Annotated in this window: 56 protein-coding genes (2 of these 56 cut by a window edge); 27 read left to right on the forward strand and 29 right to left on the reverse strand. The window is 64.5% G+C overall.

The genetic code is table 11. The annotated features are described in order from the left end of the window. From B9Z03_RS25180 to B9Z03_RS25210, 7 genes are all read left to right on the forward strand, one after another. On the forward strand, positions 1-1,122 hold the 3' portion of the coding sequence (locus B9Z03_RS25180; RefSeq protein ID WP_085466747.1) for an acyl-CoA dehydrogenase family protein. It extends 24 nt beyond the left edge of the window; only the last 1,122 of its 1,146 coding nucleotides appear in the window; its start codon lies off the left edge, out of view; it ends in the stop codon at positions 1,120-1,122. A 188-nt stretch (positions 1,123-1,310) separates the two neighbouring features. After that, on the forward strand, positions 1,311-2,501 hold the full coding sequence (locus B9Z03_RS25185; RefSeq protein ID WP_085466748.1) for an ABC transporter substrate-binding protein: 1,191 nt from the start codon (positions 1,311-1,313) through the stop codon (positions 2,499-2,501). Positions 2,502-2,573: 72 nt separating this feature from the next. After that, the gene (locus B9Z03_RS25190; RefSeq protein WP_085466749.1) at positions 2,574-3,764 is read left to right on the forward strand and encodes an ABC transporter substrate-binding protein; all 1,191 of its coding nucleotides are present in this window, start codon (positions 2,574-2,576) and stop codon (positions 3,762-3,764) included. A gap of 95 nt (positions 3,765-3,859) precedes the next feature. After that, the gene (locus tag B9Z03_RS25195) at positions 3,860-4,612 is read left to right on the forward strand and encodes an ABC transporter ATP-binding protein (protein ID WP_085466750.1); all 753 of its coding nucleotides are present in this window, start codon (positions 3,860-3,862) and stop codon (positions 4,610-4,612) included. Further along, on the forward strand, positions 4,605-5,297 hold the full coding sequence (locus B9Z03_RS25200; RefSeq protein ID WP_085466751.1) for an ABC transporter ATP-binding protein: 693 nt from the start codon (positions 4,605-4,607) through the stop codon (positions 5,295-5,297). The genes B9Z03_RS25195 and B9Z03_RS25200 overlap by 8 nt, the downstream gene beginning before the upstream one ends. 16 nt (positions 5,298-5,313) lie before the next feature. Next, the gene (locus B9Z03_RS25205) at positions 5,314-6,183 is read left to right on the forward strand and encodes a branched-chain amino acid ABC transporter permease (protein ID WP_085466752.1); all 870 of its coding nucleotides are present in this window, start codon (positions 5,314-5,316) and stop codon (positions 6,181-6,183) included. Beyond that, a complete protein-coding gene (locus B9Z03_RS25210) occupies positions 6,180-7,178 on the forward strand; it encodes a branched-chain amino acid ABC transporter permease (RefSeq protein ID WP_085466753.1) in 999 nt (332 codons plus the stop codon). The genes B9Z03_RS25205 and B9Z03_RS25210 overlap by 4 nt, the downstream gene beginning before the upstream one ends. A 19-nt stretch (positions 7,179-7,197) precedes the next feature. On the opposite strand, the gene B9Z03_RS25215 is transcribed toward B9Z03_RS25210, so the two are convergent. After that, positions 7,198-7,713, reverse strand: a complete 516-nt coding sequence (locus B9Z03_RS25215) for a MarR family winged helix-turn-helix transcriptional regulator (RefSeq protein WP_085466754.1) — start codon at positions 7,711-7,713, stop codon at positions 7,198-7,200. After that, on the reverse strand, positions 7,710-8,507 hold the full coding sequence (locus B9Z03_RS25220) for an enoyl-CoA hydratase/isomerase family protein (RefSeq protein ID WP_139832390.1): 798 nt from the start codon (positions 8,505-8,507) through the stop codon (positions 7,710-7,712). Before B9Z03_RS25220 ends, B9Z03_RS25215 begins: the two co-directional genes overlap by 4 nt. Before the next feature lie 101 nt (positions 8,508-8,608). Between B9Z03_RS25220 and B9Z03_RS25225 the strand changes: the two genes are divergently transcribed. Further along, entirely contained in the window at positions 8,609-9,049 is a 441-nt protein-coding gene (locus B9Z03_RS25225; protein WP_085466756.1) for a PaaI family thioesterase, read from the forward strand. A gap of 9 nt (positions 9,050-9,058) precedes the next feature. Here B9Z03_RS25225 and B9Z03_RS25230 read toward each other — a convergent pair whose 3' ends face one another. Further along, positions 9,059-9,835, reverse strand: coding sequence for an enoyl-CoA hydratase/isomerase family protein (locus B9Z03_RS25230; RefSeq protein ID WP_085466757.1), 777 nt, complete (start codon positions 9,833-9,835; stop codon positions 9,059-9,061). Continuing rightward, positions 9,832-10,713 (reverse strand): SDR family oxidoreductase, encoded by an 882-nt coding sequence (locus tag B9Z03_RS25235; protein ID WP_085466758.1) that lies wholly within the window; start codon positions 10,711-10,713, stop codon positions 9,832-9,834. The genes B9Z03_RS25230 and B9Z03_RS25235 overlap by 4 nt, the downstream gene beginning before the upstream one ends. A 111-nt stretch (positions 10,714-10,824) precedes the next feature. Between B9Z03_RS25235 and B9Z03_RS25240 the strand changes: the two genes are divergently transcribed. Further along, positions 10,825-12,141: an enoyl-CoA hydratase-related protein gene (locus B9Z03_RS25240; RefSeq protein WP_085466759.1), complete on the forward strand. Its 1,317-nt coding sequence runs from the start codon at positions 10,825-10,827 to the stop codon at positions 12,139-12,141. Here B9Z03_RS25240 and B9Z03_RS25245 read toward each other — a convergent pair. From B9Z03_RS25245 to B9Z03_RS25260, 4 genes are all read right to left on the reverse strand, one after another. Further along, positions 12,126-13,661 carry an AMP-binding protein gene (locus B9Z03_RS25245; RefSeq protein ID WP_085466760.1) on the reverse strand — a complete coding sequence of 512 codons (1,536 nt, stop codon included), beginning with the start codon at positions 13,659-13,661 and terminating at the stop codon, positions 12,126-12,128. The two genes, B9Z03_RS25240 and B9Z03_RS25245, sit on opposite strands and share 16 nt — an antisense overlap. Continuing rightward, a complete protein-coding gene (locus tag B9Z03_RS25250; RefSeq protein ID WP_085466761.1) occupies positions 13,661-14,164 on the reverse strand; it encodes a PaaI family thioesterase in 504 nt (167 codons plus the stop codon). The genes B9Z03_RS25245 and B9Z03_RS25250 overlap by 1 nt, the downstream gene beginning before the upstream one ends. Position 14,165: 1 nt before the next feature. Continuing rightward, positions 14,166-15,311: an acyl-CoA dehydrogenase family protein gene (locus B9Z03_RS25255; protein ID WP_085466762.1), complete on the reverse strand. Its 1,146-nt coding sequence runs from the start codon at positions 15,309-15,311 to the stop codon at positions 14,166-14,168. A gap of 74 nt (positions 15,312-15,385) precedes the next feature. Then, the gene (locus tag B9Z03_RS25260) at positions 15,386-15,913 is read right to left on the reverse strand and encodes a MarR family winged helix-turn-helix transcriptional regulator (protein ID WP_085466763.1); all 528 of its coding nucleotides are present in this window, start codon (positions 15,911-15,913) and stop codon (positions 15,386-15,388) included. A gap of 208 nt (positions 15,914-16,121) precedes the next feature. Between B9Z03_RS25260 and B9Z03_RS25265 the strand changes: the two genes are divergently transcribed. Beyond that, positions 16,122-17,054 (forward strand): 3,5-dioxohexanoate:acetyl-CoA acetone transferase, encoded by a 933-nt coding sequence (locus B9Z03_RS25265; RefSeq protein ID WP_085466764.1) that lies wholly within the window; start codon positions 16,122-16,124, stop codon positions 17,052-17,054. A gap of 28 nt (positions 17,055-17,082) precedes the next feature. Here the strand turns inward: B9Z03_RS25265 and B9Z03_RS25270 are convergent, their stop codons facing one another. The 5 genes from B9Z03_RS25270 to B9Z03_RS25290 form a co-directional block, all read right to left on the reverse strand. Then, positions 17,083-17,916: a DMT family transporter gene (locus B9Z03_RS25270; RefSeq protein ID WP_085466765.1), complete on the reverse strand. Its 834-nt coding sequence runs from the start codon at positions 17,914-17,916 to the stop codon at positions 17,083-17,085. Between the two features lie 137 nt (positions 17,917-18,053). After that, positions 18,054-19,214 (reverse strand): acyl-CoA dehydrogenase family protein, encoded by a 1,161-nt coding sequence (locus B9Z03_RS25275; protein ID WP_085466766.1) that lies wholly within the window; start codon positions 19,212-19,214, stop codon positions 18,054-18,056. An 86-nt stretch (positions 19,215-19,300) separates the two neighbouring features. Next, positions 19,301-20,506 carry an acetyl-CoA hydrolase/transferase C-terminal domain-containing protein gene (locus tag B9Z03_RS25280; protein WP_085466767.1) on the reverse strand — a complete coding sequence of 402 codons (1,206 nt, stop codon included), beginning with the start codon at positions 20,504-20,506 and terminating at the stop codon, positions 19,301-19,303. Next, positions 20,506-21,294 (reverse strand): enoyl-CoA hydratase-related protein, encoded by a 789-nt coding sequence (locus tag B9Z03_RS25285; protein WP_085466768.1) that lies wholly within the window; start codon positions 21,292-21,294, stop codon positions 20,506-20,508. The genes B9Z03_RS25280 and B9Z03_RS25285 overlap by 1 nt, the downstream gene beginning before the upstream one ends. Before the next feature lie 101 nt (positions 21,295-21,395). Further along, positions 21,396-22,160 (reverse strand): glucose 1-dehydrogenase, encoded by a 765-nt coding sequence (locus B9Z03_RS25290; protein WP_176247637.1) that lies wholly within the window; start codon positions 22,158-22,160, stop codon positions 21,396-21,398. A 127-nt stretch (positions 22,161-22,287) separates the two neighbouring features. On the opposite strand from B9Z03_RS25290, the gene B9Z03_RS25295 reads away from it, so the two are divergent. Genes B9Z03_RS25295 through B9Z03_RS25330 form a run of 8 tightly spaced genes read left to right on the forward strand, consistent with a single transcriptional unit; the run spans position 22,288 to position 30,126 of the window. Further along, the gene (locus B9Z03_RS25295; RefSeq protein WP_085466770.1) at positions 22,288-23,718 is read left to right on the forward strand and encodes a hydroxymethylglutaryl-CoA synthase family protein; all 1,431 of its coding nucleotides are present in this window, start codon (positions 22,288-22,290) and stop codon (positions 23,716-23,718) included. 3 nt (positions 23,719-23,721) lie between these two features. Further along, positions 23,722-24,924: an acetyl-CoA acetyltransferase gene (locus tag B9Z03_RS25300; RefSeq protein WP_085466771.1), complete on the forward strand. Its 1,203-nt coding sequence runs from the start codon at positions 23,722-23,724 to the stop codon at positions 24,922-24,924. Between the two features lie 12 nt (positions 24,925-24,936). After that, positions 24,937-25,389, forward strand: coding sequence for a MaoC family dehydratase (locus tag B9Z03_RS25305; RefSeq protein ID WP_085466772.1), 453 nt, complete (start codon positions 24,937-24,939; stop codon positions 25,387-25,389). Beyond that, positions 25,386-26,255, forward strand: a complete 870-nt coding sequence (locus tag B9Z03_RS25310; RefSeq protein WP_085466773.1) for an HpcH/HpaI aldolase/citrate lyase family protein — start codon at positions 25,386-25,388, stop codon at positions 26,253-26,255. The genes B9Z03_RS25305 and B9Z03_RS25310 overlap by 4 nt, the downstream gene beginning before the upstream one ends. Positions 26,256-26,269: 14 nt before the next feature. Further along, positions 26,270-27,445 carry an acyl-CoA dehydrogenase family protein gene (locus B9Z03_RS25315; RefSeq protein WP_244561842.1) on the forward strand — a complete coding sequence of 392 codons (1,176 nt, stop codon included), beginning with the start codon at positions 26,270-26,272 and terminating at the stop codon, positions 27,443-27,445. A gap of 44 nt (positions 27,446-27,489) precedes the next feature. After that, positions 27,490-28,404: an SDR family NAD(P)-dependent oxidoreductase gene (locus B9Z03_RS25320; protein WP_085466775.1), complete on the forward strand. Its 915-nt coding sequence runs from the start codon at positions 27,490-27,492 to the stop codon at positions 28,402-28,404. Beyond that, on the forward strand, positions 28,404-29,255 hold the full coding sequence (locus B9Z03_RS25325; protein WP_085466776.1) for a MaoC/PaaZ C-terminal domain-containing protein: 852 nt from the start codon (positions 28,404-28,406) through the stop codon (positions 29,253-29,255). Before B9Z03_RS25320 ends, B9Z03_RS25325 begins: the two co-directional genes overlap by 1 nt. Positions 29,256-29,286: 31 nt before the next feature. Further along, entirely contained in the window at positions 29,287-30,126 is an 840-nt protein-coding gene (locus B9Z03_RS25330; protein ID WP_085466777.1) for an oxidoreductase, read from the forward strand. Between the two features lie 11 nt (positions 30,127-30,137). Here B9Z03_RS25330 and B9Z03_RS25335 read toward each other — a convergent pair whose 3' ends face one another. Genes B9Z03_RS25335 through B9Z03_RS25345 form a run of 3 tightly spaced genes read right to left on the reverse strand, consistent with a single transcriptional unit; the run spans position 30,138 to position 32,876 of the window. Beyond that, positions 30,138-30,893: a tyrosine-protein phosphatase gene (locus B9Z03_RS25335; RefSeq protein ID WP_085466778.1), complete on the reverse strand. Its 756-nt coding sequence runs from the start codon at positions 30,891-30,893 to the stop codon at positions 30,138-30,140. Between the two features lie 43 nt (positions 30,894-30,936). Continuing rightward, entirely contained in the window at positions 30,937-31,698 is a 762-nt protein-coding gene (locus B9Z03_RS25340) for an SDR family NAD(P)-dependent oxidoreductase (protein WP_085466779.1), read from the reverse strand. 32 nt (positions 31,699-31,730) lie between these two features. Beyond that, positions 31,731-32,876, reverse strand: a complete 1,146-nt coding sequence (locus B9Z03_RS25345) for an acyl-CoA dehydrogenase family protein (protein WP_085466780.1) — start codon at positions 32,874-32,876, stop codon at positions 31,731-31,733. 144 nt (positions 32,877-33,020) lie between these two features. On the opposite strand from B9Z03_RS25345, the gene B9Z03_RS25350 reads away from it, so the two are divergent. The 7 genes from B9Z03_RS25350 to B9Z03_RS25380 all read left to right on the forward strand — a co-directional run bounded on the left by B9Z03_RS25350 (position 33,021) and on the right by B9Z03_RS25380 (position 41,591). After that, complete coding sequence (locus B9Z03_RS25350; protein ID WP_176247638.1) at positions 33,021-34,664, forward strand: class I adenylate-forming enzyme family protein; 1,644 nt, start codon at positions 33,021-33,023, stop codon at positions 34,662-34,664. A gap of 145 nt (positions 34,665-34,809) precedes the next feature. After that, positions 34,810-35,964: a 2-hydroxyacyl-CoA dehydratase subunit D gene (locus B9Z03_RS25355; RefSeq protein ID WP_085466782.1), complete on the forward strand. Its 1,155-nt coding sequence runs from the start codon at positions 34,810-34,812 to the stop codon at positions 35,962-35,964. A 13-nt stretch (positions 35,965-35,977) separates the two neighbouring features. Beyond that, entirely contained in the window at positions 35,978-37,336 is a 1,359-nt protein-coding gene (locus B9Z03_RS25360; RefSeq protein ID WP_085466783.1) for a 2-hydroxyacyl-CoA dehydratase subunit D, read from the forward strand. A gap of 82 nt (positions 37,337-37,418) precedes the next feature. Continuing rightward, positions 37,419-38,219 (forward strand): SDR family NAD(P)-dependent oxidoreductase, encoded by an 801-nt coding sequence (locus B9Z03_RS25365; protein ID WP_085466784.1) that lies wholly within the window; start codon positions 37,419-37,421, stop codon positions 38,217-38,219. Positions 38,220-38,229: 10 nt separating this feature from the next. Beyond that, positions 38,230-39,099, forward strand: coding sequence for an SDR family oxidoreductase (locus B9Z03_RS25370; protein ID WP_085466785.1), 870 nt, complete (start codon positions 38,230-38,232; stop codon positions 39,097-39,099). A 63-nt stretch (positions 39,100-39,162) separates the two neighbouring features. Then, positions 39,163-40,818, forward strand: coding sequence for a class I adenylate-forming enzyme family protein (locus B9Z03_RS25375; protein WP_085466786.1), 1,656 nt, complete (start codon positions 39,163-39,165; stop codon positions 40,816-40,818). Beyond that, positions 40,815-41,591, forward strand: coding sequence for a 3-ketoacyl-ACP reductase (locus B9Z03_RS25380; protein WP_244561843.1), 777 nt, complete (start codon positions 40,815-40,817; stop codon positions 41,589-41,591). Before B9Z03_RS25375 ends, B9Z03_RS25380 begins: the two co-directional genes overlap by 4 nt. A gap of 33 nt (positions 41,592-41,624) precedes the next feature. Here the strand turns inward: B9Z03_RS25380 and B9Z03_RS25385 are convergent, their stop codons facing one another. The 11 genes from B9Z03_RS25385 to B9Z03_RS25435 all read right to left on the reverse strand — a co-directional run bounded on the left by B9Z03_RS25385 (position 41,625) and on the right by B9Z03_RS25435 (position 51,890). Beyond that, positions 41,625-42,104: a MaoC family dehydratase gene (locus B9Z03_RS25385; protein WP_085466787.1), complete on the reverse strand. Its 480-nt coding sequence runs from the start codon at positions 42,102-42,104 to the stop codon at positions 41,625-41,627. Next, complete coding sequence (locus B9Z03_RS25390) at positions 42,101-42,823, reverse strand: ABC transporter ATP-binding protein (RefSeq protein ID WP_085466788.1); 723 nt, start codon at positions 42,821-42,823, stop codon at positions 42,101-42,103. The genes B9Z03_RS25385 and B9Z03_RS25390 overlap by 4 nt, the downstream gene beginning before the upstream one ends. Beyond that, a complete protein-coding gene (locus B9Z03_RS25395; protein ID WP_085466789.1) occupies positions 42,810-43,604 on the reverse strand; it encodes an ABC transporter ATP-binding protein in 795 nt (264 codons plus the stop codon). The genes B9Z03_RS25390 and B9Z03_RS25395 overlap by 14 nt, the downstream gene beginning before the upstream one ends. Further along, positions 43,601-44,614: a branched-chain amino acid ABC transporter permease gene (locus B9Z03_RS25400; RefSeq protein WP_085466790.1), complete on the reverse strand. Its 1,014-nt coding sequence runs from the start codon at positions 44,612-44,614 to the stop codon at positions 43,601-43,603. The genes B9Z03_RS25395 and B9Z03_RS25400 overlap by 4 nt, the downstream gene beginning before the upstream one ends. Before the next feature lie 2 nt (positions 44,615-44,616). Then, positions 44,617-45,495 (reverse strand): branched-chain amino acid ABC transporter permease, encoded by an 879-nt coding sequence (locus B9Z03_RS25405; RefSeq protein WP_176247639.1) that lies wholly within the window; start codon positions 45,493-45,495, stop codon positions 44,617-44,619. A 76-nt stretch (positions 45,496-45,571) separates the two neighbouring features. Continuing rightward, positions 45,572-46,774, reverse strand: a complete 1,203-nt coding sequence (locus tag B9Z03_RS25410) for an ABC transporter substrate-binding protein (protein WP_085466792.1) — start codon at positions 46,772-46,774, stop codon at positions 45,572-45,574. 274 nt (positions 46,775-47,048) lie between these two features. Further along, complete coding sequence (locus tag B9Z03_RS25415; protein WP_085466793.1) at positions 47,049-48,152, reverse strand: alcohol dehydrogenase catalytic domain-containing protein; 1,104 nt, start codon at positions 48,150-48,152, stop codon at positions 47,049-47,051. Positions 48,153-48,160: 8 nt separating this feature from the next. Beyond that, complete coding sequence (locus B9Z03_RS25420; RefSeq protein ID WP_085466794.1) at positions 48,161-48,376, reverse strand: hypothetical protein; 216 nt, start codon at positions 48,374-48,376, stop codon at positions 48,161-48,163. Positions 48,377-48,384: 8 nt separating this feature from the next. Next, positions 48,385-49,350, reverse strand: a complete 966-nt coding sequence (locus B9Z03_RS25425) for an acyl-CoA dehydratase activase (RefSeq protein WP_085466795.1) — start codon at positions 49,348-49,350, stop codon at positions 48,385-48,387. A gap of 31 nt (positions 49,351-49,381) precedes the next feature. Then, on the reverse strand, positions 49,382-50,716 hold the full coding sequence (locus tag B9Z03_RS25430; RefSeq protein WP_176247640.1) for a 2-hydroxyacyl-CoA dehydratase subunit D: 1,335 nt from the start codon (positions 50,714-50,716) through the stop codon (positions 49,382-49,384). Positions 50,717-50,732: 16 nt separating this feature from the next. After that, positions 50,733-51,890, reverse strand: a complete 1,158-nt coding sequence (locus B9Z03_RS25435) for a 2-hydroxyacyl-CoA dehydratase subunit D (protein WP_210191388.1) — start codon at positions 51,888-51,890, stop codon at positions 50,733-50,735. Between the two features lie 214 nt (positions 51,891-52,104). Here B9Z03_RS25435 and B9Z03_RS25440 point away from each other — a divergent pair, with 214 nt between their 5' ends. After that, positions 52,105-53,259 (forward strand): CaiB/BaiF CoA transferase family protein, encoded by a 1,155-nt coding sequence (locus B9Z03_RS25440; protein ID WP_085466796.1) that lies wholly within the window; start codon positions 52,105-52,107, stop codon positions 53,257-53,259. Here B9Z03_RS25440 and B9Z03_RS25445 read toward each other — a convergent pair whose 3' ends face one another. Both B9Z03_RS25445 and B9Z03_RS25450 read right to left on the reverse strand, forming a co-directional pair. Continuing rightward, positions 53,260-53,964: a TetR/AcrR family transcriptional regulator gene (locus B9Z03_RS25445; RefSeq protein ID WP_085466797.1), complete on the reverse strand. Its 705-nt coding sequence runs from the start codon at positions 53,962-53,964 to the stop codon at positions 53,260-53,262. Between the two features lie 87 nt (positions 53,965-54,051). Further along, positions 54,052-54,549 (reverse strand): PaaI family thioesterase, encoded by a 498-nt coding sequence (locus tag B9Z03_RS25450; RefSeq protein WP_085466798.1) that lies wholly within the window; start codon positions 54,547-54,549, stop codon positions 54,052-54,054. A gap of 152 nt (positions 54,550-54,701) precedes the next feature. On the opposite strand from B9Z03_RS25450, the gene B9Z03_RS25455 reads away from it, so the two are divergent. Continuing rightward, positions 54,702-55,186, forward strand: the 5' portion of a protein-coding gene (locus tag B9Z03_RS25455) for a DUF7064 domain-containing protein (protein ID WP_085466799.1). It continues 475 nt past the right edge of the window; 485 of the gene's 960 nt are visible here — the first part of the coding sequence; it begins with the start codon at positions 54,702-54,704; its stop codon lies off the right edge, out of view.

The following is a 55,186-nucleotide window of genomic DNA, read 5'->3' on the forward strand; positions in this document are numbered from 1 at the left end:
GCCTTGAAGGAAGCCGCCGACCGCTTCGCGCGCGAAGTGCTGCTGCCGGGCTACCAGAAGCGCGAAAACCAGCCCTTCGACCGCGACCTCGCGCGCGAGATGGGGTCGCTCGGCTTCATCGGCACGGATCTTCCCGAGGAGCTGGGCGGCCTCGGCCAGACCTCTATCACCACCGGCCTGGTCGCGGAGGCTCTCGCCTATGGCGACTTCAACATGGCCGCGCTGCCGGTGAACGTCTCGCTCAACGCGGCCGTGCTCTTGCAGCATGCGACGAAGGACATCGCGGAAGAGTGGGTGCCGAAGATGATCGCCGGCGAGAAGCTGATGGCGATCTGCCTGACCGAACCGCGCGGCGGGTCGGACGCGGCGCGCATCGAGCTGAGGGCGCGCAAGCGCGGCGGCGACTATGTGCTGACCGGCGAGAAGACATCGATCACCTTCGCCGACAGCGCCGACATCTTCCTGGTGTTCGCCCGCACCGGCAGCCCTGAAGACGGCGCAAAGGGCGTTTCGGCCTTCTTCATTCCAGAAGGCACGCCCGGCATCGCGCGGCTGAAGTTCAACGACATTGGCCACCGCGTCGTCGGCCGCGGCTCGCTGTTCTTCGAGGATGTCGTCATACCCGAGACATACAGGCTGGGCCCGGAAGGAACGGGCTTCACTCAAGTGATGCATGGCTTCGATTATTCCCGGGCGCTGATCGCGCTGGAATGCATCGGCGCAGCGCGAGCCTCGCTCGACGAGGCCTGGGCCTATTCGAAGGACCGCCAGGCCTTCGGCCGGCCGATCGGCCAGTTCCAGGGGGTGAGCTTCCCGCTGGCCGAGGGGGAGTCGATCATCGAGGCCGTTCGCCAGCTCGCCTACCATACGCTGCAACTGCGCGAAGCTGGCCTGCCGCACACCGCCGAGGCGGCGATGTGCAAGTGGATGGGGCCGAAGCACGCGATGGAGGTGATCCACAGCTGCCTGCTGACCATGGGCCACTATGGCTACACCTTCGACCTGCCGCACCAGCAGCGCATGCGCGACGTGATGGGATTGCAGATCGGCGACGGCACCGCGGGCGTGATGAAGCAGATCATCGCACGCCAGAAAATCGGCCGCGCCGCTGTCCCCTACTGAAGACCGGTTGTTCAACGACTGAACAATGATACGCTAACGAATTTTGTGTTGGCGCATCTATAAAGATACGCTACTGTATGATCAGCTTCCAGACGGTGTTCCGCACATCGAGACACGTCTAGCCGCGCTTCAGGCAGGCCGGACGGGTGAAGCTGGTGAAGTATCCTTAGTGAAAGGGAGGAAGCACTATGGCATTCGGGAAATTCAAGACAGCAGCCCTATCGGGCGTAGCGATGGTCGCAATGGCCTTGCCCGCGCTCGCGGACGTGAACATCCTTTACCTGTCGGACATGTCGGGTCCGACCTCTGTGCTGACCGGCGAGTCCAGCCAGCGCGCCATCGAAATGGCGATCGCCGATTTCGGCGGCGAGGTGAACGGCGAGAAGATCGTGCTCTCGGTGGCCGATCACCTGTCGAAGCCTGACGTCGGCCTTGGCATCGCGCGCGAATGGGTGGACGGCAACAAGGTCGACCTGCTGTTCAGCGTCGACCAGTCTGCCGTGGCGCTCGCCGTCTCCGACCTCGTGCGCGACAAGAACGTCGCATACCTCCACGGCGCATCCTCGACCGCGCTGACCAACGAGAAATGCGGTCCCAACCAGGTCCAGATGCTGATGGACAGCTACGGGCTTTCGCGCGCCATCACGATCCCGCTTGTCGAGGCGGGCCGCAAGAAGTGGTACTACATCACGGTCGACTACGCCTTCGGCCAGGACCTCCAGGCCAAGGGCGAGGATGCGATCAAGGAGGCCGGTGGCGAGTTTGTCGGCGCATCCAAGCATTCGCCACAGACCACCGACTTCTCCGCCTTCCTGCTGGAGGCGCAGGCCAAGGGTGCCGAGACGATCGGCCTTGCGACCTTCGGTGCATGGCAGGTCGCCATCGCCAAGCAGGCGCAGGAATTCGGCCTCAGCATCCCGCTTGCACCGTATTTCCTAGGCGACACGGACATCAAGGCGGCCGGACTGGAGAGCTTCCAGAACGTGCAGAGCGCGATCCAGTTCTACTGGGATCAGAACGACAAGACCCGCGAGTTCGCCAAGCGCTATCAGGAGCGCTACAGCCGCCCGCCGACCTTCACGAACGCCATGCACTACGAGTTCATCACACATTACCTGAATGCGATGAAAGCGGTGGGCAAGAAGGACGCTACCGCGGTCGTCCAGAAGATGCGCGAGACGCCGATCCAGATGATCAACGGCGACACAGCCTCGATCCGCGAGGACGGCCGGACGCTGCGGCCGATGTACTCCTACACCACCAAGACCCCAGAGGAGAGCAAGGGGGATTGGGACTTCATGAAGATCACCGGCAAGATCGAGGCGGACAAGCTCGCTCCGCCGCTGTCGGAGAGCAAGTGCCCGCTGGTGAAGAAATAAGCGCAGCACCGACGTCGGGCCGGCTTGCCGGCCCGACGGAGCAGCGGCAATAACCTGTGTTGGAGGAGCACAATGACATTTATCAGACTGAAACTTGCGATGCTGGCGGGGGTCGCGTCACTCGCGGCCCCGTGGCCGGCATTTGCCGACGTGAACATTCTTTACCTGTCGGACATGTCCGGTCCGACCTCGGTGCTGACCGGAGAATCCAGCCAGCGCGCCATCGAGATGGCCATCGATGATTTCGGCGGCGAAGTGAATGGCGAGAAGATCGTGCTCCACGTGGCCGATCACTTGTCCAAGCCCGACGTCGCGCTCGGCATCGCCCGCGAGTTCGTGGACAAGGGCGACCTGAACCTCCTGTTCAGCGTCGACCATTCTGCGGCCGCGCAGGCGGTGTCCGACCTCGTCCGTGACAAGAACCTGACCTTCATCGCAAGCGCCGCGGCCATGCCGATGATCAACGAGAAGTGCGGCCCCCGGCAGGTCCAGATGCTGATGGACAGCTACGGCCTGTCCCGCGCCATCACCGTCCCGCTCGTCGAGGCGGGGTTGAAGAAGTGGTACTACATCACCGTCGACTACGCTTTCGGGCAGGATCTTCAGGCCTTCGGCGAAAGCGCGCTCGCGGAATCGGGTGGTGAGCTCGTGGGTTCTGCCAAGCATTCGCCGCAGACCACCGACTTCTCAGCCTTCCTGCTCGAAGCCCAGGCGAAGGGCGCGGATGCGATCGGCCTCGCCACTTTCGGTGCGTGGCAGATCGCCATCGCCAAGCAGGCGCAGGAGTTCGGGATCACCATACCCCTCGCGCCCTATCTTCTCGGCGACACCGATATCAAGGCGGCGGGCCTGGAGAGTTTCCAGAACGTCTCCGGCGCGATCCAGTTCTACTGGGACCAGAACGACAAGACCCGCGAGTTCGCCAAGCGCTTTCAGGAGCGCTACAGCCGGCCCCCGACGTTCACCAACGCGATGGCCTACGAGATGATCACGCATTATCTCAAGGCAGCCGACGAGGCCGGCAACGACGACGCGACCGAAATCGTCAAAAAGATGCGCGAGGCGCCGATCCAGATGATCAACGGCGACACCGCGAGCATCCGCGAGGACGGCCGCACCATGCGGCCGATGTATTCCTTCGTCACCAAGACTCCTCAGGAGAGTAAGGGCGACTGGGACTATCTGAAGATCACCGGCAAGATCGACGCGGACAAGATCGCTCCGCCTCTTTCGGGCAGCAAATGCCCGTTGGTGAAGAGCTGAACTGAGACCCGGGGAGCGCGTTCGAGCGCTTCCCGGACATCCCGCCGTCCTTACGAACCTGGACGGCACGAGTTGCGAAGACCGAGGAGGAACGGTTGACGGACGCGGTACTCAGGGTTCGAGGCATCACGAAGAGTTTCGGCGCCTTCAAGGCGGTGGACGGTGTTGACCTCGACATCGCCGAAGGCGAGATACACGCCCTCATCGGCCCAAATGGCGCGGGCAAGACGACCTGTTTCAACCTGCTGACGGGCAGCCTGCCGCTGACGTCCGGCGAAATCAGCTTGCGCGGAAACGCGATCTCCGGCCTGCCGATGGACGAGATCGCGCGCCGCGGCATCGTGCGGTCCTATCAGATCTCTTCGATCTTTCCCGACTTCACTGCGCTGGCCAATGTGCGCTTCGCCCTTCAGCAGAAGCGCGGCACGAATTTCGATTTCTGGCGCTCGGAACGAACCCTCGAGCAGTTGCACGGACGCGCCATGGACCTGCTCGATCAGCTCGGGCTTGTCGAGTGGGCGAATGTGCGCGCCGGCGATCTTCCCTACGGACGCAAGCGGGCGCTGGAGATCGCCACCACTCTGGCGCTCGATCCGCAGATCCTCCTTCTCGACGAGCCGACTTCCGGCATGGGACGCGAGGACATCGGCCGCGTCGTGGACCTGATCCGCAAGGTGGCGAAGGGACGAACCGTGATCATGGTGGAGCACAACCTCTCGGTCGTCGAAGGGCTTTGCAATCACGTCACCGTGCTTGCGCGCGGCCGCGTGATCGCCTCCGGCAACTACAGAGAGGTCGCCCGCAACGAAAAGGTCGTCGAGGCCTATCTCGGAGCAGCCCATGCTTGAGATCCGCAGCCTCAATGCTTGGTATGGCGAAAGCCACGTGCTGCACGGCGTCGACATGGACATCCCGGCCGGCAAGGTCGTGTCGCTGCTCGGCCGCAACGGCGCCGGCAAGACGACCACGATGCGCGCCATCATGGGCCTGATGGGGAAGACGCAGGGCGCGATCAACTACGGTGGCGTCAACCTTTTGAAGCTTCGCCCCGACCAGATCGCGCGCAAGGGCATCGCCATTTGTCCCGAGGACCGGGGCATCTTCCCATCGCTGACGGTGTCGGAGAACCTTTTCCTGCCGCCGATCGTCGCCCAGGGCGGCATGGACATCGAACGCATCTACGCGCTTTTCCCAAACATCAAGGAGCGGGCGTCGAGCCGGGGCACACAGCTGTCCGGAGGCGAGCAACAGATGCTGGCGATCGCCCGCATCCTGCGCACCGGCGCCCGCCTGCTGCTGCTCGACGAGCCGACGGAAGGCCTCGCCCCCGTCATCGTGCAGCAGATCGCGCGCACGATCCGCGAGATCAAGCAGCTCGGTTACACGATCATCCTGGTCGAGCAGAACGCCCACTTCGTCGAGGGGTTGGCCGACATCCACTACCTGATGGAAAACGGGGCGATCATCGATCGTCTTGAAGGGGCCGAGTTCGCGACGAACATCGGCCGCGTCGACAAGCTGCTGGCGGTATAGGGGAGCTCGGTCTGACATGGACATCAACCTGATCCTCACGCAGATGACGCTGGGCCTGGTCAACGGGGTCTTCTACGCGATCCTGTCGCTCGGCCTCGCGATCATCTTCGGCCTGCTCGGCGTCATCAACTTCGCGCATGGCGTGTTCTTCATGCTCGGCGCCTTCATCGCCTATGCGCTCGGTCAGTGGCTGGGTATCGGCTACTGGGGAGCGATCGTCATCGCTCCGCTCATCGTCGGCATGATCGGTCTGGTGGTGGAGGTGACGCTCGTGCGGCATCTCTATCGGCTCGACCACCTCTACGGCCTCCTGCTCACACTTGGCCTGGCGCTCTTCGTCGAGGGTTTCATCCGCATCACCTTCGGCCCCCAGGGCCTGCCCTACTCCGTACCTCCCAGCCTGCGCGGCGCCGTCAATCTCGGCTACATGCTGCTGCCGACCTATCGCGCCTGGGTCGTCGTCGCCGGCATAGTCTTGTGTCTCGCGACCTGGTTCGTGATCGAATGGACGCCCCTCGGCGCCAAGCTGCGCGCCGCGACCGACAATCCGGCGCTGGTGCAGGCGTTCGGGATCAACGTTCCCGTGATGCTGACGCTGACATACGGAGCCGGCGTCGCGCTGGCGGCCGTCGGCGGCGTCATGGCGGCGCCGATCCTCTCCGTCGATCCGTCGATGGGCACCAGCATCGTCATCGTCGTCTTCGCGGTCGTGGTGATCGGCGGCATGGGATCGATCTTCGGCTCCATCGTCACCGGCCTCGGCCTCGGCCTGCTCGAAGGCCTGACGAAGGCGGTGTTCCCGCAAGCGTCGTCGACCGTCATCTTCGTGGCGATGGTCATCATCCTCGTGCTGCGTCCGCGCGGCCTGTTCGGGAAAACGGCATGACCATCGCGCAGACACCCTCCTTGAAAGGAGTCGTCACCGTGGACGACGGCCAATCCAACACCTTCCTGGGCTTCACCCGGGCGCGGGCGATTTTCTTCCTGCTGTTTGCAGGTTTCGTGGCCATCTCGCCGCTGTTCCTCTATCCGATCTTCCTGATGAAGGTGTATTGCTTCATCATCTTCGCCTGCGCCTACAATCTGTTGCTCGGCTATACGGGCCTGATGAGCTTCGGCCATGCGGCCTTCTTCGGCATGGGCGCCTATCTCTGCGGCTATGCCGCGACGCAGTGGGGCCTGCCGTTCGAGCTGTCCGTGCTCACCGGCACCGTCTTCGCCGGCGGGCTCGGCCTGGTCTTCGGCTGGATCGCGATCCGCCGCACCGGTCTCTATTTCGCAATGATCACGCTGGCGCTCGCGCAGATGGTCTACTTCATCGCCATGCAGGCGCCCTTCACCGGTGGCGAGAACGGTATCCAGTCGATTCCGCGCGGCACCGTGCTCGGCGTCCTCGACCTGTCGTCGAACACCGCGCTCTACTGGTTCATGGCCGCGGTCGTGCTGGCGATGCTGGCCTTCTACAACCGCATCATTCACTCCCCCTTCGGCCAGGTGCTCCGCGCCATCCGTAACAATCCCGAACGCACCAAATCGCTCGGCTACAATGTCGACCGGTTCAAGCTGGCCGCGTTCACGATCTCGGCGGCTATGGCGGGCTTCGCCGCCTCGCTCAAGACGGTGGTGTTCGGCATCGCGACCCTGACAGACGTATCGACTGTCATCTCCACGGAGGTCGTGCTGATCAATCTCGTGGGCGGCATCGGCACGATCTTCGGTCCGGTGGTGGGCAGCTACATCATCCTGTCGCTGGAGCACTTCCTGTCGCCCTACGGCCCGTGGGTGCTGCTGATCCAGGGCATCGTCTTCACCCTGTTCGTGCTCCTGTTCCGCCAAGGCGTGGTCGGCGAACTACAAAAGAAGCTGAGGACCCATCTCTAAGGGTCCGCCGGCGGCGGGCTCACCCGCCATCGCTTGCGGGCCAGCTTTCGTAGGGTAGGCTTTCGTCATCCGAAGGCATGAGCAGGTTCCGCTTGATCTGGCCGAGCGTGCCGATCGCGGCCACGACGTCCTCGGCCGCGATTCCCGCCAGAATGCGCTGGTTGAATTCGCGGCTGTTCCTGCGCAGCGTGCGCAGAAGCTCCCGCCCCTTCTGGGTGAGGCAGACCAGCTTGACGCGGCGATCCGACGGCGCCGGCCGTCGTTCGGCGAAGCCGGCAGCCTCCAGCCGGTCGATCAATGCTCCCAAAGCAACCTTTCCAACATCGAGTTGGTCGGCGAGATCCGTCTGCGGCATCCCGTCCTGGCGGGCCAGGAACGCCAGGACCCACCACTGCGATCGGGTGATGCCGGAGGGGGCCAGCCAGCGGTCGAAGATCGTCCGCCGCAGCCGCGACACGTCGTGGATCAGATAGCCGAACCGCAACTCCTCTTCCGAGCGGAGCGGCGTCCGGATCTGGCGCGGTCGCTTGTTCACCTGCCCTTGAACTCCGGCTTGCGGCGCTGGCTGAACGCCGTCAGGCCTTCTCGGGCATCCTCGGTGGAAGCAAGCTGGGCGAGTGCTTGTGCCTCGTGCTCCAGTTGGGCCTCGAGCGGCTCGCTGCGTGCCGAAAGGATCGTGCGTTTGATGGCGCCATAGGCGAGGGTCGGGCCGGCAGCGAGCTTCGCCGCCATTGCGTCGGCCGTCGCGGTCAGCTCGGCGCCCTGCACCACGAAGTCGACGAGACCCGTTGCGAGCGCGTCCTTCGCCTCGAGTACCTCCGAGAGCATCAGGAAGCGCTTGGCGCGGGAGAAGCCCATGCGATTGGTCAGCGACACGGTCGAGCCTGAATCGGCACAGAAGCCGATCATCGAAAAGGCGGCGTTGAACTTCACGCCTTCGGCGGCGATCAGGATGTCCGACATCGCGGCGAGTGAAACCGCGCCGCCGGCCACGTCGCCATGCACAGCGCAGACGACGGGCGCATTCATCCGCTGGAAACGCGTGATCGCCATGTGGACGTCGGCGGTCCAGGACTTCACCACGCGGGGCAGCTGCGACAGGTCCTTGAGGAACGAACGGATGTCGCCGCCAACGGAGAAGAAGCGGCCCTCCGCCGTCAGCAGCACCGCGCGCACGTCGTCGCGGCAGGACAGTTCCACCGACAGGTCGCACATGTCTCTGCAGAAAGGACCGTCGAACGGGTTGCCTCGTTCTGCCTGCGTCAGCGTCACGCGGGCTATACCGCTCTCGATCCGACAGGTCAGGGTCTCCATCGTCAGTTCAGTCACAACGCTCCTCCTCAATTCGTATATTTGTTCATTAACATACTATGTCGTAGCGCATTAATTGCAAGCAGCTATACTCGCCGTTGCGAGACGAAAGGAGAGCAATGATTACCGAGCTGGAAGACGACATGCCGCCGGAGGGCTTCGCGCAGTTGCGCGATCGGGCCGAGGCCGAGATGTTTGCCGGGCCGTTCTACGAACGGCAGATGCCGGACGGCGCCCGGCAGATCGGCTTTCGCGTCACGTCGCGCAAGCTGAACAAGATGGGCATGTGCCATGGCGGCGTGCTGGCATTTTTCGCCGACATCCAGGGCAGCGTGATCAAGCGCAGGCTGAACATCACCGTCGACACACCGACGATCAATCTCGGCATCGACTTCGTGGCACCCGCCCGCGCCGGGGCGTGGGTCTGGTCGCAGCCGGAGCTCGTGCGTCACAGCGGCGGCCTGCTGTTCTTCCAGTCGATGGTGCATGCCGACGACGAGATCTGCATCCGTGTCAGCGGGATCTATCGCCTGCGCCCCGGTGGCTTCAGCGCAGGCTGAGAAGCCGCGTCATCCTTTTGCCGGCTTCGTGAAGCCCCGTTCGGCGGCGCGGCTGGCAAGCCCGCCGGTCCCCAGCATGAAGGTCTGGGTGCGGTTTTCCAGCTCTATGGCGGCCTGCATGCTGCCGGCTTCCAGATTGGCCCACATGCCGCGCTTGGTCATCCATGTGCCCATGCGGCCGTTGTCGGCAATGGCGCGGGCGAGAGCATGCGCTTCCTCGAGCAATTGGTCCGGCGCCATCTGGCGCAGGATTAGGCCGATACGCTCCGCCTCCTCCGCTTCGACCATACGGCCGGTCAGCATCAGTTCGAATGCGCGCGTGGTGCCGATCGCGCGCGGCAGCAGCCAGCTCACGCCGACGTCGCAGCTCGACATGCCAACACGGACGAAGGCGGAGCTGAACCGCACCGCCGTGGAGCCAATGCGCGTGTCGCAGGCGAGAGCGAGGCCAAGCCCGGCACCGGTCGCAGCGCCGTTGACGGCCGCGATCGTTGGCTGCGGTATCCCGCGGACGCGGGTGACGAGAGCGCCAAAGCGCTCCTGCCGGCTGGCCCAGAAGCGTTCGTCACCGCCGCCATCCTCCGCCGCCAGGGAGAGGTCGAAGCCGGCGCAGAAGCCGCGGCCCGCGCCGGAGATGACGACCACCCGTGCACTGGATCGGGCGATGTCGTCCAGAACGGCGAAGAACTCGTCGATCATTGCATCCGAGAGTGCGTTCAGCTTCTCGGGCCGATTGAGAAGGATTGTCGCGACGTCGTCGGCCGTGTCGACCGTGACCGCGCTCATCGACCCTGCTTCTCCTTCTGCTGAGAGGCCTTGATCGCCTCGCGGGCGTTGACCCAGTCCTGATCACTCATATTGGACAGTTCGGCGAAGGTGGAATGTGCGGTCAGGCGATGGCCGCCGTCGATCGGAATCGTCGCGCCGTTCACATAGGAACACTCGTCCAGCATCAGGAAGATCAGGATGTTGCGCAGTTCGTCCATCTGCCCGAAGCGGCGGAGCGGTACCGTTTCGGACTGGGTGGCGCCGACCGACGAACCGGGGATAGGGTTGAGCTTCTCCCAGGCGTTCTCGGTCGGAAACGGCCCCGGCGCGACCGCGTTCAGGCGGATGCCCTTCGGTCCCCATTCGGCCGCGAGAGACATGGTCATCGCGTGGACGGCCGTCTTCGCCATCGCGCAGGGCACCACGTAGGCGGAGCCCGACCAGACCCATGTAACGAGGTTCGAGACGACCGAGCCCTTGATCCCTCCCGCGATCCAGCGTTTGCCGCAGGAATGGGTGGCGTAGAAGCTGCCGTCCATCACGGTCGAGCGCACGGCATCATAGGCGCGATGGGAGATCGACTCGGTCGGCGCGATGAAGTTCGCGCCGGCATTGTTGACGAGTCCGGTGAGCGGTCCTCCCGTCCAGAGATCGGCGATCATCGCGTCTACCGCCTCGGCGTCGCGGATGTTGACGATCCGGTATTCGGCGGTGCCGCCGCTGCGCGTCTCGATGTCCCGGCACGCCTCTTCGAGAACCTGCTCGCGCCGACCGCAGATGGCGACATGAGCGCCGTGAGCCGCAAATCCGACCGACATCTCCTTGCCGAGGCCGGTGCCACCGCCGGTGACCAGAATACGTTTGCCTTTCAGCACATCGCTGCGGAACGGGCTCATATTTCCTCCATCTTGCTTCTGCGGCGACCATAGCCGACACTTGATTGCATGTCTAACGTATAGTACGCCAGTTTACGAGATTGAGGATCGATCACGAGTGGAGGAACCAGCATGTCCGACCTGCCAAAGATGACGAACTTCCGTACGCGGCGCACGGACGACGGCATCCTCCATCTGATCTTCGACATGCCGGACCGGTCGATGAACGTGTTCTCGAACCAGGCCATCCACGAGATCGAAGCCTTCGCCGACTGGCTGAAGGGTTCCGATGTCTTGGGCGTCGTCATCTCCTCAGGCAAGAGCAACGCCTTTTGCGCCGGTGCCGACCTTACCGAACTGGCTGAGGCCTATGAGATGATCATGGCTGCGCCGAAGGAGAAACGCGACGCCTTGACTGTCGACCATTTCTCGCCGATCGGCCGCGCGTTCCGCAAGCTGGAAACGGCGGACAAGCCGGTCGCGGTCGCTGCGCACGGCCTCGCGCTCGGCGGCGGCTGCGAATTGTTTCTCGCCTGTCACTATCGTGTCCTGACGGACGCCAAAGAAACCCAGATCGGCCTGCCGGAATCGCTGGTCGGCCTGCTGCCGGGCGGCGGCGGCACGCAACGCCTGCCGCGTTTCACCGGCGTGGAACAATCACTCGGCGTGCTGCTCGAAGGTGCGCGCTTCGATGCGCAGCGCGCGGTTGCGCTTGGTGCCGCGAGCCAAGCGGTTCCGCCCGGTCAGGAGACCGCGGCTGCCGAGGCCTGGGTTCGCTCCAAACCTGATCCGCGTCAGCCCTGGGACCGGCCCGATTGGCGGCAGCCGACGAAGGACAAGGTACTGTCCGTCACCCGCCCGGTGCGCGAGAAAATTCTGCGCCAGACCGGCGGCCACTATCCCGCCGAGCCGGCGATCCTCGACTGCATCGACCGTGGCTTGCCAGCGACGATGGACGAAGGCATCGCAGCGGAGGTGGATGTGTTCAAGGATCTCGTGCAGCGCATCGAGCCGCGCAACATGATCGCGGTCAAGTTCCTCGGCCGGGTCGAATACGACAAGCGCCGCCGCAAGGACGCCCTGCCGACCGGGCTAGATGCGTTCGCGGCGGAGGTGAAGGCTGCCATGCAGGCGAAGGCCGGGCAGCTCGGCGCAACCGGCGCCGCGGCGCTTTCCTTTGCCGGCATTGACGGCGCTGCGCCTGGCGATTTCGAGGCAGCGCGGGAGATCGCGCGGCGGATGCCGCAATGGTTCGAGGCGCCGTCCTCAGATGTCGAGAAGGCCGCGTTCGCGATCCTTGCGGCTGCAGCGCAGGTGGCTTCCAGACACAAGGGAACCTTCGCGCCCGAGGATTGCAACCTGGTGGACTTGCACTGCCAGCAGGCGGCGGGCTTTCCCGCCTATCTAGGCGGCCCCTTCACCTTCCTCGCCCGCTATGGCTCGGAATAGCCGGCGCCGCGGGGCAACAGGTCGCGCAGCCTGCGGCGCAGGAGCTTGCCCGTCGGGCTGACGGGCAGCGCATCGACGAGATGGATTTCGCGCGGCCGCTTGATACGGCCGAGGGTCCGTTCGATGTGTTCCTGCAGGCGCGGCAGGACATCGCCCTCGCCTGCCCGCGGTACAACGAAGGCCACCGGCCGCTCTTCGAAATGCGGATCCGGAACGCCGACCACGCCGCATTCGGCGACAAAGTCCGCAGCCTCGATGGCAGCCTCGATCTCCTGCGGATAGACGTTCACGCCGCCGGAGATGATCATGTCGTCGAGGCGATCGGACAGGTAGAGGAAACCCTCCTCGTCGACATGACCGATGTCGCCAAAGCTCTGCCAGCCCTGTCTCGACGTACGCGTCGCAGTCTTTTCGGGCTCACCGTGGTACTGGAATTGCGGCAGGCCGGAGAAGAACACCCGGCCCGTCTCCTCTGCGCCCAACTCTTGATCATCCTCGCCGAGAATGTGCAGTTCGCCCTTGCTGGCCCTGCCGACCGAGCCCGGCCGTTGCATCCATTCCGCGCTGTCGATGAGCGTGAGGCCCACGCCCTCGGAGCCGGAGTAGTATTCCTGCAGGATCGGCCCCCACCAGTCGATCATCGCCCGCTTGAGGGCAACGCTGCAGGGTGCAGCGCCATGGACCGCCCGGCGGTGCGTTTTTCCACCAAAGGCGGTCCGCGCCGCGTTGGGCAGTTCGAGAAGGCGCCGGAACATGGTCGGCACCCATTGCGACAGCGTGAGGCCGTGGTCGTCGATCAGCGCCAGGGCGCGCGTGGCATCGAACTTCCGCATCACGACGGCGAGGCCGCCGGCCGCGATCACTGCGAGCACGAAGCGCAGGGCGGCGGCATGGTAGAGCGGGGCCGTGGACAGGTAACGGGTACCCGCGTCCAAGGCGAAGATCTCGACGAGATCTCGTGCGAACGGCGGCAGCAGACGCGCCTGGTCGTCTCCGGGCAAAGGCCTCACGATGCCCTTTGGCGCACCGGTGGTGCCGGATGAATACATCATCAGGCTGCCAGGACTTTCGTCCGGGCGCGGAGTCGCCGGCTGGCCCGAGAGCAGCGGTTCCCAGTCCTCGATGCCCTGGACCGGAAGCCCGATCGACCGAAAAGCGATATGCGGGAACCGCCGCACGAGCTCCGGCGCCGTTTCAGCATAGTCGCCGTGAACAATGACCAGACGCGCTTCGCAATTGTCGACCAGATACTGTATCTCGGCCGCCGTCAGCGTCGTCGGCAGCGGCGTCAGGTAGACCCCGGACCTGTAAGCGCCCCAGCACAGCGCCACGATGTCCGGAGAGTTGCCGACCAGAACGGCCATGTGGTCGCCGCGCACCAGGCCTTCAGCCCGGAGTGCATGGGCAAAACGGTTGGCCCGAGCCTCGATCTGAGAGAAAGTCTGGCGATCCGATCCGTCGATCAGCAGCGCCGGCCGCTCCGGCTCGCGCAGCGCCCATTCGCGCAGGCCTGGATGCATCAGGAGGCGTCCAGAACCGCGGACAGTACTTCGAGCCCGCCCGGATCATGCGCGCCAGGTACGAAGATACCGCTGGCCGTGAACACTTCGACACCTTCGACCGTGCCGGTGACGCGGCAGAACAGCAACCTGCGTCCACGCCGGGTAAGCTGGACCCGCGCCTCGACCCAGTCGCCCCTGCGGACCGGGCGCAGATATTCGACGGCAAGCGACGCGGTGGGAATCGACGTCTCCGGCAGCTCCGCCGCCAGGCGCAGCGAATAGGCGGAGAAATCCGCGAAGCTCGCGATCATTCCGCCATGGCAGCTGCCATGATTGTTCAGGTGGCGAGGCGAGCATCGGAAGGCCACGACGAGCAGGCCGTTCTCCATGCGGCCATAGAACTGCCCCATCATCAAGTGGAAGCCGATGCGGGGCTTTATGGGCCGGAAACCCGCCGGCGGATCGTCCGGCAGGTCATCGCCGACCAGAGCCGATATCTCGGCGACGCGTCCGTTCGGCATGTCAGAGATTCCTCGAGATCAGTTCCTTCATGATCTCCGACGTGCCGCCGTAGATTCGCTGGACACGGGCGTCGGCGTAGAGGCGGCAAATCTCGTATTCCCGCATGAAGCCGTAGCCACCGTGCATCTGGACGCCCGCATCGACGACGCGGCCCTGCATCTCCGAGCACCAGAGCTTGGCCATGGACGCCTCGTAAGTGCTCAATTCGCTCTTCAGGTGCTTGGCGATGCACTGATCGACGAAGGCCCAGCCGACCGAAAGCTCCGTCTTCAGCTCAGCGAGCCGGTAGCGAGTGTTCTGGAAGTCGGCGACCGACTGGCCGAAAGCCTTGCGCTCACGCACGTAGTCGCGCGTGATGTCGAACGCCTTCTGCGCGGCGGCGATCGAGGTGACGGCGATGATCAGCCGCTCCTGCGGCAGCTCGCTCATCAGCATGCCCATCGCGCGCCCTTCGCCGCCCAGCGTGTTCGCCACGGGCACGCGGACGGAATCGAAGAAGAGTTCCGACGTGTCGGCGCTGATCTGGCCGAGCTTGTCCAGGTTGCGGCCGCGCCGGAACCCCTCGCGGGCGGCCTCCACCACGATCAGGGTCATGTTGCCCGATCCGCGTCCCTCGCCTGTGCGCGTCACGACGATGACGATGTCGGCGTGCTGGCCGTTGGAGATGAAGGTCTTGGCGCCGCTGATCACCCAGTCGTCGCCGTCGCGCACAGCACGGGTGCGCACGCCCTGCAGATCGGAACCGGTGCCGGGCTCGGTCATGGCGATGGCGCAGACCAGGGAACCGTCTACCATTCCGGGCAGCCAGCGCGCCTTCTGCTCGTCGTTCGCCTGGTGGAGCAGGTAGCCGAGACAGACGTCGGAATGGACCGACACGTCGGCGGCAGGCCCCATGAAACCGGAATAAGCAAGCTCTTCCGCGACGACGGTGTGCATGCGGAAGTCTGCGCCGAGGCCGCCGAATTCCTCAGGTACCGTGGGACAGAGGAAGCCGCTCGCGCCTAGCCTGTCCCACAGCGACCGGTCGACGATGCCGGCCTCCTCCCACCTGGGGAAGTCGGGAGCGATCTCCTCGGCGATGAAGCGGCGCAAGCTGCCGCGCAGGCTCTCGTGGTCCTCGTCGTAGATACTGCGCGCCGCCAGCATGAAGCCTCCTCCGAACGATAGCTGATACCACCGCTATCTAATTCGAAAGAGTATCATAAGCTAGAGTATCTATTTTACAATACCGACGCGCGCCGCCCGCGCCCTGCGCTTTCCAGCTCGTCCTCATCATCGAGCGCGTCGAACTCGCCGCCCGAACGCTCCGCCGCGAGCGCCAGGAGATTCACCTTCATGGCGTAGAGCGTGCGTGAGGTCAGCTCGAGATCCTCGCGAGAGATACCCTTGAGAATGCGGGCGTTGAAGCTGTCGTTGATCGGGCCGATTTCCTTGATGAGCTGCCGAGCCTTGTCGGTGAGGAAGACCCGCTTCACACGGCGGTCCTTCTCGTCCGCGCGGCGCTCGACGAAGCCCGCCGACTGGAGACGGTCGATCAACGAGCCGAGCGCCACCTTGCCGACGTCGAGCTCGTTGGCGAGTTGCGTCTGCGGCAGACCATCGTTGCGGGAGATGAAGGCAAGAACCCACCATTGCGAACGTGTGATGCCCAGCGGGGCGAGTTCACGGTCATAGGTGACGCGCCGCAACCTCGACACGTCGTGAATGAGGTAACCGAGTCTGAGGTCCCAAGAGCGCGTGTCGTTCATAGACTTCTCCAGCAGTACGGCCAATTAGTAAGGAATCGACCTCGTTAGCTATCATATCTTTTAGCTGATTCAATGTATGCCGCCATATCTTCCAACGTCGAACACGTCGAAAACTCCCTATGGGCCTTCCGCGCCGCTCAATCCTTTACAAGTATGATACGGTGACATATCGTATGGTATATTATTTTTATCGCAGGCGGAGGACTCCATGCGCAAATCCAAGAAGGTCATCGTCAGCTGTGCGGTGACGGGCTCGATCCACACGCCGACGATGTCGCCGCACCTGCCAGTGACTGCCGACCAGATCGCCAGCGAAGCGATTGCCGCGGCGGAGGCCGGCGCCGCGATTCTCCATTTGCATGCCCGCAATCCCAAGGACGGTTCACCGAGCCAGGAGCCTGAGCATTTCAAGCTCTTCCTGCCGCGCATCAAGCAGAACTGCGATGCCGTGGTGAACATCACGACGGGTGGCGGGCTCGGAATGACTCTCGATCAGCGTCTCGCCGCCGCGATGTGGGCGAAGCCCGAGGTCGCGTCGATGAACATGGGCAGCCTCAACTTCAACATTTCCGGGGCGGCTTCCAAGATCACGGACTTCAAGGAGGAATGGGAGCGGCCCTATCTGGAGCGCACCAAGGACTTCATCCTCTCCAACACATTTACCCAGATCGAGCGCGGCATCACCGAACTCTCGGCCAACGGTACACGCTTCGAGTTCGAGTGCTACGACATCGGCCACCTCTACAATCTCGCGCATTTCGCGGACCGTGGCATGGTCAAGGCGCCGTTCTTCATCCAGGGCGTGTTCGGCATCCTCGGCGGCATCGCGCCCGAGGTCGAACATCTGATGCATATGCGCGACACCGCCGACCGGCTCTTCGGCGACAACTACTACTTCTCCTGCCTCGGGGCGGGGCGCCATCAGATGCCGCTGGCCACCGTGAACGCGATAAAGGGCGGGCATGTGCGCGTCGGCCTGGAGGACTCGATCTATATCGGCAAGGGCGAGCTGGCGAAGTCAAACGCCGACCAGGTGGCAAAGATCGTGCGCATCCTCAAGGAGCTGTCGCTCGAACCGGCGACGCCCCAGGAAGCGCGCGAAATGCTCGGTCTCAAGGGCGCGGACAATGTCGGGTTCTGAGCGATCCTGACGCCTACCGCGAGACCGCTCAGCGCGGCGCGCGGGTTTCGTGATAAAGGGAATAGATGCCCGATCCGATGACGATCGCGGTGCCGATCAGCGTCCACATGTCCGGCAGCTGGGCGAAGATGAGAAAGCCCCAGATCGTTGCCCATATCATCAGCGTATATTGAAGCGGCGAGAGCACGACCGCCTCGCCCAGATCCAGCGCCCGCATGATCGACAGTTCGCCGCAACCTGCGATGATGGCGATGCCGACCATCATCAGGAACTGCGTCAGGTCGAGCGGATTTTTCCAGATGAAGGGAAGCGGCAGGCTGAGCAGGAGTGCTGCGGTCAAAGCGGTATAGGCGATGGTCGTGACCAAGGGGTCGGTGCCGCTGACGCGGCGCGAGATGATCTGCCGGATGCCGAATGCTAGGCCTGACAGGATGACGAGAAAAATCGCCGGGTGAAAGGCATTGAACCCCGGGCGAATGATGATCATCGTCCCGGCGAAGCCGAGAGCGACCGCTATCCACCGCTTCAATCCCACGGTCTCTCCCAGTACCAGTCCTGCCAGGACGATGACGATGAACGGAGCGATGAAACTTACGGCGGTCGCGTCGGCAAGGGGCACATAGGTGATTGCGAACAGGAACGACGTGGCGGCCACCACGACCGTCAGCCCGCGGCCGAACTGAAGGAAGGGGTGGCGGCTGCGCAGGATCCGTGGGCCCTTCCAGGCCAGCAGCACCACAACGCCGCTCAGCAGGCCGAGCTGCCTGAGCCAGGCGATCTGCAGCGGATTGACCGTTTCCGAAAGTACCTTCGCCAGCATGTCGGAGGTACTGTAGAAAAAGAAGCCGGCAAGCATGAACATGACCGCTCGTGCCGTTTCCTTCGATGTCGGCTTGCGCCTGTAAGGCGCTGCAGCCTCCCCTCCACTTCCGTCCAAATGCGGGCCCTCGAAAAAGAAGGCGGCGCATACGCGCCGCCTTTGCGCCTGGGAGGACGCGGTTATATTCGTGTTCTGGCGTCCTGCGCCATCTGCCTTGCGATGATCAGCTTCATGATCTCGATCGAGCCGCCGGCGATCTTGGTGATGCGCGCATCCGCATAGGCCCGCGCGATCGGCATCTCCCACATGTAACCCCAGCCGCCAAACAGCTGCAGGCACTCGTCCGCCGCCCGGCAGTGCAGCTCCGTCGTCAGCATCTTGGCCACCGCGGCGTCCACCGGGTCCAGACGCCCCTCCATGAACAGCTCGATGCACTTGTCCGTCAGGACCCGCGCCGATACCGCCTGCGCCTTCAGTTCCGCCAGCTTGAACTGCGTGTTCTGCTGGTCGAACAGCGACTTGCCGAACGCCTGCCGGTTCATCGTGTAGTCGACCGTCCACTCGATCACCGTCTCCGCAACCGTCGCCGAACGGATCGCCTGCGCCAGGCGCTCCTGCGACAGCTTCGTCATCATCAGCGCGAAGCCCTTGCCTTCCTCGCCCAGCATGTTTTCCGGCGGCAACCGCATATTGTCGAAGAACAGCTCCGAGGTGTCCTGCGCATGCATGCCGAGCTTCTCGAGGTTCTTGCCGCGCCGGAAGCCCGGACGGTCGCCTTCTACCAGGAACAGCGTCACGCCCTTGGCGCCCGCCTCCGAATCCGTCTTCGTCGCCAGCACCAGCACGTCGCACAGCTGGCCGTTCGAAATGAATACCTTCTGCCCGTTGATCAGGAACTCGTTGCCGTCGCGGACGGCCTTCGTTCGGATCGCCTTCAGGTCAGAGCCGGCATGCGGCTCCGTCATGCCCAGCGAGCCGATCCACTCCCCCGACACCATCTTGGGCAGGAACTTCTTCTTCTGCGCCTCGCTACCGAACGACAGGATGTAGGTCGCAACCAGATCGGTGTGGATCAGGAACCCCGGACCCGACGCACCCGCACGCCACAGCTCCTCGAACACGACCACGTCGAACAGGTAGTCGAGCCCAAGCCCGCCATACTCCTCCGGCACCGTGCAGCACAGCATGCCCTGCGCGCCCGCCTTCAGCCACAGCTCGCGCGGAACGATGCCGTCCTTCTCCCACTGCGCATGATACGGCACGATCTCCTTCTCGACGAAGCGGCGGACGCTCTGCCGGAACATCTCGTGTTCCTCGCGGAACAGGTTGCGCTCGATCATGCGGAAGGCTCTCGTTGGTATGCTACCTTACTTTTATCAGCAACCAATTAAGTAAGCAACCATACAGTTTGCAGGCGGACAGAACGTTACGGCAAACGTTCGAGCGCCGCGCGATGCGATGGGTCCGCGATACCGATCAACGCCGTTCGGCGGGCGTCGTGCGAAAGCCCCCGCAGATCCGCCACGCCATGCTCCGTCACCACGACGTCTATGTCGAACCGGCCGAGCGAGACCGGTCCCGTGGCATTACGCGTAGAGACGATGCGCGAAACGGATCCTTTCGCGGCAGTCGATGGAAGGACCACGATCCTCAGACCACCCACCCCTCTCGCGCCGGCTGCGAAGTCCGAGGCGCCGCCCGGGCCGGATATATAGCCAGCCGGCGTCGCTTCGGAATGCGCCTGGCCTGCAAGGTCGACCTCGATAGCTGAGTTGATCGTTACCAGCCGCTCGATGCCGGCCAGTGTCGCGATGTCGTGAGTGAAGGAAGGTGACTGGAAGCTGAACTCGGGCTCGGTGACCGCATCGTAGAGCGCGCGCGTGCCGATCGCGACGCCGGCGGTGATCGGGTTCGTCTTCCTCAACGCGCCGGCGCGCAGCAGGTGCAGCGTCGAATCGCCAATCAGGCCCGAATGGACCGCTAGATCGCGCTTTCCGGTCAGGCCGCGCAGCGCGGCCTCCGGCGCGCGTCCGAGCCCAGCCTGGATCGTCGCGCCGTCCGGAACGATCGACGCCACATGCGCGGCCAGGCGCATCGAGACCTCATCATTGCCTGGATCCGATTCTGGCAGCGCCTGCGGCGCCTCAATGACAGCCGTGAAACGTTCGAACGGAATTCCCGGCGTCCCGGAAGTTGCCGGCATGTCCGGGTTGAGGTGACCGACCAGCACGGGAATACGCTCCCAGAGATCGGCGATGAAATCGGTGACGGGGCCGAAGTTGCAGCGGCCATCCCCGTCCGGCGGCGTGCACATGACGAGCGCGGCCTGAGGCGGATTGGCCGACAGCCAGGCACGGATGTCGCGATAGGACAGCGGTAGAAAGTCGACGCGGTCGCTGTCGGCAAACTCCGGCAGCATGAAGAAGGTCGTGACCCGCGCGCCAGTGTCGAGCAGGTAGGAAGGCCGGTTCAGCCCCGCCACGAATATGCTGGTGAAGGTGAGATCAGGGCGGGAGAGGCCGGCAAGCCCCTCCCGGAAAATCTGCGATTCCGCCGAGCAGGCAGAAATCCAGCAAAGCGCGCCGTCCGGGAGGAAACGCCCTATGTCCGACGGCGAGATTGTCTGCGGCATCAGTCGACGTATTTGTGGAAGTCGGGCTTGCGCTTCTCGTTGAAGGCGTTGACGCCTTCCTTCGACTCGTCGGTCGCGTAGTAGAGCTTCACCGCATGCAGGGCGAGATTGCTGATGCCGCGGATCTGGTCGCTGTCGGCATTGAACGAGCGCTTCAGGAAGGCGAGCGCCGTAGGCGAGCGTTCGCCGAGCGTCTCGGTCCACTTGGTGACGGCATCATCGAGTTCCGCCTGTGGCACGACCTTGTTGACCAGCCCCATCTCCAGCGCCTGCTGCGCGGTGTAGGTCTCGTTGAGGTACCAGATCTCGCGAGCCTTCTTCTCGCCGACGACGCGCGCCAGCAGCGCCGTACCCCAGCCGGCATCAAACGAGCCGACCTTGGGGCCGACCTGGCCCATCTTCGCCGTGTCGGCGGCGATCGCGAGATCGCACAGCGTGACCAGCACGTTGCCGCCACCGATCGCAAAGCCGTTGACGCGGGCGATGATCGGCTTCGGCACGTCACGGATGAGGCCCTGCAGCTCGTCGATCGGCAGGCCGACGACACCGCGGCCGTCGTAGTTGCCTTCATGTGCAGATTGGTCGCCGCCGGTGCAGAAGGCCTTGTCGCCCGCGCCGGTGAGCACGATGGAGGAAACGTTCTTGTCGTTCCATGCAAGGTGAAGGCCCTTGATCAGGTCCTCCAGCGTCTGGCCGCGGAATGCGTTGTAGACCTTCGGCCGGTTGATCGTGAGCCAGGCCGCGCGGCCTTTGACTTCGTAGAGGATATCCGAAAATTCATGTGCCATAGGTTGCTTCCGTTCCGGCGGCTTGGCGCCTCAAGCTGTTCCTTGAAGAAGAATGCTGCCCGACCTGGTGGCCGGACAGGCTCTGTTCTGTAAGTCTTTGCTTACACCATGTTCATGCCGCCCGAGACCGAGATGGCCTGGCCGGTGATATAGCTCGCGTCCGAGGTGCCGAGGAAGGCGACGATACCCGCATAGTCCTCCGGCTCGCCCATGCGCTTGAGCGGAATGCCCCGCACCATCGCGTCCTTCCACTTTTCCGCCTGTTCGCCGGTTCCGAGAACCGATTGCATCATCGGCGTGTTGGTCGGGCCGGGGCAGACGCAGTTGAGCAGCACGTTATTGCGGGCGAGCTCGCGTGCGATCGACTTGGTGAAGGAGATCATGCCGCCCTTGCAGGCCGAGTAGACCGCTTCCGTGGACGTGCCGACGCGGGCCGCGTCCGAAGCGATGTTGACCACGCGTCCACCGCTACGGGAGACCATGCCGGGAAGCACGGCCTTGTGCATGTAGAGCGGGCCGCTGAGATTGATCGAGATGATCTTGTCCCAGAGCGGCTTGTCGGTCTGGAGAAACGGCGCGGGCTTGTCCCAGCCGGCATTGTTGACCAGTAGCCAGATCGGGCCGAGCTCGGCCTCGGTCTGCGCGACGGCCTTGTTGACGGCCTCCTGGTCGGAAATGTCCACGCCGTAGACCTTGACCTCGCCACCCTTGGCGCGGGCCTCCTGTGCGGTGGCCTCCGCGGCCTCCGGCTGAAGATCGAACACCGAGACCTTGCAGCCTTCCGCGGCGAGACGAAGCGTGATCGCCTTGCCAATGCCTTGGCCACCGCCGGTGACGATCGCGACTTTACCCTTCAGATCAGACACGAGACCTCCCTCTAGAAATGCCTGATCGGGCGCGCTGCACCCGATCGAATATCCGATACAGCAAACAATATGCTTGCTTACCATACGCTGGCAAGTTATTTCTGCGACACGTCTGGTGGAGACAGTCATGGCGCAGGCCAGCCTCATATCGGTATCGGGATATCTCCCGCTTCTGCGGTTCGACCGCAAGGTCGCGCGGGGAGAACTGCGCTGGTCCGGCCTCGGCGGCTCGGGCCGTGGCCGGCGCGCCGTTGCCGGTTGGGACGAGGATCCGCTGACGATGGCGGTCGAGGCCGCACGCGCGCTGGACATCGCCGGCCGCGTGGACGGCGTCGTCTTCGCCTCGACGTCCTCCCCCTTCAATGACCGGTCGATGGCCTCGCTGGTCATCGAGGCGACGAGGTTGCCCGCTTCCGCCACCGCACAGGACGTCGGCAACTCGCGCCGGGCGGCTGTGACGGCACTGCTCAAGGCGCTCCGGTCGGGTGTAGCGGAACTCGTCGTCGCCGGCGAAAAGCGCATGGCGCGCCCGGGCAGCAGCCAGCATCTCAACTGGGGCGACGGCGCCGGCGCGGCGCTCGTCGGAACGGGCGACGGCTTGGCGAAGCTGCTTGGCGCGGCGACTGTCAATGCTGACCTTCTCGACATCTTCACGGAAGCCGACCACGGCCTGCCCTATGGCGCCGAGGACCGGTTCGTGCGCGATGAGGCCGTCGAGCAGATCTACATTCCCGCCGTGAAAGCCGCACTGGCGGATGCCGGCACTTCGGGCGCCGACATCGCGATCGCTGTGCTGCCAGAGACGGTGGACGGAACCTACAAGGCGGTCGCCAAGGCGTGTGGATTGACGTGCGCCAATGTCTGCACCGAGATCGTCGCACAAGCCGGCGACCTTGGCGCGGCCCTCCCCCTCTTCGGTCTCGCGCTGGCGCTCGACCGGGCGGAACCGGGAGCGAAGATACTTCTGGCGGGCTTCGGCAATGGCGCCGATGTGCTCGTCCTCGAAGCGACGGGCAAAGGCAGCGGCAAGGCGGCGGACCAACTGAAGAAGGGCGTCGCCCTCACCTCCTACTCGCGGCTCCTGAACCTCACCGGCATGCTCGATATGGACTGGGGTCCGCGTGCCGAGGTCAACCAGAAGGTCGCCGCCTCGACGCTGCTGCGTCATGGACGTGAGATGCATGGCTTCATCGGCGGGCGGGACCGCAAGGGCAACGTCCAGTTTCCGAAGACGCCGGTTCCGGTGCGCCCCGACGCCACCGGGCCGGAGGAATACGACGACGTGCCGCTGAGCGAGGTGGCCGCCAGGGTCGTTTCGATCACCGCCGATCGGCTCAATTTCACGCCGGATCCGCCGTTTTACTTCGGCTTGGTGCAGTTCCAGAACGGCGCGCGCGTGGCGATGGAGCATTGCGACATCGAAGGGCGCACGCCCGAAGTCGGCGATCCGGTCCGCATGCGCTTCCGCGTCAAGGCGATCGACCGGCAGCGTCATTTCCGCACCTATTTCTGGAAGGCGGCGCCTGTCTCGCGCCCCGATCTTCCTGTGGAGGCATAAGCCATGGCAACGGGCATCAAGGACAAGGTCGTCATCCTCGGCATGGGCTGCTCCGAGTTCGGCGAACGCTGGGACATGTCGTCGGACATGCTGATGGTGGAGGCCTTCATCGAGGCACTGGCTGACGCTGGGATCGAGAAAAGCCAGATCGAGGCGGCCTGGCTCGGCTCAGCGCTCGATGACTTCAACGTCGGCAACTCCGCGCTGCCGCTGGCGACGGCGCTGCGGCTCCAGAACATTCCGGTGACGCGCGTCGAAAACATGTGCGCGACCGGCAGCGAAGCGCTGCGCGGCGCGGTCTATGCCGTCGCCTCCGGAGCGGTCGACATCGCCATGGCGCTCGGCGTGGAGAAGCTCAAGGACACCGGCTTCGGCGGCCTGCCGATCCGCACCAAAGGCTCCGTCAACGACCTGTGGATGCCCTACGGCTCTGCCCCCGGCACCTTCGCACAGCTCGCCGGCGCCTATCGCGCCAAGCATGGCATCTCCGCCGAAGACCTCAAGCGCGGCATGGCGCATGTGAGCTGGAAGAGCCACCAGAACGGCGCCAACTCGCCGAAGGCACATTTGCGCAAGCCGGTCGACATGGAGACGATCATCAATGCGCCTCTGATCGCCGATCCGCTCGGGCTGTTCGACTGTTGCGGCGTGTCTGACGGTGCCGCCTGCGCCATCGTCACGACGCCCGAGATGGCGAAGAGCCTCGGCAAGGCAGTCGAGGACCTTGTGGCCGTGAAGGCGCTGCAGATCTGCGCCTCGAACGGCTGGGAGAGCCAGTACGGCGAATGGGACGGCGCCTCGGTGCGCAACACGCAGATGGCAGCGGCGCGCGCCTATCGCGAGGCGGGGATCGCCGATCCGAAGGCCGACATCAGCATGGCCGAGGTGCACGACTGCTTCTCGATCACCGAACTGGTGACGATGGAGGATCTCGGTCTGTCCGAAGAAGGCCGCGCCACCTTCGACTTCCTCGACGGCCGCTACGACCGCGACGGCGCCCTGCCGGCACAGGTGGATGGCGGGCTGAAGTGCTTCGGCCATCCGGTCGGGGCGTCCGGCCTGCGCATGGCCTACGAGGTCCATGCCCAGCTGCTCGGGCGCGCCGGACAGCGTCAGCTGCGCAAGGTCGACTTCGGCCTGACGCACAATCTCGGCGGTCAGCCGTCGAACTCGGTTTCCTCGGTCTCGATCTTCGGCCGTCTATAGGGAGTTTCAGGAATGGCCGGACGCTGGTTCGAACAGTTCGTCGAGGGCGAGGTGATCGTCCACGACACGCGCCGCACGGTGACCGAGACGGACAACGTGCTGTTCACGACGCTGTCGATGAACCCGGCCGCGATCCATCTCGACCACGACTATTCGTCGAGAACGGAATTCGGCAAGCCGCTAATGAACTCGGTCTTCACGCTCGGACTGGTCGTCGGCCTGACCATCGCCGACACGACCTTGGGCACCACCGTCGGCAATCTCGGCTTCGAGGAGGTGAAGTATCCGAGGCCGGTCTTTGCCGGCGACACGATCCACTCGGAGACCACGATCCTCGCCAAACGCGAGTCGAAGTCTAGGCCGACTCAAGGGATCGTCACCTTCCTCCATCGCGGGCTCAACCAGCGCGACGAGGTGGTGTGCGAGTGCCGCCGGCTGGCCCTGATGATGAAGGCGCCCGCATGAGGCTGACCTCGCTCCTCTTCGTCCCGGCGGACTCGGCAAAGAAGTTCGAGAAGGCCAAGGGCGTCGGCGCCGACGGGCTGATCCTCGACCTGGAGGATTCGGTCGCGCCGCCGAACAAGGCAGCCGCGCGAGAAACGCTGTCCGGCTGGATCGACGCATCCAACGGTGAGCGGGACTGGAGTTTCTGGGTGCGGGTCAACCCGCTCGATAGCGGCATGACGGCGGACGATCTGAAGGCGGTGGTGCGGCCTGGTCTGGACGGCATCGTCTTGCCGAAGTCGAACGGCGGCCAGGACGTCGCGACCCTGTCATTTATGATCGATCCGCTGGAGGCCGCGGCCGGCATGCCGAAGGGCCATGTGAAGATCCTCGTGGTGGCCACCGAGACGGCGGCGGCGATGTTCAATCTAGCCTCATATGCACCGGCACATCCGCGCCTCGCCGCGCTGACCTGGGGCGCGGAAGACCTGGGAACCGTGGTCGGCGCGACCTCCAACAAGGAGCCCGACGGCAACTGGACCCAGCCCTATCAGCTCGCGCGTTCGCTCTGCCTGTTCGCGGCGGCCAATGCCGGTGTGCAGGCGCTCGACACGCTCTATGCGGACTTCCGCAACCCCGAGGGGCTGGAAGCCTCATGCCGCGTGTCGCGACGCGACGGCTTCACCGGACGGCTCGCGATCCATCCCGACCAGGTTGCCGGCATACGCCGGGCCTTTGCGCCGAGCGAGGAGGACGTCGCGCTGGCGCGGCGGATCGTGGCTGCGTTCGACGGCAATCCCGGCCTCGGCACGATCGGGCTGGACGGCAAGATGTACGACATTCCCCACCTCAAACAGGCCCGGCGCACGCTGGCCTCGGTGGGATGACAGAGGAGGCTATCGTGGCAGTCAGCGCTGAGGAACGCGAGGACACGCTCAACTCGATCCGCGACGGCGTGCGCGGCGTGGTGCGCAAATTCGACGACGAATACTGGCTGGAGCGCGACGAAGACGGCAAGTTCCCGGACGAGTTCCACCGCGCCATGGCGGATGCCGGCTGGCTAGGCATCACCATGCCTGAGGAATATGGCGGGTCGGGGCTGGGCGTCACCGAAGCGGCGATCATGATGCACGAAGTCGCCAACAATGGCGGCGGCATGGCAGCGGCCTCGTCGGTCCATATCAACCTGTTCGGGCCGCACCCGATCGTCGTCTTCGGCAATCACGAGCAGAAGTCGGAGTGGATACCGCGCCTGGTCGCGGGCAAGGACAAGGTCGCCTTCGGCGTGACCGAACCCGACGCCGGTCTCGACACCACCCGCATCAAGACCTTCGCGGAAAAAGTGCCGGGCGGCTACAAGGTGCGCGGCCAGAAGGTCTGGACGTCGACCGCGCAGGTGGCGTCGAAGATCATGCTGCTCACCCGCACCACGCGCTACGAGGACTGCAAGCGCCCGACCGACGGCATCACGATCTTCTACACCGACCTCGACCGCTCGAAGATCGAGGTGCAGCGCATCCCGAAAATGGGCCGCAAGGCAGTCGATTCGAACGCGATCTTCATCGAGGACCTGTTCATTCCCGACGAACATCGCATCGGCGAGGAAGGCAAGGGCTTCTCCTACATCCTCCACTCGCTGAATCCCGAACGCATCCTCGTGGGAACCGAGGCCGTCGCGATCGGGCGCGATGCGCTCGGCCGCGCAGCGAAATATGCCAAGGAGCGCGTGGTGTTCAGCCGGCCGATCGGCCAAAACCAGGGCATCCAGCATCCGCTCGCCGAAAAGTGGATGTATCTGGAATCGGCCTGGCTGATGCTGATGAAGGCGGCCGAGCTCTACGATTCCCACAAGCCCTGCGGCGCGGAGGCCAATGCCGGCAAGTTCCTCGGCGCGCGCGCGGGCTACGACGCCTGCCTGCAGGCCGTGTTGACACATGGCGGCTTCGGCTACGCCAAGGAATATCACGTCGAGCGCCTGCTGCGCGAAGTGACCGTCACCCGCATCGCGCCGGTGACCGAGCAGCTCATCCAGAGCTTCATCGCCGAGAAGGTCCTCGACCTTCCCAAGAGCTACTGACCGCGGCGCCCGACGGGCAAGAATCATATCAGGAGGAGGCGTTCATGGTTCTGATGGACGGAAAGGTCGTGGTGGTGACCGGTTCGGCGCGCGGCGTCGGCAGGGCGGTCGCCGTCGAGATGGCGCGGGCGGGCGCGGCGGTCGTGGTCAACGACCTCGGCGTTTCCCTCTCCGGCGAAGGCGGAGGCGACACCCAGCCCGCCGAGGAAGTCGTGGCCGAGATCGAGGCGCTCGGTGGCCGGGCGGTGGCGAACTACGGCTCGGTCGCCAGCTGGAACGACGCGCAGGCCATGGTGCGCGCCGCCGTCGACAATTTTGGCCGCATCGACGCCGTGGTGAACAATGCCGGAAACCTGCGCGACGTGCTGTTTCACAAGATGACGGAGGAGGATTTCGACGCGGTCATCGGCGTGCATCTCAAGGGCAGCTTCAACGTCTCGCGCGCGGCCGCGCCCTATTTCAAGGAACAGGCGAGCGGCGCCTATGTGCACATGGCCTCGACGTCCGGGCTGATCGGCAATTTCGGCCAGGCGAACTATTCGGCCGCCAAGCTCGGCATCGTCGCTCTGTCCAAGTCGATCGCGCTCGACATGCAGCGTTTCAACGTGCGCTCCAACGCGGTGGCCCCCTTCGCCTGGACCCGCATGGTCTCCTCGATCCCCACCGACACGCCGGAGCAGCAGAAGCGTGTCGAGGGCCTGAAAAAGCTTGTTCCGGAAAAGGTGGCCGCGCTGTGTGTCGCGCTCTGCTCGGACGCCGCAAAGGACGTCACCGGACAGGTGTTCGGCTCGCGCAACAACGAGATCTACCTGTTCTCGCAACCGCGCCCAATCCGCACCGCCCACACGGCCGAGGGCTGGACGCCCGAGGCGATTGTCGAGCGCGTCATCCCACAGTTCCGCAACGACTTCTATCCGCTGCACCGCTCCGGCGACGTCTTCACCTGGGATCCTGTCTGATGGTCTTCGATCCGGATCGTCTGCGCAACTGGGACTTCGGCGAGCAACGGCAGTCCTACGCGTCACGCGACGCGATCCTCTATGCGCTCGGCGTCGGTCTTCCGCTCCTGCCGGGCGAAAGCGGCGACCTCAATTTCGTCGTCGAGGACCGGCTGCGCGTCCTGCCGTCCTTCGCGGTTACCCTCGCAACGCCCGGCATGTGGCCGAAGATACCGGAACTCGACATCGACTGGGTCAAGGTCCTGCACATGGCGCATGCGGCGCGTTTCGAAGCCCCGCTGCCGACGCAGGCCGAGGTCGTCAGCCGCGCCCGCATCACGGAGCTCTATGACCGCGGTGCCGACAAGGGATCGGTCTGCATCCTGCAGCGGCAGGTGCGGGACGCGAAGGACGGTACGGTCTACTGTACCATCGACCAGACGGTCGCGATGCGGGGCAATGGCGGTTTCGGCGGCAATCCCATGCCGAAGGTCGAGCGGCCCGAACCGCCGTCGCGAGCGCCAGACCATGTCGAATGCGTGCAGACCTCGCCGCGGGCCGCGCTGATCTACCGCCTTTCGGGCGACTACAATCCGCTCCATGCCGACTACGACGTGGCGCGCAAAGCCGGCTACAGACAGCCGATCCTGCACGGCCTCGCCTCCTATGGCACCGTCTGCGCCGTGGTGCTGCGCGCCTTCTGCGATGGCGATCCGGCGCGGCTGAAATCGCTCAATCTCCGTTTCTCCGGCGTCGTCATGCCGGGCGACGCGCTCGACTTCTCGTGCTGGAAGGACGGCAGCCGCATCCTGTTCGAGGCGCGGGTCGGCGACCGGACGGTCATGGATCAGGGCGTCGCGGAGATCGGCTAGGCCGCGTCATCGCATCGATTGGGAGGGCCGCATGAAGACATGGTTCATCACCGGCGCGACCCGCGGCCTCGGGCAGGCGACGGCTCTGGCTGCGCTAGAGGCAGGCGATCGCGTCATCGCGACAGGCCGTGACAGGGCTGTCGTCAGCGAAGCACTTGGTCCAGACGGCGACAGGCTGCTGTCGGCTCGGCTGGATGTGACGGATCAGTCCAGCATCGACGCCGCCGTTCGAGACTCGGTCGAGCGTTTCGGACGCATCGACGTGCTGGTCAACAATGCCGGCTACGGCCAGCTCGGCGCATTCGAGGAGATCTCACCTGAAGCGGTAGAGCGGCAGTTTGCCACCAACGTCTTCGGCGTCTTCGCCGTGACGAGGGCGATCCTGCCGCTGATGCGGGCGCAGCGGGCCGGCCATGTCATCACCATCTCGTCCATGGTCGGCGCGGTCGGCGTCGACGGCGGCTCGATCTACGCGGCGACGAAGTTCGCTGTGTCCGGCTGGTCGGAATCGCTCAGCCATGAACTGGCTCGCTTCGGCATCAAGGTAACCGCGGTCTATCCGGGCTATTTCCGCACCGACTTTCTCGACCGCAGCTCGATGCGGCTGGCGGACCTGTCTCTTGAAGATTACGCGAGGACGACCGCCACGGCCACCGAGCGGCGGTCCTCGCGCAATCATCGCCAGGCCGGCGATCCCGCTGCCTTCGGTCGCGCAATGGTCGAGCTAGCACGGTCGCCTGAATCGCCGGTCTGGTTGGTCGCAGGCCGCGACGCCCTGCGCACGATCGGCGAGCGCAATGCCGCGCAGACATCCGCTATGGATGCCTGGCACACGCTCTCGGCCTCGACCGACTTTCCCGAAGGCGCCTGAGTCGTCTTGTTTTATTCGATGAAGCGGCTGCCGAGCGTCTCGATGTCGCCGCGCGACAATTGCAGGGCGCGCTCGGCATAGGTGGCCATGTCGCCGAAGTCGCGCGAGACCGTTGCGAACATCGCATCGAGATAGGCTGCGTTCGCGGTGATCATCGGCTCGATCAGGTGATCGGCCACTGCGCCATAATCGACGCCATGGCTGTGCATGATCAACCGCCGATAGAGGGCATCGCGCGCGGCGTTGGTCTTGAGATAGTCTTCCATGATGTCGTCGCGGTTGACGCCGAGCAGGTCCAGCAGCATCGCGACCACCACGCCGGTGCGATCCTTGCCGGCAGCGCAATGGACGACGACGGGCGTTTCCGTTTCGGCGAGCGTGCGGAAGTAGCGGCGGTAGATCGCGGCAAAGTCGGCAGGCAGGGTCGCATAGATACTCTTCATGACGTCGGCACAGGCCTGCGCCGACGAGCCGGGGTTCGCGAGCACGGCATAGAGGTCGCCATGCCGGATCATATGCGGCTCGCTCACGACCATAAAATCGGCAATGGACAGAAGCGGCGACGGGCTCCGCGCCTTCTCGGCTTCACTGCGCAGGTCGAAGGCGGTGCGGACCTTCAGGCGCCGCATCGCCTCTGCGCCGGCCTCGCCGAGGCCTTCGAAGGCGCCGCCGCGATAAATGGTTCGCGCCTTCACCCGGCCGCCGCTGGCCGGATAGGCCGCCACCGAGCGGAAGTTCAGCGCGCCGTCTACAACCATCTCGTCCATTCGATGCCTGTCATTGTCGAGGTCACCGCCGGCGTTCCCGGCATCAGTAGACGGCCCGGCCGCCCGAAAGGTCGAACGTCACGCCCGTGTTGAAACTGCACGCATCGGATGAAAGCCATGCGACGAGTTCGGCCGCCTCTTCCGGCCGTCCCATCCGCTCCATGGGGATCTTGGCGACGGCGGCCGCCATGGCGTCGGGCGCACGCTCAACCGTGTCCGCCACGAGCGGCGTGTCGAAGACCGTCGGGCAGATGGCGTTGACGAGGACGCCGGTCTTGGCCAGTTCCTTGCCGAGCGACTTGGTCAGGCCGATGATGCCGGCCTTGGCCGAAACGTAACCCGCCATGAGCGGATTTCCGTCCTTTCCGGCCTGGCTCGTCGTGTTGACGATGCGTCCCCACCCCTGCGCGACCATGCCCGGCACGAAGGCGCGGCAGGTGTAGAAGGCGCTGTCGAGATTGATGCCAATGGCCTGGCGCCAATCCTCGTCGGACAGTTCCGCGAGCAGCGCGACGCGGGTCGAATGTCCGGCGCAGTTGAACAGGATGTCGAGCCCGCCCCATCGCGACAGCAGTGCCTCGGCGGCAGCCGCCACCTTACGCCCGTCGGCAACGTCGACCGAGGCAATGTGGACCTCGCCGAGCGGCTCGAGTTCGCTGCGCGCCTTTTCCAGCTTGGACTGGTCGCGGCCCCAGAGCTCCACCGACGCGCCCGACTGCAGATAGAGTTGCGCCGTGGCGAAGCCGATGCCCGAGCCTCCGCCGGTCACCAGGGCGCGCTTGGTCTTCAGGTCGTAGATGTTCACGTGGGTCCCTGCTGGCGTCGTTGGAGGAAGCGCTATGCGAATTCGCGCCCGAGCACATGGCGGGCGATGATGAGCTTCATGATCTGCGGCGTGCCGTCGGCGATGATCTGGCCGAGCACATCGCGGTATCGCTGCTCGACGGGGAAATCCTGCGTGTAGCCGTAGTGGCCGTGCAGCACGAGGCACGCGCGGATGACGTCGGCGCAGATGGTCGGCCCTTCGGCCTTGCACATGGCCGCCTCGGCGGTGTGCGGCAGGCCCTGGTCGCGCAGCCACAGTGTCCGGTAGCAGAGCCAGCGCAGCATCTCGAGCCGTGACTTCGCCTCCGCCAGCGGGAAGGATACGCCCTGGTTCTTCGAGACTGGCTGGCCGAATGCCTGCCTCTCCTTCACGTAGGAGATCGTCTCCTCCAGCGTCTGCTCCGCTGCGCCGAGGCACATCAGCCCGATCAGCGCGCGTGTGTAGTCGAACGTCTGCATGACCTGCGTGAAACCCGCATTCTCCGGGCCGATCATGTTGGCGGCGGGCACGCGGACATTGTCGAGGAACAGCGAGCCGCGGACGATGCCCTTTGCACCCATGTCCTCATAGGGCGTGCGCGACAGCCCCGGCGTGTCGAGCGGCAGGAGGAAGGCCGAGACGCCGGCCGCCTTCTTCTCCGGCGCCGTCTTGGCGAAGAGAATGCCGGCGTCCGCGACCATCAGCAGGGTGATCGCGGATTTCTCGCCGTTGATGACGTAGTGGTCGCCGTCACGGACCGCCCTCGTCCGGATCGAGGCCGCGTCGGAGCCGCAATGCGGCTCGGTCAGCATCACGCTGATGATCTTCTCGCCGGCAGCCATCGGTGTCAGCCAGGTCTCGCAAAGCTGCTGGGTGGCGAAACGGCTGAGGATGTCGCCGGCAAAGCAGGAATTGAGCATGCCGTAGCAGACATTGAAGTCGCCCCGGGCGATCTGCTCGATCGCCAGGCCCGCCTCCAGATAGTTGAGGTCGGCCCCTCCGAGGGCCCCCGGCACACGCAGTCCGAACGCGCCGACGGCGCCGAGCCGGGGCCAGACCTCGGCCGGGAACTCGCGGTTGCGGTCCCAGCGCGCGTAATGCGGCCTGAGCTCCGCCTCGGCGAAGTCCCGAAGCGTCTCCTGGAGCAAACGCTGCTCGCCCGTCAGCGCGAAATCCACCGCATGAACCTCCCACCGGCAATGTGTTCGCAAGCGAACAGAATGCTAGCGAATTAAATGTCGCAGCACAACAGGCCTTGCCCAGGTGAGTTTGACTCATATAGCATATGATACGCACGCGTACCGATCATGGGAGGTTGCATCGTGGCGCCACACTGCCCCGCGGACTATCGCGCCAGACGGCTGAGCACATCGTACTGGCCTGCCTTCACCGAGCCGGAGCTGAAGCAGGTGACGCTCGGCGAGGCGTTGCGACAGGCGGCAGGTGCGAGCCCGGATCGCGTGGCACTCGTGGAAGGAGGCCGCGACGGCGGCCGCTCCTGGGCCTATTCGGAACTGCTCGATCGATCGTTGCGCACCGCAAGGGCGCTGCTCACGCGCTTCGAGCCGGGAGAGCGCGTCGCCTTCTGGGCGCCGAACGTGCCGGAATGGATTCCGGCACTCTACGGATGCGCTCTCGCGGGGATCACGCTCGTCACGGTGAACCCGGCTTACAAACGCCGCGAGCTCGAATATGTGCTCGCCAAGTCCCGCGCGGCCGGCGTGTTCACCGCCCCGTCCTATCGCAACTTCGACATGGAGGCAGCCATTGCGGAGATCCGGCCGTCGCTGCCGGCCCTGCGCCATGTCATCCGTATCGGCGACTTCGAGGCGCTGCTCGATGAAAGCGATCCCGCAATGCCACTGCCGCCGGTCCGTCCCGGCGATCCGGCGGTGATCATGTTCACCTCCGGGACGACCGGGGCGCAAAAGGGCGTGATCTTCAACCACAGCGGCGTCGCCAACATGACCAACTTCACCCAGCGCCGCGGCGGGCTGAAGGAGGGCGGAGTGTTCGTCAATCCGATGCCGATGTTCCATATTGGCTCCTTAGGTCACGCCGGCATCGGCTCCGTCATGCTCAGGGCGACGCATGTGCTCATGCCGGAATGGGACGCCGAGAACTACATGGCGCAGGTTGAGCGCCACGCCGGCACTTTCTCTCTGCTGGTCCCGACCATGATCGAGCAGTTGCTCGCCCATCCGGAACGGGGTGCCTACGATCTTTCCACGCTGCGCAACCTGACCTCGGGCGCCTCGGTGGTCGAGGCCCGCCTGATCCGCGCCACGAAGGAAGCGCTCGGCGCGACGATTTCGAACATCTACGGTCAGACCGAGATGCAAGGCAGCATTACCGGCACCCATCCCGACGACAACGACGACGACATCTCCGGCACGATCGGCCAACCGCTGCCGCACATGGAGGTGCGGATCGCGGACCCTTCGACCGGCGAAACCGTCGCGCTCGGCGAGCAAGGCGAAATCCAGACCCGCGGCTACCAGAACATGATCGGCTATTTCGACATGCCGGAGGAAACCGCGCGCACCATCCAGCCCGACGGCTGGCTGCGGTCCGGCGACCTCGGCTCGATGGACGAGCGCGGCTTCCTGAAGATCACCGGCCGGATCAAGGACATGATCATCCGCGGCGGCGAGAACATCTATCCGCGCGAGATCGAGCTGCTGCTCCTCGAAGACGCCGGCCTTGCCAATGCGGCGGTCGTGGGCGTCCCCGATCCGCACTGGGGCGAGCAGGTCGGCGCAGTGCTTGTGCCGCGAGACCCGGCCTGCCAGCCGGACGTGTCGCGGCTCTTCACGCGATGCCGGACGGAACTCGCGCACTACAAGGCACCGCGCCTATGGTTCGTCGTTCCCGAGCTGCCGATGACCGAGACCGGCAAACTGCAGAAGTTCAGGCTGGTCGCATCCATCAAGGCTGGCGCGCTACAACCCGTCGCAAGAACCTGATCTGCAAAGAAAATTGGTGAGTAAGACTCATCTTTGGAAAGCCAGTTTGCGAATAAACGAAACAAAAACATGGCTATGCCGTTCATATTGACTAAGTGATGAAAACTTAGTACGCTAGCGGACATAAATTGGACGAGAGGCACGCGTGGACCAGATTCTCAACCTGATGAGATATGCAGCGCAGTCCCCCATGGACTATGCCGCTGCATGGAAGGAGCGCACCGGCCGTCAGGTGATCGGTCTACTGCCGATGCATTTCCCCGGCGAACTGGCGCATGCTGCCGGCTGTCTTCCGCTCGTGATCCAGGACGATGCCGAGCCGATCACCGTCGGCCAGGCGGGCGTCTTCAACTTCTACTGCGGCTTCAACCGATCGCTGATCGACCAGACCATGCGCGGCAGCTTTGATTGCCTCGACGCGATCATGTTCGGCGACCACTGCGTCCAGCTCCTCGGCACAGCCGACACGATCCGGGCGGAGCGTCCGGAACTGCCTATCCTCTTCAACCAGCTCTGCACGACGCTGGACGCCAACTGGGCCGAGCGCGAGACAATCGGAACCTTCACCCAGCTCTGGAAGGAGTTGGAGAGCCTGACTGGCCGCGCCATCGCACCGGAGGCAGCAAGCGCGTCGATCGCCCTGTTCAACCGCAACCGGACGCAGATGCGCGAGCTCTACGAGTTGCGGCGTCAAGGCCGCATCGCGATCTCGGGACGAGACATGCAGCTCGTGGTGAAGTCGTCCATGGTCATGGACAAGGCGGACCACGTCGCGTTGATGGACCGGCTGCTGCGGGAGATTCCGCGCGTCGCTGCCGGCTCCGCCGAAATCCCGCTCTACCTGTCCGGCCACATGTGTCACGCACCGAAGCCGGAGATCATCGACATGATCGAGGAATGCGGCGCGCGCATCGTCAACGACGACCTGTTCGTCGGCTGGCGCTTCATCCACGCGGACATGGACGAAGCGAGGCAGCCGGTCGAGGCGATGGCGCACTGGTATCTGGAGAAGAACCAGCGCGTTCCCTGCCCGACGCGCACCATGCAGGGGGTCGATTGGGAAGATTATCTCCTGTCGGACGTGCAGCGGTCGGGCGCGCGGGGATTGGTCATCCTGATGGTCAAGTTCTGCGAACCGCACATGTATTTCTATCCCGAGATCAAGGAAGCCTTCGAAAGCCGGGGCATTCCGCATCTGCTGATCGAGACCGAGCACGAGGAGATGCCGATCGAGGCTCTCAAAACCCGGGTCGAGACATTCGTCGAAATCGCCAAGCGCCGCGCCACTGAGGCCGCCTGAGAGGAGAAGCATTATGGAGAACATCGTCGCAATGCCGACGTCCAAGCCTGTCTTCGGAAATGGCGAACGGGCCAACAAGCTGAAGAGCACGCGTTTCGGCAGCAAGCTGGTCAACGACTACTGGAGCGGCGTGTTCGCCGCGAAGGAGCAGGGCAAGAAGGTGGTCTGGTACAACGGCACCTACATCCCGCCCTTCTTCCACTCGCACGACCTTGTCTGGGTGCATGGCGAGGCCTGGTCGGCGATGCTGGCGGCGCGCCATCGCGAGATCGGCGCGCAGGCGCGGGGCGAGCAGCGCGGCTACGATCGCGAGCTGTGCTCCTATGCCCGTACCCATATCGGCCAGATGCTCATCGAGATGGACAAGGCGAAGGCGGGCGAAGACGGCCTCAGCCTCGATGATCCCCGCATCGAGGCGATGATGAAGCTTCCTCCGCCGGACATGATCGTCAACGCCTATCCCTATTGCTCCTCCGGACAGCAGTGGGACGACATCACCTACCGCGTCTTCGGCAAGAAGGTGCCGATGTTCACGATCCAGATCCCGCTGCTGTGGGGCGGACGCCAGGATGCAGGATACTTGCGCGGCGAGGAATGGGATCAGCGCTCGCGCTACGTGGCCGACCAGCTCATCGAGCTGACCAAGTTCCTCGAGGCCAACACCGGCCGCAGGTTCGACTTCGACCGGCTTTCGGAGACGATGGGCTACATCAAGCGAGCGGCCGAGCTGCGTCTCGAAGGCATGGAACTGTGCACCGCCCGTCCCTCGCCCGCCAGCTTCTTCGACTGGATCGTCTCGATCGCGCCGATGAGCTTCCTGCCCGGTGACCAGAACATCGTCGACTACTTCCAAGGCGTAAAGGACGAGATCCAGGAGCGCGCGGCAAACGGCGAGGGCGCGGTGAAGGACGAGCGCTACCGCCTGTTCTTCGACGGGATGATGAACTGGAACAAGGTCGGCTGGCTGGCCGACAAGTTCGCGCAGGTCAATGCCTGCGTGGTCGCCGGTCGCTACACGCATATGTCCTTCTGGCAGGAGCCGCAGCTGATCGACCTGAAGGATCCGGTGCTGGGCATGGCCCAGAATTACCTCGTCTGCCCGAACAATCACGGCGCCCCGATCATGATCGGCGAGATCGAAAAGCTCTGCGACAAGTTCGAGCTGGACGGCGTCGTCTGCCATGCATCGCGGACCTGCCGCGGCATGACCAACGCCCAGTTCCTCATCGCCGGATCGGCCAAGAAATACGGCCGCCAGGCGATGTTCTTCGAAGGCGATGTCGCCGACGAGAGCTTCTACAAGGACGAGCTTCTCAACGTCCGGCTCGAGGCGATGGTGGAGGCGATGGAGGCGAAGCGGCGCGCCGCATAAAGGCGCCCCGGTCGACTTAATATGCTTGTATATCGTAATAAAGATTACTAATATCGGGCGAAATTAGGGAGGATATCGTCTGATGTCGAACACGCCCACCGGCGCCGCGTTTCCTTTGAGTGAAGCACGCGTTCTGATTTCCGGAGGAACCGCTGGAGTGGGCCTTGCGACGGCCAGGCGTTTCGCGGCCCTTGGCGCACGCCACGTGACCATAAACGGCCGGACCCGCGAGCGCGGCGAGAAGGCGCGCGACGCGATCGCTCGGGCCTTCCCGGACTGCAAGGTCCACTTCATCGCCGCGGACAGTTGCAAGACCGAACAGGCCGTCGAGCTCGCCCGCAAGGCCGAGGAGGCGATGGGCGGTGTCGACGTGCTGATAAACACCACAGTGAGCGCCCACCCCTACCCGGTTCTGTTCCACAAGATCGACATCAACGACATCGAGAGCATGGTGCTCACCCAGGTGATGACGCATTTTCTTTTGTCGCGCGCCGTCATGGATGGCATGAGGGAGCGCGAACGGGGCGTGATCATCAACATCGCCTCCGACGCCGGCAAGGTCACGACCCCGGGCGAGGCGCTGATCGGGGCGATGATGGCGGCGATCATCATGTTCAGCCGCGCGCTTGCGATGGAAGCCAAGCGATCCAAAATCCGGGTCAACTGCGTCACGCCGTCGATCATCGAAGGCACCTTGACTCACGACACAGTGATGGGCGGCGAGTTCTCCGGCAAGCTGTTCGCCAAGGCGAAAGAGATGGCCCGGCTCGGCGTCGTCAACGCCGAGGACATGGCGGACCTGATCACCTTCCTTGCCAGTCCTGCGGCGGCGAAGCTGAGCGGTCAGGTGATCAGCCTGAACGGCGGCATCTCGGCGGCTTGAGGGGGCGACGATGGGATACAATTCAGTCTTCGCACCGGACCTCTTCAAGGACCAGACGATCATCGTTACCGGCGGCGGCTCCGGCATCGGTCGATGCACCGCGCACGAGCTCGCGCATCTCGGTGCCAATGTCGTGATCGTCGGGCGCAATCCCGAGAAGCTCGACACCGTCACCCGGGAGATCGCCGAGGACGGCGGCAAGGTCACTGCCATGACCTGCGACATCCGCGACGAAGCCCAGGTGATCTCGGTGATCGACCGCACGGTCGAGACGTTCGGCGCGATCCACGGCCTCGTAAACAATGCGGGCGGCCAGTACCGCACCGAACTGAAGACGATCTCGACCAAGGGCTTCGAGGCTGTGGTGCGCAACAACCTCACCGGCGGCTTCATCTTCATGCGCGAGGCCTATCTCCGCTGGATGGAGGCGAACGGCGGCGCGATCGTCAACATCATCGCCGACATCTGGAACGGCTGGCCGGAGATGGGTCATTCGGGCGCCTCGCGCGGCGGGATGCTGACGCTCAGCGAGACAGCGGCCTGCGAGTGGGCGCATTCGGGCGTGCGTGTGAATACGGTGGCGCCGGGCGGCATCGCATCCAGCGGCTTCGACACCTATCCCGAGGAGATCGGCCCTCGCCTGCGCGAATACGCGACCAAGGTGCCGTTGCCGCGCTACGGCACCGAATCCGAGATCTCGGCGGCGATCGTCTACCTGCTGTCGCCTGCCGCCGCCTACATCACGGGCTCCTGCATACGCGTCGACGGCGGCGCGCCGAACCTGCGCCAGACCTGGACGCAGAAATACGAGGCAACAAACATACCTGAATTCAACGGTTTCCATCGGGCCGTCCAGCCAGAGGTCCTCAAACGGCGGTAGCACACCGCCACGGACCGCGCATGCCAGGGCAGGAGGAGCCCAAGCCATCTGAAGGAGGAACAGATGACCGCGCAGATCAAATTCGTCGAGAGCTACTTTCCAAAATACGATTCCGGGCCGTTGATCGACGGCACCCTCGGCGACCTGATGCTGAGGAATGCCGCCGAGGTGCCGGACAGGCTCGCCCTGATCGAAGGCGCCGCCGATCCCGCCAGGCGCCGGCGATGGACATACAGGCAGTTCGTGGACGAGGCGCTGGCCTGCGCTCGCGGCCTGCTCAAGCACTTCAAGCCCGGCGAGCGCGTCGGACTGCTGGCTCCGGAAACGCCTGAATGGGCGATCTTTCAGCACGGCATGAGCTTTGCGGGCCTGATCATCGTGCCGATCAATCCAGCCTACACGGCGCGCGAGGTGGCGTTCATCCTCGGCAATGCCGGGGCTGCCGGCATCGTCCATGCAGACGAGTCGCGCGGGAAGGACCTCGTCGCGGTTGTGAAGGAGGTCCAGGCACAGCTCAGCCATGTCCGCCATGCCATCAATGTCGCCGACCTGGCGGCGTTGCAGGCGGAAGGCGATCCTGCGCAGGAGCTGCCGAAGCAGGATCCCGGCGATGTGATGCAGATCCAGTACACGTCGGGCACTACCGGCTTCCCGAAGGGGGCCTGCCTGCATCACCGCGGCGTCATCAACGCGGCCCACTTCATTGTCGAGCGGGCGGCATTCCCGATCGGCGGCGTCTGGCTGAACTCGATGCCGATGTTCCACATCGGCGGCGCGGTCGTGTCCGAGATCGGGGTCTTCTCCCGGCAAGGCACGTTCGTCCTGATGCGCAATTTCGATCCTGCGCTGTTCCTCGAACTGATCGAGGCCGAAAAGGTCAATTGCTCGCTCATCGTGCCAACGATGATCCTGGCCCTGCTCAACCATCCGGACGCCAAGACCCGGGATCTCTCGTCGTTCAACTCGATCCTGTCGGGCGCGGCGGCAGTACCCGAAGCGCTGGTGAAGCGCGCCAAGAAGGAATTCAACGTCGAGTTCGCCATCATGTATGGCCAGACGGAATCGAACGGTCCGTTTCTCGAGACCTTCACGACAGACAGCGACGAGCTCCAGTCGCAAACGATCGGCCGCCCGATCCCGCATGTCGAGGTCAAGGTGGTCGACATCGGCACGCTGGAAACCCTTCCGGTCAACCAGGTGGGCGAATACTGGGTCCGCGGCTTCAATACGATGAAGGAGTATTACGGCCAGCCGGAAGCGACACGGGCGACGCTGACGGACGACGGCTGGCTGCGCACCGGCGACCTCGGCACGATGGACGAGAACGGCTACTTCCGCATCACCGGCCGCCTGAAGGAGATGATCATCCGTGGCGGCATGAACCTCTATCCGTCGGAGATCGAAAGCGTCCTGTTCGAACATCCGGACATCGCACAGGTCGCGGTCGTCGGGTTGCCTGACGAAACCTGGGGTGAGACGGTCGCGGCGGTCATCCTGCCGAAGAGCCAGGACAATCCTCCCCGGCCGGAGACGCTGTGGGCCTACTGTCGGCAGAACCTGTCGCCGCAGAAGACGCCGGAGCACTGGATTTTCGTGAAGGAGTATCCGCTCACCGCGACGGGCAAGATCCAGAAGAACGTTCTGCTCGAATGGTGCAAGGACGGCAAGCTGTCGGCGACAGCCTGGACGAGGCCGGAGCGCGACTCGAAGGTCGCATGATGGCCACAGATCGCAGGCCCGTGGCGCTGGTCACCGGCGCAGCGGGCGGCATAGGCGGCGCGATCGCATCGGCGCTCGGGGCGGCGGGATTTGACATCGTCCTGACTGACCGCGACATCTCCCCGCTTGACGTTCTGAAGGAACGGCTCGACGCCGTGGAGGTCAGGTCCACGGCCATCGGCTACGACCTGACCGACGACCATGCGAGGGAGAACTTCGTCGAGGCGGCTTTCGCGGCCTTCGGCGGCGTGGATTGTCTGGTGAACAATGCCGGCGTGTCGGTCATGTCGCGCGGCGATATCCTCGACGTGACGCCGGAGAGCTTCGACCGTTGCGTCGCAGTCAATCTGAGGGCACAGTTCTTCCTGACGCAGGCGGTCGCCCGCCGCATGATCGGCCGTTCATCCAGTCGGCGGCGCACCATCGTGACAGTGACCACCGTTGCGGTCGATCATCATGTCGGCCGCGTGCTCGCCGAATACTGCATCTCGAAGGCCGGCCTCTCCCATTCGGTCCAGCACTGGGCCGCGCGGCTCGATCGCGAGGGCATCGACTGCTACGAGGTCCGTCCGGGCATGATGAAGACCGACATGACCGCCACGACCCGCGAGAGATACGACGCCCTGATCGCCTCGGGCTTCGTGCCTGCGGCACGGTGGGGCGACATCGGCGAAGTCGGGCGCGCCGTCGCATTGCTGGCGCGCGGAGAACTGTCCTATGCCACCGGCCAGACGCTGCATATCGACGGCGGGATGCGATTCAAGGTCTTTTGACGCAGCCGGCCCCACGCCGTGCGGTGGATTGGCTTAGTCCGGCCGCTTGCGGACCAGCTCCGCGACCTCGCCCATCAGGATGAGCTGCCCATCCTGATTGTGGAGTTCGATCCGGTCGACGACGATCCCCATATCCGGCCGGCTGCGGCTCTCGCGCTTGTCGATCGTGGTCCAGCGCGCACGCACGGTGTCGCCGAGCTTCACCGGCGCGTGGAACTTGACGTTGTTCCAGCCGAGCAGCGCGACACCGGTGCCGGCGAGATGGCCGGTCCGGGTCACCAGCCCGTGGGCGAGCGACAGGTTGAGCATTCCGTGCGCGATGCGGCCACCGAATTCGGTCTGGCGTGCGAAGGCCTCGCTGGTGTGGAGTTCGCTCAGGTCCCCGGTCAGGCCAGCGAACAGGTTGACGTCCGTCTCGCCGACCGTGCGCGAGGGCGTGCGCTTCATCACTCCGAGCTGGACATCCTCGAACCAGTCTCCACCCGGCTGCCCCTTCTGCGATGTCGACGTCATGCGACCTTTCCGAGATAGCTCTGGTGCAGCGCCGGATTGTCCCGCAGCGAATTGCCCGGCCCTTCGGCCCTGACGCGGCCGACGGCCATGATGTAGCCGTAGTCGGCCAGCTGCAGCGCGTCGTCCGCATGCTGCTCCACCAGCAGGATCGTCAGGCCGTCCTTGCGCAGCTTTGCCAGGATCTCGAAGATCTGGTCAACGATCATCGGCGCCAAGCCGAGCGACGGCTCGTCCAGCATCAGCAGCTTGGGCCCGGCCATCAGCGCGCGCGAGATGGCGACCATCTGCTGCTCGCCGCCGGACATGGTTCCCGCGCGCTGGTGAATCCGCTGCCGCATGATCGGGAAGAGTTCGAGCACATAGTCGAGCCTCTCCTGATAGCGCCGTTGCGAGTCCGCCTTGCCCGCCAGGCGGTGAAAGCCCAGCCGCAGGTTCTCCTCGACCGTCAGTGGCGCGAAAAGCCGCCGGCCCTCCGGCACCTGCACGATGCCGAGTTCGACCACCTGGGCGGGCTTCCTGCCGGTGATGTCCTGCCCTTCGAACCGGATCGAGCCCGCATAGGTGGTGACCAGCCGCGAGATCGTATTGACGATGGTGGACTTGCCGGCGCCGTTGGCGCCGACGACCGATACGATCCTGCCCTCCGGGATCGAAATCGACACGCCGTCGAGCGCGACAGACTTGTTGTAGCCGGCGACGATCTGGTCAAGCTGCAGCATCGGTCGCCCTCCGTCCGATATAGGCCGCGATGACCTCGGGATTGCGGCTGATCTCCGCTGGCGTGCCGTCCGCGATCCTGGTGCCGTGATCCATCACGACGATGGTGTCGCAGGCCTGCATGATGAAATCGATATCGTGCTCCACCAGAAGCATCGACAGTCCGCGCTTACGCAACAAGGCGAGCATCTCTCCCAGATTGCGAGTTTCGGCGTCGTTCAGCCCGGCCGCCGGCTCGTCGAGCATCAGGAGGACAGGATCGGCGGCGAGCGCTCGCGCGATGTCGATCAGCCTCAGCTGGCCGAGCGTCAGCTCCTCGATCGAGTGCCCCGCACGGTCGGCGAGGCCGACGAAGGAGAGCAGTTCCATCGCCCTCTCCCGGCTCTCGCGTTCCTGTGTCCTCAGCCGGCCATAGTGCAGAAGGGATCGCAGCATGCCGTCCGGAAACCTCGGATGCAGGCCGAGCTGTACGTTCTCGAGCACCGACAGCCCTTGGAACAGGCGCACGATCTGGAACGTGCGGGCCATGCCCATGGGGCTGCGCGTGTGCGCCGGCTGCTCGGTCACCCGCTGATCCCGGAAATAGATCTCTCCGGATGACGGCCGACGGACGCCTGTCACGAGGTCGAAGGTGGTGGACTTGCCGGCGCCATTCGGCCCGATCAGGCCCTTGACCTCACCGGGCTGGATCTCGAACGAGACATCGTTGACCGCGATAAGGCCGCCGAAGCGTCGCGTGACGCAATCGAGCCGCAGCAGCGGTTGCGAGGCGTTCGCGTTCATCGCACGCTCTCCTTGATCTCCTGCGGACGTTTCTCCAGCTCCGACGCGCTCTTGCGCGCGCCGAACCAGTCGCGCCGCTCCAGCAGGCCCGACAGGCCGTGCGGCAGGAAGACGAGGAAGATGAGAATGAACAGGCCATAGACCACGGTTTCCAGCTCGCCGAAGCGGGTGAGCAGTTGCGGCAGCACGACGACGATGACGGAGCCGAGGATCGGGCCGAAGCGGGTGCCGAGGCCGCCGACCACGACGATGGTCAACATCGACACCAGCACATGGAACTCGGACAGGCTCGGGTCGACGCGCAGCGACGTGATGCCGAAGCAGATGCCGGCTATGGCGGCCATGACGCCGGAAAGGACGAGGACGCGCAGCTTTGTCCGGGTGACCCGCACGCCCAGCGCCTGCGCCGCGGTTTCGTCGTCGCGGATCGCCTGCATGGCGCGGCCGAGATGCGAACGGATCAGGAAGTCGTGCACCAGCAACACGGTGGCGGCCAGGGCCAGGACGACGAAGTAAATGCCGGTGCGGTTGATCGACTCGCCGTTCCACTCCAGCGGCGGCACCGCGACGCCGCTCTGGCCGCCGGTGAACTCGATCCACCGATTGGCGACGCCGTTCTGGACCAGCATGAAGGCCAGCGTCGCCATTGCGAGATAGTGGGTTCTCAGGCGAAGCAAAGGCAGGCCGATCAGCAGCGACAGCACGGCAACGATCACAAGCGACCCCGCAAACGCCATCAGCGGGCCCCACCCGGCCATGACCTGCAGCATCGCGAAGGCATAGGCGCCGATTGCGTAGAAGGCCGGCTGGCCGAGCGAGATCTGCCCCGAGAAGCCGTAGAGGAGATTGAAGCCCATGCACAGGATCGCATAGATCCAGACCAGCATGGCGAGCCTGACATGGAAGCCGCTCGTCAGGACGAAGGGCAGCGCAATTCCCAGCGCCACGATGACCAGCACCGGCAGGATTGTCGGTGCACGCGGCGCCTCGGGCACGATCTTGTTCGCCATGATCAGCGCCGCTCCGCTTCGTAGTCGCCCAGAAGCCCGTAGGGCCGGATGACGAGCACGAGGAGGATGAGGACAAAGATCGCGGGCTCGGCATAGAGCGACGTGCCGTAGCCGGCCATCAGCGCCTCCATCAGGCCGATCGCGATGCCGCCGGCGGCGGCCGCGAAGGGCGAGCCGAGACCGCCTAGGATCGCGGCCATGAAGCCCTTCACGGTCAGCAGCAGCCCCATGCCGACATGGCCGCCGAGCAGGGGGCCGACCATCATGCCGGCAATGCCGGAGATGAAGGCCGAGAAGATGAAGGAGAACTGGACAATGCGCTCGGAACGGATGCCCATCAGCAGCGCGATCTTCGGATCGACGCCGGTGGCGCGCACGGAGAGGCCGAAGCGCGTTCGGTAGAGGATGAACCACGTCGCCACGAGGAAGACGAAGAAGATCACGATCAGCGAGATCTGCTGCGAATTGGTGATGAGGAAGCCAAGCCGCACCGGGTCGAGCGACAGCACCGGCGGCACATACCGCTGGTCGGGTCCCCACAGCAGGAAAGCGAGGCCGTAGACCACGATAGCGCCGGCAAGCGTGCCGATCATGATTGTCAGCGGGGCGGCCTTGCGGCGCATCAGCGGCCGATAGATGCCGTAGTCGAGCCCGAGCGCTGCGACCACGACGATCGCCAGCATGGCAAGCGCCGCAAGAGGCCATGGCAGCGCGAATGTGACCATGAACAGGACGGCGCACATCGCGCCCAGCATGACGAATTCGCCCTGCGCGAAGTTGATGACGCGCGACGAGCCGTAGACGACAGAAAGCGACAGGCCGATCAGGCCATAGACGCTGCCGTTCGTCAGTCCTGCAAGCAGCAGGTAGCTGAATTTCATGAGCATATGCGCCCCCGTTGCTTGGGCCTGGGTGCGACGCCGGAAAGTCCCGGCGCCGCCCCGGCAGGAGCCCTGGCTACTTCTTCAGAGCGACAGCCGAATCCACGGCCTCGAGCGCAGCGCCGTTCTCGGCAACCTTGACGAAGACGAAGAAGCCCGTGTCGGTCGGCCCGTGATGGTTCTGCGAGAAGCGATAGCCGCCGTTCGCCGTGCCCTGCAGCCCGGTGAAGTCGCCGTGCCGCGCGGTGGCGTCGCGGATCGCGTCGCGGGCCGCCTGCACGTCGCCGCCCTTGATCGCTTCCTGCACCTTCTCGTCCTTCAGCACCGCGACGGCGAGCGTGCCTGCGTCGTATCCCTGTACAGGCGACGGCGAGATGGCGAGCGGGCCGTATTTCGCGGCGTATGCCTTGAAGAATTCGGCCACTTCCGCCCGGGTCGTATCGACCGACGAGGGAACCAGAACGTCGTTGCCCGTCTCGGCCGCAAGGTCGCGGAAGGCCTTCATCATGCCGACGCGCGGCATGATCACCGGCTGCTTCAGCCCCATCTGCCGGATGGTGCGCACGACGCGAGCGCCGTCAGCCGGATAGGGATAGACGAGGATCACCTCCGGGTCGCTCTGCATCAGGTTGATGACCTGCGGCGATACGTCGGTGGCGGCGACGTCATAGGTCTGCTGAGTGGTGATCTCGATGCCCTTCTTGCCGAGCTCTTCCGTCGCCGACGCGGCGCCGGAGATGCCGAACGGCACAGAATTGTTGATGATCGCCACCTTCTTGATGCCGTTCGCTGCGAACGCCTCGGCGACCGCGATCGAGTCCTGCGTCACCTTCGGCCCGAAGCGATACTGGTAGACTGCGTTGTCGGTTACGTTCGGCGCGGCGGCCGCGAGGATGTAGAGCGGGATCTTGCTCTGGTTGGCCACCGTCACCAGCGAATTCGCCACTGCGGAGGGGCTGCCGCCGATGATCATCAGGCCGCCGTCGTCCTCCGCGCAGCGGGTGCCGAAATTGGCGGCGAGCTGCGGGTCCGTCTTCGTGTCGTAGGTGATCAGCTCGATCTTCTGGCCGTTGATGCCGCCGGCCTCATTCAGCGGATCGAGCACCATCTTCAGCCCATTCAGGCTCTCGATGCCGGTGTCGGCAGCCGAGCCGGAACGGTCGTCGACATGGCAGATCACGAGCTTGAGCGGATCCGCCGATGCGGCGCCCATGCTTATGGAAAGGGCGACGGCTGCCAGCGCCGTCGAACCGAAAAATGCCTGGCCGATGCGAGTCATTTAGTTCCTCCCTGGACGCGTTTTTTCGCGGAACGCGCGACGCGAGCGACAATCAACGTCCCGGGATCCTCCATCCCGATAAGGTACGCTGAGCTATTTATATGCTATATTACGATTTGCCTCCGCACAAGTTTTTTTAGCGCCATTGACCGCCTCAGGTGACTCGATCTCAACACGATGTCGAAGTCATGGAAACTGCCATAGATCGCAAAAAGAGCCGGGATATTGTCAACTTTACGGGTGACTGAGAGACCTTCGGTGATCCACACTCACATCAAGGATGAGGCGGCTCATCGAAGCCGATCACCACGCGCCGTGCACGGCCGTCCGACAGCATCCCGAAGCCGTCTGCGATCCGGTCGAGCCTGATCCGGTGTGAGATCAAGGCGTCGAGATGCAGCTTGCCCTCGGCATACCAGTCGACGAGGAGCGGCAGCTCGGAACGGGTCTTCACGTTGCCGAGGTAGGAGCCCATCAGCCGGCGTCCTTCCTGCAGGGCGCGCGGGCGCAGGTCGACCCGCTCATCTCCCGGCAGGATGCCGATGGTCACCGTCGTGCCCCAGCCGATCCGCGTCGATTCCACCGCCTGTGAGAGAATGGCCGATGAACCGACGCATTCGAATGCGTAGTCCGCGCCGCCGCCGGTGATCCCGCGGATGGTTTCGACGACGTCCGGCACGGTACGCGGATTGAGGAAATGCGTCAGCCCGATCGCCCGGCCGGCGATCTCCTTTTCCGGGTTCGTGTCGACGCCGATGATGGCGCTTGCGCCGGCGAGGCGCGCGCCCTCGACAACGTTGAGCCCGATGCCGCCGAGACCGAACACAACTGCCGACGCGCCCCGCTCCATGCGGGCGGTGAAGATCGCGGAGCCGATGCCGGTCGCGCCGGCGCAGGCGAGGCAGCAGATGACGTCGAGCGGCACGTCGCTGCGTATCTTCGCCGCCTGCCATTCTCGGACGGTGACGAAGTTTGCAAACGTGCCGAGTTCGCAGAACGCCCGCGCAGGCCGCCCATGCAGGGAAAACGGCCTGCGTTGCGTGGGCTTAAAATAGGCGTCGCAGAGATTGGTTTTGGATGAACGGCAGGCAGGGCATTCGCCGCATTCGGGAATCCCCGCGAGAATGACGTGGTCGCCCCGCGCAAGCGAAGCTACGCCCGGGCCAACCTCGCGCACGATGCCCGCGCCCTCATGACCGAGCACGATCGGATAGTCGTGCCAGTTGCGCGAGCCGTCGAAGAAGGACATGTCGGAATGGCAGAGACCCGCTGCCTTGATCTCGACCAGCACCTCGCCGTCGCGGGGACCGTCGAGGTCGAACTCCGCTATTTCGATCGGCCGGTGTTGCGCGGCAGCGAAGGCCGCTTGGACCTTCATGTTGGTACCTAATGCACCATCTCGGTGATGATCTGGACGATCTCGACATAGCTCTTGAGCAGGAAGTAGCTCGTCGCCAGCACGAAGGGGGCAATGGGAAGCGCCCACCAGCCGAGCCCGCTCCAGGCGGACCAGAGGAAAAGACCGGTGAGCGCCACGCCCAGGATAGCCGCCCCGATTCGCCCTAGCTTCAGGATCAGACGAAGAGCGGGGAAGCGTTCCATGGGTGTGTTCAGAGATGATTCTGGAGCGAGCCGACCAAAGACTTGAGCTTGCCCGCGACAGGTTGTTTCTCGCGCGGGTCGATCGCCAGTTCCGGCACGCCCCGGCACCCGGGAATGCATGCCTTGTCGGCTGCCATCTGTTCCTCGCGCGCCATATCCTCGGCTTCGGAGATCAGGAGATGTCTGTTCTCGGCCCTGTAGTCGTCAAGCCCGATCAGGGCTGCGCCGAGCGCGCCGGCGATCTGCGGCAGGTCGGGCAGGATCAGCGGCATCTGCAGCTCGTCCTGGATGTAATGCACGGCCGCAGGGTTCTTGGCGACGCCGCCGGTCATCACCACCGGACCCTTCTTGCCGACACGGCCGACAAGTCCAAGAGTGCGCGTCGCGATCGCCTTGTGCACCGCGCCGAGCACGTTCGGCTTGGTATGACCCTCGGCAAGCAGCGAGATCACTTCGGTCTCGGCGAAGGTGGCGCACATCGACGATATCTTGAGCTTCTCCGTCGCTTCCAACGCCACGCCGCCCATGTCGGCGAGCTCGATCTCCATGGCGCGGGCGAGCACTTCGAGAAACTTGCCGGTGCCGGCCGCACAACGGTCGTTCATGGCGAATTGCGCCACCAGGCCGTTGGAATCGACCGAGATCACCTTGCTGTCTTGGCCGCCGATATCGATGACGAGCCGCGCGCCCGGCACCATCGCGACCGCGCCGCGGGCGTGGCAAGTGATCTCGGTGTAGTTCTTGTCGGCTTCGTCGAGCATGCGTCGCCCGTAGCCGGTCGATACCGTGCGGCCGATGTCCGCCTGCGTCAGCCCGGCACGCTCCAGAGCCTCCTGCATCGAGTGCTTGACGCCGTTGCCCGAGACGGCGCCCATATGCGCAACCGAGTGTGAGACGATGTCGCCCTTGAGGTCGAGGATGACCGTCTTGGCGGTGGTGGAGCCGAAGTCGACACCCATCACATGCTGCTTCATCGAACCACTCCTTCCTGCTCTGCCGGCGCGGTCAGGCCGCGGCCATCCTGCGCGACTCGATCGCCTCGAGCATCGCCTCGACGCGGCTGTTCAAGAGCTCGTCCTTGTAGAAGCTCTCGTCGGTTACATCGCCCTCAAACATCGACGACGGAATGCCCAGGCGCTTCTGCGCCGCTTCTGCGATCATGAACTGCGGGTTGGTGAAGGCGCGGCAGGTGCGCGAGGCATGGATGACCATGCCGTCGACCTTGAACTTCTTGCACAGCCCCATGATCAGCTCGATCAGGATCGGCGCCGCATGGTTGTTGGGGCAGATCAGATAGTTCTGCGCCATGCCGCGCACCGGAGCGTTCGGATCAATCAGGCCGGGCTCCTGCCAGAAGGCCATGTGGGTGTAGCGGCCGGCAACGACCGCGGCATCCCAGCGGGCGAACTTGTTGGCCAGCCAGCCGACCTTGTTCCAGTTCATGATGCCGTCGAAGAACAGGCGATACTTCTCGTCAGGCACGGCGCCCTCGCCATCCTTGACGCGCTGCTTCACTTCGGCGAGCACGGTCTCGAAATACTGCTTCACGCCCGGCACCGGCAGGTTGTTGATCGGCGCGATCGACACGACCCAGTCGAAGAAGCTGGCGGGCGCCGGCTGGGCGGTGCAGAGCTCCATCGCCTCCAGCCGCAACTCCGAGGCGCGCCGGATGTCGGCCATCAGCGAGTAGAGACGATCCCAGGGATAAGGCTTGCCGGTGCGTTCCTCGATGAACTTCACCATGTCGAAGAGCTGGCGCTCGACATAGGTCGACGTCTCCTCCCATTCCTGCCCGCGCAGATAGCCGGCATCCGGCTTGGACCCCCAGATCCAGGGCAGCGAAACGTTGAAGATCGGGATCTTCTTGCCGAAGACGCGGCTGGTCATCTCGTCCCACTGCTGCCCCGTGGAGCAGTAGGCATAGGCTGAAATGATCATGTCCGGCGGCGGCAGCTTCCAGGTCAGATCATCCTCGTCCGGCGCCGCGCCGGCATTGTCGCCGCGCAGGCGCTGGTTCGACACCGCGCAGCCGAGATGGGTGCGGGCATAGGAGCAGAGCTCGCGCATGTAGCCGCGCTCCTCCGCCACGCGCTGGGCGGTGCCTTCCTGGTGGCGCGCCGCCAGCATCGCGGAATAGGCTTCGCCATGCACCCAGCAGATGTCGGCGGCCTCGAGGAACGGATTGATGGCCGAACCCTCGTACCAGCAGACGAGCTTGCCCTCCTCCTTGGCCCGCCAGACCATCTCCCAATAGTCGTTGACGAGCTTGCCGGCGATGCGGGTCGACTGAAGCTTGTTGGCCTTCTTCTCCTCGAAGGGCGATCTCACGGCGATATTCATCTGTGCGTCTCCTGGCTCAGGCGGCTTGGCGGTGCTTCACGACTTCGACGAAGGTCTCGACCCTGGTCTTCATGCTTTCGAGGGCCATACCGTCATGCTCGGTCTCGATGAGCAGATGCGGCACGCCGGCCTTCTCGAAGGCCTCCTTGACCTCGGGGTAGTAGTACATGTGCGGCTCGCAGAACTTGGCCATCAGGACGATCATGCCCTGGGCGCGCTCGTCGCGGATCGCGTTCAGAAGGTAGGCGTCCCAGTCGACATTGTTCTGGACGCGCGTCGGGCACGGCACGCCGGTATTGCGGTCCATGTACCAGCGGGCGAGACCGGAGATCGGATCGCCCTGCTCGGGAACATCCGTCGAGATGTAGCGAAAGCCGTGGTAGAGATCGTCGCCCACGACGGTCACGCCGCACTCCTCGATCATCCGCAGCACTTCCGGCTTCGGCGCCTGACAGAAATGGCCGGACAGGTGCAGCCGCACGTTCCGCGTCGGCCGCAGCCCCCCATCCTCGAAGGAAGCCACGAGCGCTTCGAGCAGCTCCGTATGCTCTGCCTTGTCCATGATCATCGACGATTTGACGACGTGCTGCATCTCGACGGAGCCGAGCGGCGCGGTGCCGGTCTTGCGCATGTCGTAGAGGCGGCGGATCAGGCCGCGATTGCGGTTGAACAGCCGGATCGACGCATGCAGCGCCTCGTCCTCGACCGGGGCGCCGACGAAGTCTTCGAGTTCCTCCTTCAGCTTCGTGAAGCTCTCCTCCGAGCGCCCTTGCGTCCAGGGATCGCACATTGAGGAGATGAGCTGGAAGAAGATGACGCGCGTCTCGGTCAGCTGCATGCGGATCGCGTCGGCGGCGCCGAGCAGCTGCACGCAATGGTCGCCGAACATGATCGCGTCGAGAACCCCGAAGTCGCCGCGGACCGCCTGGTCGACCATGGACCGCGTGTAGCCGCAGTAGAACGGAAAGAGCAGGCCATGACCGAGCGTGATCGGCTCGTCGCTTTCCTGCAGGATCATCGGCAGCGTGTTGGCGGCGTGCGCGAGCTCGCCGGGAAAGTTCATCGGAAACGAGCCGATGACCTTGCGGCCCGTCCGCTCCTTCCAGGCTCTCGCATAACCGAGCGGGTCCCGGGCTGCTTCCGCGAAACGGTCGATGATCGCTTGTCTGTCCAAGGCTGGCTCCGAAAGTGGCTTGCTCTTTTGCCGATCGTCTAGGTGAGTTTAGCTCACCAAATGCATCTGTCAAGACGATTCGTACGCTAGATATACTAATTGACATGATGAGCGCTTTCACACAATGACAGCCTAAGAATGAAGGGGCTATGCAGCCGCGCGGCTGCAAGCGACCGCCATTCTTCTGGTTAGCCAAGCTCAATAGGAGTGCCGAATGGGTCCGCTGCAGGGTGTCAGGATCGTCGAGATGTCCAACATCGGCCCGGGCCCTTTCTGCGGCATGCTTCTCGCGGATCTCGGAGCCGAGGTTGTGAGCGTGCAGCGGCTGTCGACAGGCGATCTCGGCTTCGACATCGGCCTGCGCTACGACCTCCTGAACCGGTCGAAACAGGCCGCCGCGGTCGATCTGAAGTCACCGGAAGGCGTCGCCGTGGTGCGCGAGATGATCGCCTCGGCGGACATGGTGATCGAAGGCTTCCGCCCGGGCGTCATGGAACGGCTGGGGCTCGGCCCGGAAGTCTGCCTCGCCGACAATCCGCGCCTCGTCTACGGGCGGATGACCGGCTGGGGCCAGGACGGTCCGCTGGCGCAGATGGCCGGTCACGACATCAACTACATCGCGATGACCGGAGCACTCGCGGCGATCGGGCCGAAGGGCGGCGCCCCTGCCGTGCCGCTCAACCTTGTCGGAGATTTCGCTGGCGGCTCGCTCTACCTGGCCATGGGCCTGCTCGCCGCGCTGGTGGAAGCACGCCAGTCCGGCAGGGGCCAGGTCGTCGACGCGGCCATGGTCGACGGCGTCGCCAGCATGCTGACCATGCATCTCGGCTACCGGCAGGCGAAGTTCTGGAACCTCGACCGGGGAACCAACAGCGTCGATGGCGGATCCCCATGGTACACCACCTACGCCACGAAGGACGGTCGCTGGATGGCGGTCGGCGCTGTGGAGACACGCTTCTATCGCGAGTTCGTCCGCATCCTCGGCCTGGACGTTGCGACGCTCCCCGGCCAGCACGACCACACCCGCTGGGACGAGCTTCGCACGATCTTCGCCACGGAGTTCGCAAAGAAGACAAGGGACGAGTGGGAACTGCTGTTCGAGGGCACGGATGCATGCGTGTCGCCGGTGCTCGACATGGACGAGGCGCCACACCACCGCACCGCCAATGCGCGCGGCACCTTCGTGCAGCGCGACGGCCTCACCGAGCCGGCGCCGGCGCCGCGCTTCAGCCGCACCGCCGCGACGATCAGGAACTCGCCGCCGGATGCGCGCCAGACGACGGCTTCGACCTTGTCCGCCTGGGGCATCGATCCGGCGCGCATCGCGCGGCTGTCGGCGGACGGGGTGATCGCCGCGCCGGACGCTTGATCAGCGTTTTGGGCCGGCCTGCTTCCTCAGCGACGCCGTCACCTTCTCCAGCATGTCGACCGCTTCGGACAGATGCCGGTCCGCGGGCTGGTTCACGACGATGCCGCCCAGGATCACCTCGGTGATCCACCCGGCAGAATCGTCAACCGAGAAATCGCCTTCCCGGCGGAGATAGGCCCAGGTCTGGTGCTCGATCGCGCCGAAGATCATGTCGCGCATCAGCCGCATCGGGATGTCGTCGCGCACGATACCGCTCTTGCGGCCGTCCTCGACGACACCCATGACCCGCTCAACCACCTCGCGGTTCTGTTGGTAAATGCGCATGGTCCGGTAGGCGGGATCGGCGCGCAGTTCCATCAGCACGAAGCGCGACAGCGCCGGCTCGCGGCGGATGAACGACAGGGCCCACCAGATGGCGTGATAGAGCCGGTCCTTCAGCGGGCCGCTGGTGCGGGCGGGATAGTCGTCGCTGAGAAACTCCTCGAACCAGTCCTCCGCAGCCTTGATCAGCAGGTCGCGCTTGGTCGGGAAGTATTTGTAGATCGTGGCTTCCGACGTGCCGCAGCGTTCGGCGACCTCGGAGGTCAGGAATTGCTCGGAACCTCGGTCCCGCAGCACCGATCGGGCGGTCTGCAGGATCACCGCGACCCTCTGGTCGCGCGGCAGTCGCCGTGCGGCGGCGCGTGGTGGCGGCTTCGACTGCATCAACGACTCCGCTGGCATGACATGGAGACTCCATGCACCACGCAGCCACGCCTGTCCATCTCGGGCCCCTCGCAGGCCGGGACCGGCTTACTCGTTCGGAAACAGCTCTCCCAGCGTGCTGCCCATCGGCGCCTGGCGCCCGCTGACCCGGTAGATGCAGCTCGAGCGGAACACGATCCTGTCTCCGACTGTGGCGAGCGTCTGCTGGAACAGGGTCGTCTTTGTCGCCCGCAGCAGCGTCGTGTCCCCTTCCAGCCAGTCGCCGAGGATAGCCGGCGATATGTAGTCGAGCGACATGCTGATCGTCGGCATCAGTATCTGGCGCAGATCGCTGCGTGCCTGCTGGGTGACGTAGACCTGCATGTCCGCGAACGACGCCAGCACGCCGCCATGGCAGGTGTCGTGCGGGTTGATATGCCGGCGACCGATGCGCATGCCGAGCCGCAACCTGCCGTCCAGCATTCTGCCGTAGATCGGACCGAAATAGGCGTTGTATCCGGGCCCGGTCGGCAGCGGCGCGAAGCCCTCCGGCGGATCGTCCGCGATTTCGCTAGCCAGCAACTCGCCAACCGTCCTCGGATCCATCAAGTGTCCTCCGTCGCCTTCGCGGTCATGAAACAGCGCAACCGCGTCCCTGTCCAGATTTAATTCGCTAGTTCACCATACGCATGCGGACATATCTTGACCTTTCCCGATCCTGCAGGCAGATAGGTCGCAAGCACGGAGGAGGCCCGCCCATGATCGACTGGATCAAGAACGCTCCCGAGATCACCGATCCCGGCTATCAGCCGAAGGACGACCTGCGCCATCGCGCCGCCGACGGCGGCAGGGCGCGCGACTCGCTGTTCTGGCAGGTGATCATGCCAGACCACGAACTCGGCTTTCAGTGCTACCTCTACCTGACTGGCACCGGGAAGGCCGGTTTCAACCTCATTCTCTGGGGCACCGAACGCAAACCCTACGTGCTGGAACTGGTGCAGGGCGACGTGCCCGACACAATGGACTTCGACGACTTCCGGCTCGGTGACTTGCGCGTCCGGCAGCCGGCCGACCAGAAGACGGCGCGCATCGCCTTCGAGAGCGACAAGGTCAAGCTCGACTATTCCTTCGAAGGCTTCCATGCGCCCTTCAGCTACCGGTCCAATCCCGACGGCTTGCCGTCCTGGTTCGCCGACAACCGGCTCGAGCAGTCCGGCTGGGTGAAGGGCTACATCGAGTGGGA

The sequence above is a fragment of the Mesorhizobium australicum genome (assembly GCF_900177325.1).
In the GTDB taxonomy this organism is placed as follows: domain Bacteria; phylum Pseudomonadota; class Alphaproteobacteria; order Rhizobiales; family Rhizobiaceae; genus Mesorhizobium_A; species Mesorhizobium_A australicum_A.

What these genes read in the sequence shown, in the direction of transcription:
- B9Z03_RS25365 (WP_085466784.1), top strand. Translation starts at nt 37,419, where the DNA reads ATGTCGAACACGCCCACCGGCGCCGCGTTTCCTTTGAGTGAAGCACGC.
- B9Z03_RS25370 (WP_085466785.1), top strand. Translation starts at nt 38,230, where the DNA reads ATGGGATACAATTCAGTCTTCGCACCGGACCTCTTCAAGGACCAGACG.
- B9Z03_RS25325 (WP_085466776.1), top strand. Translation starts at nt 28,404, where the DNA reads ATGGTCTTCGATCCGGATCGTCTGCGCAACTGGGACTTCGGCGAGCAA.
- B9Z03_RS25360 (WP_085466783.1), top strand. Translation starts at nt 35,978, where the DNA reads ATGGAGAACATCGTCGCAATGCCGACGTCCAAGCCTGTCTTCGGAAAT.
- B9Z03_RS25395 (WP_085466789.1), bottom strand. Translation starts at nt 43,604, where the DNA reads ATGAACGCGAACGCCTCGCAACCGCTGCTGCGGCTCGATTGCGTCACG.
- B9Z03_RS25230 (WP_085466757.1), bottom strand. Translation starts at nt 9,835, where the DNA reads ATGAGCGCGGTCACGGTCGACACGGCCGACGACGTCGCGACAATCCTT.
- B9Z03_RS25430 (WP_176247640.1), bottom strand. Translation starts at nt 50,716, where the DNA reads ATGAATATCGCCGTGAGATCGCCCTTCGAGGAGAAGAAGGCCAACAAG.
- B9Z03_RS25210 (WP_085466753.1), top strand. Translation starts at nt 6,180, where the DNA reads ATGACCATCGCGCAGACACCCTCCTTGAAAGGAGTCGTCACCGTGGAC.
- B9Z03_RS25380 (WP_244561843.1), top strand. Translation starts at nt 40,815, where the DNA reads ATGATGGCCACAGATCGCAGGCCCGTGGCGCTGGTCACCGGCGCAGCG.
- B9Z03_RS25375 (WP_085466786.1), top strand. Translation starts at nt 39,163, where the DNA reads ATGACCGCGCAGATCAAATTCGTCGAGAGCTACTTTCCAAAATACGAT.
- B9Z03_RS25260 (WP_085466763.1), bottom strand. Translation starts at nt 15,913, where the DNA reads ATGAACGACACGCGCTCTTGGGACCTCAGACTCGGTTACCTCATTCAC.
- B9Z03_RS25385 (WP_085466787.1), bottom strand. Translation starts at nt 42,104, where the DNA reads ATGACGTCGACATCGCAGAAGGGGCAGCCGGGTGGAGACTGGTTCGAG.
- B9Z03_RS25255 (WP_085466762.1), bottom strand. Translation starts at nt 15,311, where the DNA reads ATGCTGGCGGCGCGCAGTATCTACGACGAGGACCACGAGAGCCTGCGC.
- B9Z03_RS25285 (WP_085466768.1), bottom strand. Translation starts at nt 21,294, where the DNA reads ATGGCACATGAATTTTCGGATATCCTCTACGAAGTCAAAGGCCGCGCG.
- B9Z03_RS25400 (WP_085466790.1), bottom strand. Translation starts at nt 44,614, where the DNA reads ATGGCGAACAAGATCGTGCCCGAGGCGCCGCGTGCACCGACAATCCTG.
- B9Z03_RS25425 (WP_085466795.1), bottom strand. Translation starts at nt 49,350, where the DNA reads ATGAAGCAGCATGTGATGGGTGTCGACTTCGGCTCCACCACCGCCAAG.
- B9Z03_RS25415 (WP_085466793.1), bottom strand. Translation starts at nt 48,152, where the DNA reads ATGAAGGTCCAAGCGGCCTTCGCTGCCGCGCAACACCGGCCGATCGAA.
- B9Z03_RS25320 (WP_085466775.1), top strand. Translation starts at nt 27,490, where the DNA reads ATGGTTCTGATGGACGGAAAGGTCGTGGTGGTGACCGGTTCGGCGCGC.
- B9Z03_RS25225 (WP_085466756.1), top strand. Translation starts at nt 8,609, where the DNA reads ATGATTACCGAGCTGGAAGACGACATGCCGCCGGAGGGCTTCGCGCAG.
- B9Z03_RS25190 (WP_085466749.1), top strand. Translation starts at nt 2,574, where the DNA reads ATGACATTTATCAGACTGAAACTTGCGATGCTGGCGGGGGTCGCGTCA.
- B9Z03_RS25280 (WP_085466767.1), bottom strand. Translation starts at nt 20,506, where the DNA reads ATGCCGCAGACAATCTCGCCGTCGGACATAGGGCGTTTCCTCCCGGAC.
- B9Z03_RS25245 (WP_085466760.1), bottom strand. Translation starts at nt 13,661, where the DNA reads ATGCATCCAGGCCTGCGCGAATGGGCGCTGCGCGAGCCGGAGCGGCCG.
- B9Z03_RS25335 (WP_085466778.1), bottom strand. Translation starts at nt 30,893, where the DNA reads ATGGACGAGATGGTTGTAGACGGCGCGCTGAACTTCCGCTCGGTGGCG.
- B9Z03_RS25200 (WP_085466751.1), top strand. Translation starts at nt 4,605, where the DNA reads ATGCTTGAGATCCGCAGCCTCAATGCTTGGTATGGCGAAAGCCACGTG.
- B9Z03_RS25390 (WP_085466788.1), bottom strand. Translation starts at nt 42,823, where the DNA reads ATGCTGCAGCTTGACCAGATCGTCGCCGGCTACAACAAGTCTGTCGCG.
- B9Z03_RS25420 (WP_085466794.1), bottom strand. Translation starts at nt 48,376, where the DNA reads ATGGAACGCTTCCCCGCTCTTCGTCTGATCCTGAAGCTAGGGCGAATC.
- B9Z03_RS25445 (WP_085466797.1), bottom strand. Translation starts at nt 53,964, where the DNA reads ATGCAGTCGAAGCCGCCACCACGCGCCGCCGCACGGCGACTGCCGCGC.
- B9Z03_RS25405 (WP_176247639.1), bottom strand. Translation starts at nt 45,495, where the DNA reads ATGAAATTCAGCTACCTGCTGCTTGCAGGACTGACGAACGGCAGCGTC.
- B9Z03_RS25410 (WP_085466792.1), bottom strand. Translation starts at nt 46,774, where the DNA reads ATGACTCGCATCGGCCAGGCATTTTTCGGTTCGACGGCGCTGGCAGCC.
- B9Z03_RS25305 (WP_085466772.1), top strand. Translation starts at nt 24,937, where the DNA reads ATGGCCGGACGCTGGTTCGAACAGTTCGTCGAGGGCGAGGTGATCGTC.
- B9Z03_RS25205 (WP_085466752.1), top strand. Translation starts at nt 5,314, where the DNA reads ATGGACATCAACCTGATCCTCACGCAGATGACGCTGGGCCTGGTCAAC.
- B9Z03_RS25440 (WP_085466796.1), top strand. Translation starts at nt 52,105, where the DNA reads ATGGGTCCGCTGCAGGGTGTCAGGATCGTCGAGATGTCCAACATCGGC.
- B9Z03_RS25185 (WP_085466748.1), top strand. Translation starts at nt 1,311, where the DNA reads ATGGCATTCGGGAAATTCAAGACAGCAGCCCTATCGGGCGTAGCGATG.
- B9Z03_RS25450 (WP_085466798.1), bottom strand. Translation starts at nt 54,549, where the DNA reads ATGGATCCGAGGACGGTTGGCGAGTTGCTGGCTAGCGAAATCGCGGAC.
- B9Z03_RS25250 (WP_085466761.1), bottom strand. Translation starts at nt 14,164, where the DNA reads ATGCCGAACGGACGCGTCGCCGAGATATCGGCTCTGGTCGGCGATGAC.
- B9Z03_RS25270 (WP_085466765.1), bottom strand. Translation starts at nt 17,916, where the DNA reads ATGTTCATGCTTGCCGGCTTCTTTTTCTACAGTACCTCCGACATGCTG.
- B9Z03_RS25240 (WP_085466759.1), top strand. Translation starts at nt 10,825, where the DNA reads ATGTCCGACCTGCCAAAGATGACGAACTTCCGTACGCGGCGCACGGAC.
- B9Z03_RS25330 (WP_085466777.1), top strand. Translation starts at nt 29,287, where the DNA reads ATGAAGACATGGTTCATCACCGGCGCGACCCGCGGCCTCGGGCAGGCG.
- B9Z03_RS25310 (WP_085466773.1), top strand. Translation starts at nt 25,386, where the DNA reads ATGAGGCTGACCTCGCTCCTCTTCGTCCCGGCGGACTCGGCAAAGAAG.
- B9Z03_RS25265 (WP_085466764.1), top strand. Translation starts at nt 16,122, where the DNA reads ATGCGCAAATCCAAGAAGGTCATCGTCAGCTGTGCGGTGACGGGCTCG.
- B9Z03_RS25300 (WP_085466771.1), top strand. Translation starts at nt 23,722, where the DNA reads ATGGCAACGGGCATCAAGGACAAGGTCGTCATCCTCGGCATGGGCTGC.
- B9Z03_RS25235 (WP_085466758.1), bottom strand. Translation starts at nt 10,713, where the DNA reads ATGAGCCCGTTCCGCAGCGATGTGCTGAAAGGCAAACGTATTCTGGTC.
- B9Z03_RS25295 (WP_085466770.1), top strand. Translation starts at nt 22,288, where the DNA reads ATGGCGCAGGCCAGCCTCATATCGGTATCGGGATATCTCCCGCTTCTG.
- B9Z03_RS25275 (WP_085466766.1), bottom strand. Translation starts at nt 19,214, where the DNA reads ATGATCGAGCGCAACCTGTTCCGCGAGGAACACGAGATGTTCCGGCAG.